Below are 50,027 nucleotides of genomic sequence, written 5' to 3'. Positions count from 1 at the left end.
CCCTTATGGAGGTGGAAATGCTCGCATAAGGGTATCATTCCACTTGAAAGATGCCCTTATGGCAGTCGTTTTAGGAAAAAACCACGAAACATATAATATTTGAGGAGTTGTGATTTCCAATTTCCTGTATGGATTTAGTGAAAACCAATCAACAGCCTCGATGATCATCCAAACCAAAAAAGGACCAGGCACAGTTTGCCCGGTTTTTCTTGTAACTTTTCCAGTTCCGTTCATTTCGGTGTTTTATTTATCCTAAAAATGAATGAATAGAGAAGCATCAGTGTTACAAAAATATTTCGTTATATTTACAAAAAAATAAAACGATTAGGCAGACATATCCAGCTAAAAAAGCAAAAAATAAGCAAAAAGAAATAGGTAAGTAGACTAAAAAAACAGGGATATAAGAATGCGGATTGATTCATTCTACCTAGTTATACTAAAAACACAATCTAAAAACAGGCGTAAAATAACTACATTAAGGTTAAGTAGGTGTATAGGTCTTTTATCCTGTTTTATAAAATGAGCATTATGCATGATAAAAATTAACGGAAACTACATAGACATATTATTTCAGATTCTTTACAATTAGGGGTAGATTGACGATATTCGCCAAAGAATTACAAAATTCAGCAAAAAAAATCCTGTTTTGTAAACGAGAGGTGCAAAAATGAATTTGTTTTCAAATACAATATCGACGCTCGAACATGCGCTGGACTACTCTTCAGCAAAGCAGAAAGTAATCTCGCAAAATATTGCTAATGTTGATACACCGAACTATAAAGCAAAGGATGTGTCATTCAAGGCGGTATTCCAGGATGTAATGGAACAATCCTTTGAAGCGAATAAATCGGATTCGCGACATTATGATTTCTTCAGCAGGCCAAGCCGTTTGCCTGGCATCATTAACAAACAAAACGTTAATTATAACGAAAATGGGAATAGCGTTGATTTGGATAAAGAAATGGCCGATATGGCAACAAATCAAATCTACTATAATGCAGTGACTGAGAGGATCAATGGGAAATTCAATACGCTCCAATCGGTCATTAGGGGAGGTAGGTAAGTATGACAATCTTTCATAGCATGGACACGACTGCATCTGCGTTAACAGCACAGCGTCTGAGAATGGACGTCATTTCCTCCAATATGGCCAATGTTGATTCGACAAGAGGTGTGAATGGAGAGCCTTATCGCCGGAAGATGGTTGTCATGGAGCCAAAGGAAGGCAGCTTCTCTTCATTTCTTAATAAAGCAATCGGAAATACAGACAGCTCCGGAGCTGGCAATGGAGTGAAAGTAACAAGAATCGCTGAAGACAGAGAAAATCCGCTCAAAATGGTTTATGATCCAGAGCATCCCGATGCCGATGCGGATGGCTATGTTGCCTATCCCAATGTAGATCCATTAAGGGAGATGGTCGACTTAATAAGTGCCACTCGATCATATGAAGCAAACGTGACAGTTTTTAACGCCTCTAAAGGAATGATGATGAAAGCACTTGAAATTGGAAAGTAAGGAGAGAACGCAATGAATACTGCCGGAATTAATTCAGTAACCCAAATGGTCAAGCCGTTTGAAACAAAGGGTCCTACTCCCACATCTACACCATACGAAGCGCAGAAAAGTTTTTCGTCCGTACTTAAGCAAACAATTGAAAATGTAAATAAATCCCAGCTTCAATCTGATGTGCTGACCGAAAAGTTAGCCCGTGGTGAAAATATTGACCTTCATCAGGTGATGATTGCAAGCCAAAAAGCAAGCATTACCCTACAGGGAACCCTGGAAGTCAGAAACAAAGTGATCGAAGCATACCAAGAAATGATGAGAATGCAAGTTTAATATTATTGGCTAAAAACTAATCGGTTATTAGCTGTATAAAAGAAGAGACATAATAACCGGGGGATTGAAATGAAAGAAACCGTTCAAAAGTATATACATACAATGAAGGATTTCTGGCTCGGGCGAACCAGAAAACAAAAAATAAGTATTTTGGCATCTATTTTCTTTGTTTTCGCCGTTGCTGGTCTCACCGCTATTTTTTCAACAAAGCCTTCCTTAGTGCCACTTTATAGCAATTTAACACCCGCCGAGACAGGAACAATCAAACAAAGTCTGGATGCCAGGGGTATTAAATCAGAAATAACGGATGACGGAAAGACCATCATGGTTCCCGAATAGTCAGTCGATACGCTGAAGGTAGAACTGGCTGCTGAAGGAATTCCAAAGTCAGGAAGCATTGATTATTCCTTTTTTAGCCAGAACGCAGGCATGGGCATGACAGATAATGAGTTCAATGTGCTCAAGCTGGAAGCCATGCAGACGGAATTGGCAAATTTGATGAAAGGAATCGATGGGGTCAATGACGCCAAAGTAATGATAAACCTTCCGGAAAAAGGAATATTTGTAAGTGATAATGCCGAACCGGCTTCGGCATCCATCGTCCTCAATACGAGTCCTGGTTATCAATTCAAGGAAGAACAAATTACAGCTCTTTACCATCTAGTAGCAAAAAGTGTTCCCAATCTTCCTACTGATAATATCGTCATTATGAATCAGTTTTTTGAGTATTTTGATTTAAAAAATGAAAATAGTTCCAGTGGTGCTACATTTGCTTCACAGCATGAAATAAAGCAACAAATTGAAAGGGATGTTCAAAGACAAGTCCAAAACATGCTCGGAACACTTATGGGTCATGATAAAGTCGTTGTTTCAGTAACTGCTGATATTGATTTTACCCAAGAAAACAGGGTAGAAAACATTGTTGAACCCGTTGATAAAGAAAATATGGAAGGCATCGCCATTAGTGCACAGCGGATTACGGAGACGTTTACTGGCAACGCAAATCAGGCCGGAGGGGTTCCAGCAGGAGGCAATCCTGCTGATACGACTGGTTCCCAATATCTTGAGGGAGCGACGGGGAACGGAGATTATGAAAAAGTAGAAGAAACGATCAATAATGAAGTAAATAGAATTAAAAAAGAAATCACAGAGAGTCCTTACAAGGTGAGGGATTTGGGCATTCAGGTGATGGTAGAACCTCCGACTCCTGATGACCCAACTTCTCTTCCTCAGGATAGGAGGGATGATATAACCAAAATCCTCGGAACGATTATAAGGACGACAATTGATAAAGACGTTCTTGGAACACCGTTGACAGATGAGTTGATCAAGGAGAAGGTAGTCGTCTCTGTTCAGCCATTTAATGGGAAAATTGCTTTTGATCAACAGGTTGTCCAAAAATTGCCTTGGTGGGTATACCTTATCGGCGGATTGTTGCTTGCGGCTATCGTGACCCTGTTGCTTCTGTTCTTAAGAGCAAGAAAGAACAAAGTAGAAGAAGAGTTTGTTTATGAAGAACAGCTTGAACCAATTCATGTTCCTGATGTAAACAAGGAATTGGAAACAGAAGGTACAATGAAGAAAAAGCAGCTCGAAAAAATGGCAAAAGAAAAGCCAGAGGATTTTGCGAAGCTATTACGGACATGGATTTCTGAGGACTAGGGGGGTCAAGCAATGAGGAAAGATCAAAAAGAATTAACAGGAAAACAGAAGGCAGCCATCCTCCTGATCTCGCTTGGACCAGATGTCTCTGCTTCCATTTACAAGCATTTAAGTGAAGAAGAAATCGAGAAGCTTACACTTGAAATATCAGGTGTAAAAAAAGTGGACTCTCTGGCAAAAGAAGAAATTCTTGAAGAGTTTCATAGCATTGCGCTAGCACAGGACTATATTACCCAAGGTGGAATCGGCTATGCGAAAACGGTATTGGAAAAAGCATTAGGGACCGATCAGGCAGCGGTGATCATTAATAGATTGACTTCATCCCTGCAAGTACGCCCGTTTGATTTCGCCCGAAAAGCAGATCCTGGCCAGATTCTTAATTTTATCCAAAATGAGCACCCGCAAACAATCGCATTGGTTCTCTCTTATTTGGACTCAGCACAGGCCGGACAGATTCTTTCTGAATTGCCGCAGGAAGTACAAGCGGATATTGCCCGCCGAATTGCTGTGATGGATAGTACTTCCCCTGAAATCATAAATGAAGTGGAACAAATTCTGGAAAGAAAACTGTCAGCTACTGTTACTCAAGATTATACGCAAACAGGCGGAATCGAGGCGGTAGTGGATGTCTTGAACGGGGTAGACCGAGCAACTGAACGAACAATTCTTGATTCACTGGAAATCCAGGATCCTGAACTTGCCGAGGAAATCAAAAAGCGGATGTTCGTATTTGAAGATATTGTTACTCTTGATAATCGTGCAATCCAACGAGTAATCCGAGATTGTGAAAACGAGGATCTCTTGCTTGCTCTTAAAGTCTCAAGTGATGAAGTGAAGGAAATCGTCTATAAAAATATGTCTAAACGGATGGTAGAAACTTTCCAAGAAGAAATGGAATTCATGGGCCCTGTAAGACTGCGTGATGTCGAAGAGGCGCAATCAAGGATTGTCGCCATCATTCGCCGTCTGGAAGAAGCTGGTGAAATCGTCGTTGCCCGCGGCGGAGGGGATGATATCATTGTCTAGACTAATTAAATCCCAGTTTACTAGTAGTGATTTGCCCCCAGAAAAGAAAGTCATTTCCATTAGAATGCTAGATACTTCTACCGATGAAAAAACGGCATCTTCTGTATTCCCCCATACAGAAGATGAGAGGAAGAGAATCCTGGACGATGCTGAAATGGAAGCAAAAAGGATTGTTTCGCAGGCGATAGAGGAAGCCGAATTCACCAGGAAGCAAGTTCAATTAGAAAGGCAGGATTGGGAGGAGCAAAAGCAGATTCTTGCGGAAGAATCCAGGCAGGCTGGTTTTGACCAAGGGTATCAAGACGGCAGAAATCAAGGATACGAGGAATATCAACAGTCAATAATGTTTGCCCAACAAATCGTGCAAGCCGCAAAACAGGATTACCAGAATCATATCGATTCATCAGAAAAAGTAATTCTCGACCTTGGTGTGACAATCGCAGGCAAAATCATCGGAGAGAAACTGACAGCAGATGAAGGCTTCCTCCCGCTTGTTAAAACTGCGTTGAAAAATGCAAGGGATTATAAGGACATTCAGCTTCATGTCCATCCTAATCATTATCAGGAATTGCTTAGCCACAAAGAAGAATTAATCGCGATGTTTCCAAAAGAGATAGTCTTCTACATCTACCCAGATGATGGACTGATCGAATCCTCCTGCATAATTGAATCAGAAAATGGCAGGATGGATGCCAGTGTGGATAGCCAATTGGAGGAAATTAAGACGAAACTGTTTGAGATTTTGGAGAGTGATCTAGAGTGAAGGCTCGGGATTTATTGAATCATGTAGACTCATTAGATAGCTTCAAACGTTACGGCAGGGTGAAGCGGGTAGTCGGTCTAATGATCGAATCTCAAGGTCCGGAAAGCTCGATCGGAGATGTTTGTTTTATCCATGTAGGCGCAGCAAGGAAACGAAAAATCCAGGCAGAGGTAGTCGGTTTTAAAGATGAAAGCATTATTCTTATGCCATATACCTCGATTCATGAAATTTCTCCTGGGAGTTTAGTAGAAACTACCATGAAGCCATTAGAAGTGAAAGCTGGAATGGGGTTAATCGGGAAAGTGGTCGACTCTTTGGGAGTTCCATTGGATCAATCCAGTCTCCCAAAAGGCCTTGCCTCGGTTCTGACAGAGCAAGATCCACCTAACCCTATGAGCAGGCCACCAATCACTGAACCAATCGAAGTGGGAGTTAGATTGATTGATAGTCTGCTGACGGTAGGCAATGGGCAACGGGTAGGAATATTTGCCGGTAGTGGGGTAGGGAAAAGCACCTTGCTGGGAATGATTGCGAGAAACACTACCGCTGACTTAAATGTCATCGGACTGATTGGTGAACGAGGAAGAGAAGTACGGGAGTTTATCGAACGAGATTTAGGTCCAGAAGGTTTAAAACGTTCGATTGTCGTTGTGGCAACTTCTGATCAGCCAGCATTGATGCGGATCAAAGGAGCCTATACAGCAACTGCAATTGCAGAATACTTTCGCGACAAAGGGCTTAATGTCATGCTCATGATGGATTCCGTTACACGAGTGGCGATGGCCCAGCGGGAAGTTGGTCTTGCAGTTGGCGAGCCTCCAACGACGAAAGGCTATACTCCGTCGGTGTTTGCGATCCTTTCCAGGCTTCTTGAAAGAACAGGAACCAATGAATTTGGGTCAATCACTGGCTTCTACACAGTCCTTGTTGATGGAGATGATATGAATGAGCCGATCGCAGATACAGTCCGAGGAATCCTAGATGGTCATTTTGTAATGGATCGGGACTTGGCCAATAAAGGTCAGTATCCAGCAGTGAATGTCCTAAAAAGCATCAGCAGAGTTATGAATAATATTGTAAGCCCAGAACATCTACAGGCAGCAGAGAGATTGAGGGAATTAGTAAGCACTTATATGAACGCTGAAGATTTAATTAATATTGGGGCATATAAGAAAGGAACATCAGCTCCAATCGATGAAGCCGTCATGAGATACCCTCTTATACTGGATTTCTTGAAGCAGAGCACAAATGAAAAAGTCTCATTTGATGAGAGTGTAGAAGCATTATGGAAGCTTGTAAAGAAAGGTTGATCGTTCGATGCGTTTCCAATACAAATTTGATAAAATTCTTTCTCTCAAGTCAAGAGAAAAGGACGAGGCACAAGCGGTATACGAAGAATCAGTTAAAAACTTTGAAGATGCAGCTGAAAAACTTTATGAACTTTTAAAGAAAAAAGAGGATCTTGAGAGTTTTCAGTCAGACAGGCTTCTTGGTGGTTTACCGGTACAGGAAATACGTCACCATCAACTTTTTATCGGCAATTTGGACAAATCGATTGCCCATTTTCAAAAGGTGGTAATGAACGCGAGAAATAGAATGAACCTTCAGCAAATACAGCTCATGGAAAAGAACAAGGAAGTTAAAAAGTTTGAAAAAATCAAACAGAAAGACCACCATCAGTTTCTTGCGAATGAAAAATATGCCGAGAGCAGGATGATGGATGAAGTCTCACTTCAGCAATACATGAACCGGGAAATAAGGTGATTCAATGGCGGAGAGCATGAAGGAAAAAGGCAACCAGCAAGAGAGAAGCAAGTTTCAAAAATTTATATTTGTAGTAGCTATCCCAGTTTTATTTTCGATTGTTGTGGCTTTGGTTGCCCTCTCTTTTCTTGGAGTCAATATTTTACAAACGGCAAAGGATTTCGGCAGCAATGTTCCATTCCTCTCCTCCATGGTGAAAGTAAATAAACAGCCATCTGTCGAGGAATTTCAAAAGCAGATAGTGAGTATGGAAGCCGTGATCACGGACCGTGATGCGAAACTCAAACAACTTCAGTCCGAAATAGACAGCAAGGATACCGATCTGAAACGAATGGAACTCGAGAAAGGCCAGCTTCAGGCGCAGATAGAAGAATTGACAGCAATCAAGGAAGGGAATAAACGAGCCTTCCAGGAAATCGTCAAGACGTATGAAACGATGTCAGCTAAAAGCGCTGCATCGATTATTTCAAAAATGAAATCAGATGAAGCGATGAAAATCCTGACGAATATCAAGACGGATTCATTAGCAGCGATCCTGGAAAAGCTTCCGGCAGATGTAGCTGCGAATTACACTCAATTATTAACGAACAAGGCGGGAAGCAATTAACAGTTATTTTTTTGAAAGGAGGTGAAAAGATGGAAATTGGATCGCTTGGATCTGTTCTTAGTGTCGCAGCCGTGAAACAACCTGTATCCGGCAAGAACGAAATCAAAGGCGGTTTTGCGGAAATGATGGCATCGGTGCTTTTGGAAGCAAATAGTGCAAAGAATGCGGAATCATTAGGCCAAGGTAAGAAAGAATTGCAGAGTCTTGCAGAATTGGCTGGGTTTTTAAACAAAGACGACCTGTTGGATTTAGAGGATGGACTAAAGCTGTTGGAAAAATTGATGACAGATTCAGACAATCTTTTAGGCAAGGCGCTTAGCTATTTGGGAGTCAGCATGGACCAAGTTCAGCTGTTGGTTCAGAAATGGCCGATCAATGAGGGAAACTCAGAAAATCGAGCGGAAGAGGGATTGCTGACGACTCTTACGGCTATCCTGGCTGAAATGGCGAAATTGCCCAAAAATGAACTTGCTGCCAAGCTTGATAACAATGATTTTGAGACTATTAAAGCTCTCAAACTGTATGAGCTGATGTCCAAGTCAGTCGATGGCTATCAATCTAAGCATGCAGCCTCACTGAAGCAGTCGATGCAGAAGCTGGAAGAAGGTTTGTCCAGCCTCTTAAAAACGAACAATCGAAGTAGCCTAAATGATGCCATTCAAAATCGCTTTACCCAGGTAGCAAGGGAGTTAAACCTGTTACATGAAAAAAACAGCCATTTCTCAGAAGCTACTAGTTTAACAGAAACAGGATCGGCTAGTAAGACCGATGGACAAACCGGGTCTGTTTCGTTTCTCCCGCAAATGGCACGAGCTGAACAGCTGACCTTGATGATGAATAGTCCGGAAAGACCTGTTTCTGCAGAGCAATTAATGAAACAATTTGAGTCCCTTCTCGCAAAATCTCAATTTATGACTAGCGGCGGAACCCAAAAACTATTTATTAAATTGTTTCCAGAACATCTTGGCAGCATTCGAGTAGAGTTAATCCAAAAAGACGAGACAATGATGGCCAGAATCATTACTGCTTCCGGCAGTGCAAAAGAAACGTTGGAAGCCCAAATTAATGGGCTAAAACAGGCCTTTGCTGCCCAAAACCTAGCAGTCGACAGAATCGAAGTATCTCAGCAGCAGAGCCAGCAAGAGCGTTTCCTGAATAGAGATTCCCAACAACAACAAGAAAGACAGCCTGACAAAAGAGAAGTAGACCAAAACGAAGAAAACGGAAACTTTACGCTTACCTTCGAGGAAGCCCTGTTAAATACTGAAGTATAGGAGCAAAAAAATGGTGAATTCAATTGATTCTTCTTATCTGCTATCGAATCTTCAAAAAGACAGAAAATTAGGTTCTGATATTCTTGGAAAAGATGATTTCTTGAAAATTCTGATGACACAGCTTCAGAATCAGGATCCGATGAATTCAATGGAGGATAAAGATTTTATTGCCCAAATGGCAACCTTTTCTACGCTTGAACAAATCACAAATATGGGAAAGTCGATTGACAGGTTTGTGCAGGCAGAACAGCAAAACAAAATGATTTCCTATAGTCAGTTCGTGGGCAAGGAGATCACATGGCATAAAGTGGAAACAACCGACGGGCAGGAGACAGTCGAACAAGGAAGCGGAAGGGTGGCATCCGTCCAGTTTAAGGAAGATGTGGTAACGTTTTTACTGGAGGACGGTACAGAGCTAGAACCGGCAAATATCTCACAAATCAAGGATGTTTCAAGTGAAAATCACCTTCTGCAGGCGAGCATGCTGATTGGCAAAGCGATTACCTATTTAGATGAAAAGGAACAAGAGAAATCAGCAAATGTCCAATCTGTTTACTTTAAAAATGGCAAAACATCTTATTTGCTGGATGATGAGAATAACACAAGCATTCTATCTTCACAAATCACCAAAATTCAATGAGATTAGGAGTGGAGTAATGGATAAAACGAATTTTCGTCCCATTCATTCACTGCCTGCTAACAGATCTTACCAAAAACCTGTGAAAACCAGCAAAGCTCAAACAGCTTTTTCCTTACAGTTGCAATCGGCCCTTCAATCAAAGACTGGTCTTACGATCAGTAAGCATGCAACTGAAAGACTGGAGCAGCGTGGAATTAATATATCCACGGAGCGCTGGAACAGGATTGAGGAAAAAGTCAGCCAGGCTAAGGCCAAAGGCGTGAATGATTCGCTTGTCCTGCTGAAAGATGCAGCATTGATTGTCAGTGCGAAAAACAACACCGTTATTACTGCGATGGGAAGGCAGGAGGCAACAGAGCAAATTTTCACCAATATAAATGGAACGATTGTAATGGAAAATTAAATTTTAAACAAGTGGCTGGACCTTCACGGAGGCCTGGGCTGTGGATCGATGGAAGCAGCCCCTAAAATCGAAAGGAGATGGACAAGCTATGCTTCGTTCAATGTACTCAGGAATCAGCGGAATGAAAAATTTCCAGACTAAACTTGATGTCATCGGCAACAACATCGCCAATGTAAATACTTACGGCTTCAAAAAAGGCCGTGTTACTTTTAAAGATACAATGAATCAAACCATCTCTGGCGCAAGCGCTGCGACCCAGAATAAGGGCGGAAAGAACCCAATGCAGGTGGGTCTTGGCTCAACAATCGCGAGTATTGATATGATTGATACTCAGTCAAGCCTGCAAACAACTGGCCGCGCCCTTGATCTTGCCATTTCTGGAGATGGCTATTTTGTAGTAAAACAGGGACAATCCCAGATGTATACCCGGGCGGGAAACTTCTACCTGGATGACAATGGTACACTAGTAACTGGGGATGGATTGAAGGTGCAGTCCTTGAATAACGGCATTCTTGAAGATATTACCGTTAACGTAAATGCGCTCCTGCCAGCCAAACAAACGACTGAACTGGTGATGAAGGGCAATCTCCCAGAGGATGCAAAGGGTTCTTCTGAATTGCTTCAGCAGTTAAAAGTTGTAGATGGGAATGGAATGGATCATGTGATTGACATGACTCTGAAGCCCAATGGTGCAAATGGTGCTGCAACGGGTAATTGGACTGTTTCGTTTGTCGATAAATCGATTCCTGTCGCTGATCCAACCGCGCCGAATCCAAATATCACGACCGTAAACATACAGATTCCGACTAATACGCCACAAAATATTACTTTGAAGCTAAACGATGGATCAGGTACTGCTACTCCGTTTAACGTTGCATTGCCGCTTGATGAATTGACTGTAGACGGCGGCAGCATGGATGCCAATGCCTACCCTGACGGCAACACCCAAGGTGCGCTTGAAAGCTTCAACATCGGTTCAACTGGTGAAATCAACGGAGTTTTTTCAAATGGGCTTGTGTTGACTCTTGGACAACTTGCGCTTGCTAAGTTCAGCAATCCTTCTGGTCTTTCCAAGATAGGCAATAATACATTACAAGAATCCGTTAACTCTGGAACAGCGAATATCAATGTTCCTGGAGAAGGTCGTGGGTCCATCGCCGCAGGTTCACTCGAAATGTCCAATGTAGATCTTTCTGAGGAGTTCACCGAGATGATCACAGCTCAACGTGGTTTCCAGGCAAATACGAGAATCATTACGACATCTGATGAAATTCTTCAGGAGCTCGTGAACTTAAAACGATAGAGGAGAGAGGAGCAGGGCTTTAAGGGAAGTCCTTTTAGCCCTTGTGGATAATAGTGATAAAAGTGACGAAATTAAATGGAAAAACGTTCATGCTCAATTCATTATTTATTGAGACAATAGAAGCCTTTCCGGACACGACGATTACCTTAGCCAATGGTCGGAAGTATGTTGTTAAAGAAAGTGAAAAGGAAGTAGTACGCTTTATCAAGGAATATTACCAGAGTATCGGCTTGCTTGGAAGCCGGTTGGTGGAGGAACTGGACCATGAAGAATAATAAACTGGTCATGATTATGTCAGTCATGCTGGTCGTCATCCTGCTCGTCGGTACAGTTGCCGTCGTAGCGGTAATGAAGCTTAAAACTAGTGATAATACCAAAGAACCAAGTATTGAAGAGGTGCTGGCAGCTTCGGTAGATGTACCAGAGGTAACGACGAACCTTGCATCCAATGATTACATTAAAATTTCCTTCAAAATTGAAACAGATGGAAAGAAAGCAAAGGATGAACTGGAAAAGAGAGATTTTCAGGTGAAAAACCTGATTATCTATGAGCTTTCCGAGAAAAAGGCAGAAGACCTGAAAGGCAAGGAAGGCAAGATGAACCTAGAAGAAACGCTTAAAGTGAAATTAAATGAGCTGATGCAGGATGGAAAAATCAAAAAAGTATACATAACAGGTTCTCTCCTCCAGTAACAGAAGAATCATATTACCGTAATCGTAGGGAGGTGAAGAGAATGTCGGGAGATGTATTATCACAAAGTGAAATTGATGCTTTGCTATCCGCCCTGTCTACAGGGGAAATGGATGCGGATGAGTTAAAAAAAGAACAAATAGAAAAAAGGGTGAAAGTATATGATTTCAGGAGAGCGCTACGCTTTTCAAAGGATCAAATTCGCAGCCTAACCCGGATTCACGAAAACTTTGCCAGGTTGCTGACTACTTTTTTCTCTGCGCAATTAAGAACATATGTTAATATCGCGGTAGCGTCAGCAGACCAGATTCCTTATGAAGAATTCATCCGGTCGATCCCTAAGATGACGATCTTAAATGTTTTCGATGTAGAACCGCTCGAAGGCAGAATCCTCATGGAAGTCAATCCAAATATTGCCTATGCCATGATGGACCGGCTGTTAGGCGGCAGGGGGGCAAGTCACAACAAAGTGGACAGTTTGACAGAAATTGAAACAAAAATTATGTCAAACATGTTCGAAAAAGCTTTTGAAAATTTCAGGGAGGCATGGAGTTCGATTTCTGATATTGATCCCCAGTTATCAGAATTTGAAATCAATCCGCAGTTCTTGCAGATGGTTTCCCCTAATGAAACCGTCGTTGTCATTTCTTTAAATACGACGATCGGGGAAGCAAGCGGAATGATTAATATATGTATACCGCATGTAGTACTCGAACCGATCATTCCAAAATTGTCAGTAAAATATTGGATGCAATCGGACAAGAAACAAAGCTTGCCAATTGAAAATTCAGTATTGCAAAGTGAAATCCAAAAGGCTGATGTTTCCGTTACTGCAGAAATAGGATCGTCTGAAATTTCGATCCAGGATTTCCTTTCGCTTGAAATCGGCGATGTAATTGAATTAAATCAGCGGATTGACCAGCCTTTACTGATAAAAGTCGGAGATATCCCTAAATTCGTAGGACAGCCAGGGAAACTAAACAAAAAATTAGCCATTCAAGTGTTTGACACATTTAAGGGGGGAGACGATGATGGTGAGCGATGACATGCTATCTCAAGATGAAATTGATGCGCTTTTAAGAGGTACCTCTAATGGGGTGGAAGAAACAGAAAACGAGATTAATGTAGATGATTATTTTTCTTTTATGGAGAGAGATGCACTTGGTGAGATCGGAAATATTTCTTTTGGCAGCTCAGCTACAGCGTTGTCTACACTGCTAAACCAGAAGGTTGAAATTAATACACCTACGGTTACAGTTGTGCACAAATCCAAGCTAGAGGATGAGTTCCCAGATCCATATGTAGCAGTTCAGGTTCATTACACGGAAGGGTTTATCGGCAGCAATATGCTTGTCATCCAGCAAAGTGACGCAGCGATTATTGCCGACTTAATGCTTGGCGGTGATGGATTGAATCCAAGGGAGCTGCTCGACGAAATCCAGCTTAGTGCAGTTCAAGAGGCGATGAACCAGATGATGGGTTCAGCGGCAACCTCGATGTCAACCGTATTTAGCAAGAGGGTTGATATTTCGCCCCCTATTATCAATCTATTGAATGTGGCTGAAGGGGAAGGAACAGACTCGATACCTGAAGATGATTTTTTAGTAAAGGTATCCTTCTTTTTGAAAATAGGCAAATTAATTGATTCAAACATCATGCAGCTTTTGCCGGTGTCCTTTGCGAAAAGTCTTGTTGATGAATTATTGAATCCTGGGGGAACAAAAGCGGTCCAGCATGAAGAGACTGTGCTGCCAACACCGCTGGCCAGCCAGGCTCCTATTCAACAAAACAATTCATTTGAACAAGGACAGCAGCAAAATCCAATTCACCAGCAAGGTTTTCAGCAGCCGCAATATCAGCCGCAAGAGCAGATGTATTATCAGCCCCAGGCACAACAAAATATGCCACAAGGATTTGGCTATCACCCACAGCCGATGCCCCAGGGTCCACAGCACTTTGGCAGCAATGTGATGACTGGAAGCCAACCAACTGTCCAACCGGCAGTTTTTTCTAGTTTCGAAAATGTGCAAGGGCAGCACGCTGAAACAAAGAACCTTACTATGCTGCTTGATATCCCGTTACAGGTAACAGTGGAATTGGGAAGGACTAAACGCTCAGTAAGGGATATCCTTGAACTAGGATCCGGATCGATCATTGAACTTGACAAACTGGCAGGGGAGCCTGTTGATATTCTCGTGAACAATCGCTTGATTGCACAAGGGGAAGTAGTGGTCATCGATGAAAACTTCGGAGTCCGGGTTTCCGATATTATCAGCCAGAGCGATCGAATTAAAAAATTGAAATAATCAACAGGAGGAATTCCAATGGCGAACAAAATTTTAGTCGTAGACGACGCGGCTTTCATGAGAATGATGATCAAGGATATTTTGACAAAGAATGGGTTTGAGGTGGTTGCGGAAGCAGCTGATGGAGCTCAGGCACTTGAAAAATATAAAGAATTTCACCCAGATCTGGTCACAATGGATATTACCATGCCTGAGATGGATGGAATCACGTCCCTTAAAGAGATTAAAAAAATCAATCCGAATGCCAAGGTCATTATGTGTTCAGCAATGGGCCAGCAGGCGATGGTCATTGATGCCATTCAGGCGGGAGCAAAAGATTTTATCGTCAAACCTTTTCAGGCAGACCGTGTCATCGAAGCGATTTCCAAAACATTAGGATAAGGGACTTATTTATTTATTATAGAGGGTGCGGCTATTGCTAAAACTAATTCGAACTGCCTCGGCCACTCTGATCGTATTAGCTGCTTTGTTTAGTCAAGTCGCCTTGGCTGACGCAGAGCAGCTGAATAAAAGTGTTCAGGAATGCATAAAAAATCCGGATGCTTGTGATGATGGCCAGGCAAAAACCGAAGCAAATCAATCAGATAAAGCACAAGCAAATGCACAAGTAGGGGTAAGTTTCTTGGATTTCGTCCGAATGATCCTTGCTACTGTCTTTGTCATCGCTTTACTATATTTCCTTCTCAAATTCATCAATAAGCGGAGTCTATCAAATAAAAGCTCAAAGTTAGTGGAGAATCTTGGAGGGACAAGTCTGGGAGGCAATAGGTCTGTACAGATTGTGAAGGCGGGTAATCGGCTGTTCATTGTAGGAGTGGGAGAAAATATCCAGCTTTTGAAAGAAATAGAGGACCCAAAAGAGTATGATCAAGTCATTCGGGAGTATAACAGTAAAATGGAACAGCTTATCCAACCAAGCGATCTTTTGACTAAGTTACGAAAGAGAGCGAAGAAGCGTAGCCGCGATCCCCAAAGTTCCAATTTTTCCGCTTTGTTGAAGCATCAGCTGAATGACATGGCGAGCGGACGAAGGAAGATGTTTGAGGAGATGCAAAAGAAAGGGTCACAGCACGATGAATGAGTTCATGAATTTTTTCAACAGCACAGATCCAACCAGCGTATCGACATCCGTAAAACTGATGCTGTTGCTGACGGTTCTTTCGATTGCGCCTGGAATTTTGATTCTCATGACCAGTTTTACGAGAATCATCATTGTTCTTTCCTTTGTCAGAACAGCGCTTGCCACCCAACAAATGCCGCCTAACCAAGTATTGGTGGGCCTTGCAATGTTTTTGTCATTCTTCATTATGGCACCTACTTTCCAGGAAGTGAATGAACAGGCATTGACGCCTTTATTTAATGAAGAAATCAATTTGGAGCAAGCTTATGAAAGAGCATCCATTCCTTTTAAAGAGTTCATGAGCGCACAGACGAGGCAGAAGGACCTAGCTTTATTCCTTCAATACGCAAAGGCGGATACTCCTAAATCGGTACAGGAAATTCCGTTGACTGCACTGGTCCCGGCTTTTGCGATCAGTGAAATCAAAACTGCTTTCCAAATCGGATTTATGATCTTTATCCCATTTCTGGTGATTGATATGGTAGTAGCTAGTGTCCTCATGTCAATGGGGATGATGATGCTTCCGCCAGTAATGATCTCGCTGCCTTTCAAGATACTCTTGTTTGTCATGGTGGATGGCTGGTATTTAGTAGTTAAATCATTATTACAAAGTTTTTAAGCAGGTGAGAACATGACAGCAGAATCGGTAATCTCCATAGCCGAAAGAGGGATATATACAGTGTTAATGGTATCAGGACCACTGCTGTTATTGGCGCTGGTAGTAGGTTTGATTGTCAGCATCTTTCAGGCAACCACGCAAATACAGGAACAGACCTTGGCTTTTGTTCCGAAGATTGTTGCAGTCCTTATCGGTGTCATTTTTTTCGGACCTTGGATGCTAAGTTATATGCTTTCCTATGCAACCGAAATTTTTTCCAATCTTACAAGGTTTGTAGGTTGATGAAATGATAGATTTTATTCCATCTTTTCCGACCTTCTTGCTGATTTTTGTCAGGGTGACCTCCTTCTTCCTGATGATGCCGTTGTTTTCCTATCGGACAATCCCGGCAACACATAAAATTGGTCTTGGTTTCATGTTAGCGCTTATCATGTTTTCAGCGATCGATGCACCTGAGTTGAAGATTGACAGTGTCTATTTCATGTTAATCATCAAAGAGGCCATGGTTGGTTTATTCATCGGATTTATCGCAGCATTAATGATGTCTGCTATCCAGATTGCCGGAGGGTTTATCGATTTTCAGATGGGATTTGCAATTGCCAATGTCATCGACCCGCAAACAGGTGCTCAGAGTCCGTTGATGGGGCAATATTTATCGATTATCGCTTTACTTGTTCTACTGACGGTGAATGGCCATCACTTGCTGATGGACGGGATCTTTTATAGCTATAATTTTATACCGATCGATCAGTTGATGATTCCCTTTGGAAAGGAGAACGTCGCAGAGTTTGTTCTTCTTTCCTTTAATAAAATGTTCCTCATCGCTTTTCAGATGTCCCTTCCTATTGTGGGAACATTGTTTTTGGTGGATATTGCACTTGGAATCGTAGCCAGAACAGTACCTCAGCTGAATATTTTCGTTGTCGGCCTGCCGATTAAAATCGGTGTCAGCTTCTTGGTTCTCATCGCGGTAATGGGTGCCCTGATGGCGGTTACATCGGATCTTGTTTCGACCACACTCGCGACGATGCGCGGATTGATGGAAATAATCGGGGGAGCATAAAATGAATTTTTTGAAAGTCGACCTTCAATTTTTTGCTGGTGAAAAAACAGAAAAAGCTACTCCTAAAAAAAGGCAGGATGCGCGAAAAAAAGGACAGGCTGCCAAAAGCCAGGACGTTAATACGGCGATCGTCTTGCTTGCCGTTTTCCTGTATTTGATGTTTTTTGGAAAGGACATAACGGAGAGACTAATGGGAGTTCTCCGTCATGCGCTGCAAAATTATCTATTTATGGAATTGACTGCAAATAATCTAGAATCTATTGTAGTGGAAATCCTTGGTGAACTAGTCTTTTTCCTCGGTCCAGTGATGGGCGTTGCCTTGCTTGCGGGAGTAGCCGCCAATTATATGCAGGTTGGTTTTATTTTTTCCACTGAGGCAATCCAGATGAATGCCGAAAAGATCAATCCAATCAGCGGTTTTAAAAGAATTTTCTCGATGAGGGCAATTGTCGAATTGCTTAAATCGATTTTAAAGATCAGCTTCATTGGAGTCATCGCTTTTTCCGTTTTATGGGCTAGGATGGATGAAGTTTTGCTGCTTGCCAATAAAAGTGTTGGTGCGGCAATTGCGACAATTGCAGGACTAACGCTCCAAATGGGGCTTTTTGCTTCCGGAGCATTGCTATTTTTGTCATTATTGGACTTTTTGTACCAAAAATATGACTTTGAGAAAGGAATCCGCATGTCTAAACAGGACTTGAAGGATGAGTACAAAAATATCGAAGGAGACCCGCTCATCAAATCAAAGATCAAGCAAAAGCAAAGAGAAATGGCAATGCGGCGGATGATGCAAGAAGTTCCAAAAGCAGATGTAGTCATTACGAACCCGACTCACTTTGCGATCGCATTAAAGTATGACGAAGAGAAGGCTGATGCGCCGGTCGTGGTTGCCAAAGGTGTCGATTTTGTCGCCCAGAAAATCAAATGGATTGCCAAAGAGAATGAAATCATGACTGTCGAAAATCGTCCGCTTGCCAGAGCTTTATACAGTCAGGCTGAAATCGGCGATGCGATTCCTGAAGAGTTTTTTAAGGCTGTTGCCGAGATTCTGGCTTATGTATATCAAACAAAAAATAAAGTGCTGTAATTGTCAAGGTATGCAGTGTTAGGAGAGAAGAAATATGACCGGAAAAGACTTATCTGTCATCTTCGGCGTCATTTTAATAGTTGCGATGTTAATCATTCCTTTCCCAACGTGGCTGTTAAGTATCCTGATTATGGTCAATATATCAATTGCACTGCTGGTGCTTTTGAACACAATGAATATGACGGAGCCATTGCAATTTTCTGTTTTTCCTTCCTTGCTGTTAATTTTAACTTTGTTTCGCCTCGGTCTCAATGTGTCCACAACCCGTGCCATCTTGTCTCATGGAGAGGCTGGGGGGGTTGTGGAGGTATTCGGTTCCTTCGTTGTCGGTGGAAATGTTGTAGTAGGGATGGTTGTCTTCTTTATTTTAGTCATCATTCAATTTGTCGTCATTACGAAAGGGTCGGAGCGTGTATCAGAAGTTGCCGCAAGGTTTACACTTGATGCGATGCCTGGGAAACAGATGAGCATCGATGCTGATTTGAACGCAGGGATGATCTCTGAACAACAGGCACGTGAACGACGTGAAAAGGTAAGCAGAGAGTCTGATTTCTACGGAGCGATGGATGGTGCCAGCAAGTTTGTTAAAGGGGATGCAATTGCTGGGATCATCATTGTGTTGATTAACCTCATTTTCGGGATCGTTATTGGTATGATGCAGCAGGGGCTAGCAATTGGCGAAGCAGCTCAACGGTACTCCTTATTGACAGTGGGAGATGGCATAGTCAGCCAGGTTCCTGCGCTGCTGATTTCAACTGCTACCGGTATAGTCGTCACTAGGGCCGCATCTGACGGGAATCTAGGTTTCGACATCACCTCCCAGCTCACAGCTTACCCAAATATGCTTTATGTTGCCGGGGGCACCATTTTCCTGCTTGGTCTGTTCACGCCGATAACAGACTTGCTGACTATTCCGTTAGCTGGGTTGTTAGTCTATGGCGGATATGCTTTTTCCCGTGTACCGGAACCTGATCAGCAACAACTCCAGGAACTGGAAGAAGATACCCAAATGGATGAAATGAAGAGTCCGGAAAGTGTCGTCAATTTGTTAAATGTCGATCCAATTGAATTCGAATTTGGTTATGGATTGATTCCGCTGGCAGACGCCAATCAAGGGGGGGACATTCTTGACCGGATAGTTATGATTCGAAGACAGCTCGCCATTGAACTGGGGCTCGTTATTCCTGTCGTCAGGATTCGTGACAATATCCAGCTTCAGCCCAATGAATATCGGCTGAAAATCAAAGGAAACGAAATGGCAAGAGGAGAATTGCTCCTCGATCACTATCTTGCCATGAGTCCTGGCATCGAGGAAGAGTCAATTGAAGGAATTGATACGGTGGAACCAAGCTTCGGCTTGCCTGCGAAGTGGATTACGGAAGAAATGAAGGAGCAGGCCGAAATTTTTGGTTATACTGTTGTCGATCCTCCTTCAGTCGTATCCACCCACATAACGGAAGTAATCAAAGCAAATGCTCACGAACTGCTTGGTCGTCAGGAGACAAAGCAGCTAATCGATCATCTGCGGGAAAGTTATCCAATATTGGTCGAGGAAGCAACGCCTAACCCTTTGTCAGTTGGAGAAATACAAAAGGTATTAAGCAAACTGCTTAAAGAAAATGTATCAATCAGAAACCTTCCGATCATCTTTGAGACGCTTGCCGATTATGGCAAGATCACAACCGATACGGATATTCTTGCTGAATATGTCCGCCAGGCGCTTGCAAGACAAATTACCAACCAGTATTCAAAAAATGAAGATAGCCTTAAGGTCATCACATTATCTGGCAGGGTAGAAAAAATGATCGCTGACGGTGTCCAGCAAACCGAACATGGAAATTATCTATCATTGGATCCAACGGTTTCCCAGGGAATTCTTGAATCGGTTGCAGCTCAGATTGAGCAGCTGAGCATAATGGAACAGACACCGATTATTCTCTGCTCGCCAGCAGTAAGGATGTATGTCCGTCAGTTGACAGAAAGATATTTTGCGCAGATCCCGGTCTTGTCCTATAACGAGCTTGAAGCAAATGTAGAAGTCCAAAGTGTCGGAGTGGTGAATCTAGAATGAAAGTAAAAAAATATACAGCTCCATCCATGCCAGAAGCAATGAAGCAGGTCAGAAAAGAGCTTGGCAATGATGCTGTGATCCTGAATTCGCGAGTTGTTCAAACAGGGGGATTTATTGGTTTCTTCAAGAAAAACAGCATAGAGGTCATTGCCGCTATTGATCCAGACACCGAGCTTGCCTCTAAACCGGTAAACTTGGATAAATCTATGAAGGAATCTCCAACATCGATAAAAACAGAACAGCGGAAAACACAGCTATTCTCCTATAAAGACCATCCGTCATCAATAGTGGAGAAAGATTTAGTAACGGAGATATCCAAGTTGAAAGACATGTTAAAGGCAGCAGGCAACACAAGCGGAATCCCGCTCCCTGCTCCTGTAAATAAGCATCTTCAACACTTAAGGGACCAGGATGTGGACCAGTCGATTGCAGAAGAATTAACTAGTATTTTATTGGAAAAATGGTATTTAAACGGAGCATCAGCAAGTGAAGGTGCAGTAGCCGAATGGAGTGGGAAAGCTATTCAGCAAAGGATGAATGGACTTTCCTTCGGCGGGGTTTCTTTCACAAAGAAATTTGTCAATGTCATTGGCCCAACAGGCGTTGGGAAAACAACTACGCTAGCGAAAATCGCTGCAGACTGCGTATTGAAGCATCAAAAAAAGGTAGCGTTTATTACCACAGATACGTATAGGATTGCAGCAATCGAGCAGTTGAAAACATATGCGAATATTCTTCATGTGCCAATCGAGGTTTGCTATACGATGGACGATTTTAAGGAAGCAACCAGCAAGCTTGCACAATATGATGTCGTATTTATTGATACAGCAGGTCGGAATTTCAGAAATCAGAAATATGTACATGATTTGAACGGTGTCATTGATTTCAGTGAGGAAATGGAAACCTTCCTTGTCTTGGCACTGACTTCAAAACAGCAGGATATGGAGGAAATACGCAAACAATTCTCGCTCATTCCTATCGACAAATTTATCTTTACCAAACTTGATGAGACTTCCGTTTACGGTTCGATGCTGAATATTGCCGAGAAATTTTCAACCGGTATTGCTTATATGACGAATGGACAGGATGTACCCGATGATTTAATCGAAGCCAGTCCTGAAATTGCAGCAAATACCATTATTGGAGCAATCCAATATGAGTGACCAGGCGGAAAAGCTAAGAAATCGGCTCCTGTCAAATATTCCAATAAAAGAAGCAAAGACGCTTGCTGTTGTGAGCGGAAAGGGAGGGGTAGGGAAATCGAACTTTTCGCTTAACTTCTCGATTTCCTTGGCAAAGCAGGGAAATCGCGTCTTGTTATTTGATCTTGATATCGGAATGGGAAACATTGAGATATTAATGGGCAAGCATTCTGCACTGTCGATAGCTGACTTTTTTGCAGGCAAAGCATTGTTGGAAGAAGTGGTTTTTCAAGGCCCACAAGGTGTGGAATATATATCTGGAGGAACTGGCTTAAGCCAGCTGATTCGGATGGATAAGGAAAGTATCGCTCATTTTACCACAAGCTTACATGATATCCTAAGAAAATATGATTATCTTATTTTGGATATGGGAGCAGGTTTAAATGAAGAAACTCTCGCCATCCTTCTCTCCGTAAACGAAATATTCGTGATTACCACAACAGAACCGACTTCCTTGATGGATGCCTACGCTACGATGAAATACATCCACCTCGCCGATTCCAGTCTGCCATTTTATCTGGTCGTTAATAGGGCAGGCTCCGTCAAGGAAGGCCAGGAAACACTGTCAAGGATTGAGAATGTGCTCGGTAAATTTTTAGGAAGGATACCGGTTAAACTCGGGATCATACTGGAAGATAAAATCGTCCAGGAAGCGGTAAAACGGCAAATTCCTTTTGTATTGCTAAATGACCGTTCACAAGCCGCAAAAGGGATGGTCCAAATTATTGAAAAATATATCAATAAAGAGAGCTACAATGCCGAAAAGAGAGATAACAGGAGTTTTACAGCTAGATTGAAGCAATTCCTTTTCGAAAGGTAGTGGTTGAGTGGCCAAGGTAAGAGTTCTCATCGTAGATGATTCAGCTTTCATGCGAAAGCTGATCAACGACTTTCTATCTGAACACCCAAAGATAGAGGTTATTGGTTTGGCGCGAAACGGTGAGGATGCAGTCAAGAAATTTCGGGAAATGCGCCCAGATGTCATAACACTTGATATCGAAATGCCCAAACTGAATGGACTTGAGGTACTCAAAATAATCATGCAGGAACGTCCTATTCCTGTTGTTATGCTTTCCAGTATGACAAAAGAAGGAGCAGATACAACACTGCAGGCGATCCAGGCAGGTGCAGTAGATTTTGTGGCAAAGCCTTCAGGTTCAATATCCGTTGATCTACATAAAGTAAAAACAGAGCTAATCCAGAAAGTGTTGTCTGCGAGTAAAGCAAATCTAGCAAAATTAAACACATATCACAAACCAAGAGCAGACAGAAAACCACTGCCCTTAGCAACAGAAACGGAAACTAAGCCGTCTGAGGTTCTCTATAGTAGAAGATTCCATAAAGAACCAAAAAAAATCGTCTGTATTGGAACTTCGACAGGAGGACCACGGGCCCTTCAGCAAGTTTTGCCATTGCTTCCAAAAGATATCGGAGTGCCAGTGCTTGTTGTCCAGCACATGCCGCCCGGTTTTACCAAATCCCTCGCCAGCAGATTGGATTCCTTGTGCCAAATTACTGTCAAGGAAGCAGAAGATGGAGAGCTGCTGCAAAAAGGGACAGCGTATATTGCCCCAGGAGGATATCATCTGGAGGTGAAGGGAGTTGGACCAGCACTGGCTATCAGCTTAAGTCTTTCCCCACCCCGAAACGGACATCGACTTTCCGTAGATGTAATGTTCGAGTCGGTCAGTTTAGTTAAAAACTATTTGAAAATCGCTGTGATAATGACAGGGATGGGTGCGGACGGAGCTAAAGGGCTGGTTGAATTAAAAAAGAATGGCATAGTAAAAGCGATTGCCGAATCTCAAGAAACTTCGATTGTCTTTGGGATGCCAAAAGCAGCGATTGCAACGAACATGGTAGATGAAGTAGCAAATGTCGATCACATTGCGGAAACAATCATGAATTATATTTAAGGCCGGAGGTGCAGAGCACATGGAATTAAATCAATATCTTGAAGTGTTTATAGAAGAAAGTAGAGAGCATTTACAGTCCTTGAATGAACAACTGTTGGAGTTGGAGAAAAATCCAGGGAATTTGTCCATCATCAATGAAATTTTCAGATCTGCCCATACTTTAAAAGGGATGTCAGCAACGATGGGGTATGAAGATCTGGCAAGTTTGACGCATCAAATGGAAAATGTTTTGGATGCAATCCGTAATAACCGGTTGCTTACGACTCCTGAAATCATCGATGTGATCTTTATGGCTGTTGATCATCTTGAGGAAATGGTTGAATCAATTGCAGCTGGAGGAGATGGGAAGAAAGACGTTTCCGAAACAGTTGAGAAGTTGAAGGCAATTGAAAACGGTGAGACAATCTCACGTTCAGCAGATGTGGAAATTGCTGCAGCTTCCACGCTAGAAGCACCTAAATCTGCTGCTAGCTACGATGAGTTTGAACTGACTGTTTTAAAGCAATCGAAAGAGCAAGGATTTGGAGTGTATGAAATTGAAATTGGACTTCGTGATGATTGCCTGCTGAAAGCCGCACGGGTGTATATGGTGTTTGAGGTGCTGGAAAAAATCGGCGAAGTGATCAAAGCAAATCCTTCAGTTGAACAGCTTGAAGAAGAACAGTTTGAAGATGAATTTTCTGTAACGATTATCACAAAGGAAAATCCAGACGATATTAAAGGCAAGATCATGAAGGTATCCGAGGTGGTAAAAACAACGGTACATCCGGTTGATTTCAGTGAGATGAACTCAGGCGTTGCCATCAAAGCTGCTGAAAAAATAATCGGTGTAGATACATCTAAATCCTTAGATACCGATGCACGTTCAATAATTACCGGAATAGAAACAGCAGCTGTCCAGGACAGCAAAACCAGTGTTAAACAGCAAACGAACAGCAGTAAGACCATTCGTGTGAACATCGAACGGCTTGATATTCTCATGAATTTATTTGAAGAATTAGTCATCGACCGCGGACGATTAGAGCAAATCTCAAAAGAATTGGACAATGGTGAACTAACTGAAACGGTAGAGCGGATGTCCAGGATTTCAGGTGATCTGCAAAACATCATCCTGAATATGAGGATGGTTCAGGTCGAGACAGTATTTAATCGGTTCCCTCGAATGATCCGTCAATTAGCGAAGGACTTGAATAAAAAGATCAATCTTGAAATCGTTGGAGCGGAAACCGAATTGGATCGTACCGTCATTGATGAAATCGGCGACCCACTCGTGCACTTACTCAGAAATTCTGTAGACCATGGCATTGAATCACCGGAAGTTCGCCGATCTAAAGGCAAAAATGAAGAAGGAACCATTGTACTGCGTGCATTTCACAGTGGAAATCATGTGTTTATTGAAATTGAAGATGATGGAGCCGGAATCAGCAAAGAAAAAGTATTGCAGAAAGCGATCAGCAAGGGAATCATTACAGAACAATCCGCTGCAGGCTTTACAGATAAACAAGCGTATGAATTGATTTTATCATCAGGTTTTTCGACTGCTGAGACTATCTCTGATATCTCAGGTCGAGGCGTCGGACTCGATGTAGTGAAAAATACTATTGAATCTCTGGGAGGCTCTATTTCGATTGACTCCAAGGAGAATGAAGGCACCATCTTCTCGATCCAGCTTCCGCTCACCTTATCCATCATTTCGGTCATGTTAGTGGAAATCCAGAAGGAGAAATTCGCTATTCCGCTGTCTTCCATCATTGAGACGGCGATTATCAAGGACACGGAAATCTTGAATGCTCACAATCAAAAAGTGATTGATTTCAGAGGCAAGGTCGTACCGCTGCTATTCCTAAAAGATATCTTCGATGTTCCTTTTGAGGGAGCGGATGATCATTTCCATTCTGTGATCATCGTTCGTAAAGGAGACAAAATGGCTGGTTTGATTGTGGATTCCTTTATTGGCCAGCAAGAGGTAGTTCTTAAATCGCTAGGAAATTACTTAACAGATGTTTTTGCAATTTCTGGAGCAACAATTCTTGGAGATGGTCAGGTAGCATTGGTCGTTGATTGCAACGCATTAATTAAATAGATATCTTGGCAGACTGATAAAGATGATATTTTAGGAGTGGTGAAAATGGCTGAAGACTTGATTTCGGATTTGAAAGTGATCGTCTTCCAATTGAATCAAAAAGAATATGCAATTCCTGTTAGTCAGGTTAGATCGATTGAAAAGATTATCCATATCACGAGAGTGCCACATGTGAATCCATTCGTGAAAGGGGTTATCAACCTTCGGGGAGTCGTCACTCCGCTATTGGATTTACGGGTCAGGTTTGGGATGGAAGAACAAAGTTATTCAGACAGCACTCGCGTCATTATTGTTGGGGATGAGGAGAAGGAGGCAGGGCTGATTGTTGATGGAGCAAATGATGTGATTGATATTCCGTCAAGCATGATCGAACCAGCTCCAGAAGTGGTAGGCATTGCTGCAGAAGGATTTATCAAAGGTGTTGCAAATCTTCATAGAAGGTTATTAATTTTGATAGATTTGGATAAGATTCTTCTGTCCGACGTTAGAAAAGCTTTATAGGCGGAAAGGGACGGGTTATGACTTTTCTAAAAAGCATTTTGGATATACACCTGGACATATTAAAAGAGGTTGGAAACATAGGAGCCGGCCATGCTGCAACCGCCTTATCTACCATTATGAACAAAAAAATTGATATGAGAGTCCCTAGTGTCAGGGTCGTATCCTTCGACGAAGTGATGGAATTAGCAGGAGGTGCAGACAATGTGGTAGCGAGCGTATTCCTGCGGATTGAGGGGGAGGCTCCGGGGAGTATGTTTTTCATCCTTCCTCTTCCTCAGGCAGAGAAATATATCCGCCAGCTAACAAAAAACGAGACATTCTCCTTCAAGAATGAACAGGACAATGAGCTGGCATTGTCAGCACTTCAGGAATTAGGAAATATTCTATCCGGTTCCTATCTCTCTTCTTTGTCCGATTTTACAAAGTTGAGCATGTATCCTTCCGTTCCTGCTCTTAGTATTGATATGGTTGGGGCAATCGTCAGTTTTGGCCTGTTGGAACTATCACAGGTAAGTGATTACGCGATCGTGATCGATACGGCACTGGATGAAGAAGATGCCGAGTTGCCAGAAAGTGTGAGAGGGCATTTCTTTTTAATGCCCGACCCGAATTCTTTCCATATCATTTTTTCTGCTCTAGGAGTAAAGATTGATGCATAAAACAGCAGAAATCATTAAAGTTGGAATTGCCGATATGAATATTGCGAAAGTACCTGATTTGATCAGAACAACTGGCCTGGGATCCTGTGTTGGAGTGGTTTTGTTTGATCAGCGGGCAGAATTAGCTGGCTTGGCTCATGTTATGCTCCCGGATTCATCGTTTTCCCGAGCCGAACCTCTGAATAAGGCGAAATTTGCCGATACAGCAATCAAAGAACTTTTAGAAGTCATGATTCAATCAGGTGCAAAACAGGTAAGCATAAAAGCAAAGATTGCCGGTGGCGCCCAGATGTTCCAATTTTCAGGCAGCAGTGACATGATGAGAATTGGACCACGGAATGTAGAGGCAGTTTTACAGCAAATAAAAGAACTTCGCATTCCACTAATAGCCCAAGATGTAGGCGGCAATAGCGGCAGAACGATTGAATTCGATCCGAAGACCGGTTTACTGCAAATCAGGACTGTGAACAAAGGAAATAGTGTGATTTAATTTTTTGACAACTAGAAAGAGGCGTTATGCGCGTGAGGAGGTTGACAATGGTGCGAGGATCCACTTCGGAAGAACAGATTATATGGGATAAATGGATACAATCCCGAGATCCGGATGCGGGGAATATGCTGATAAAAAAATATATGCCACTTGTTTCCTACCATGTGCAAAGAATCTCCGTAAGTCTTCCAAAAAGTGTTTCTAGAGATGATTTAAGAAGCTTAGGACTGATAGGATTGTATGATGCCTTGGAAAAATTTGATCCAAACAGGGATCTTAAGTTTGATACCTATTCTTCCTTTCGGATTCGTGGGGCAATTTTGGATGGATTAAGAAAGGAAGATTGGCTTCCAAGAAGTACTCGAGAAAAAGCAAAAAAAATAGATGCAGCGATCGAGAGACTCGAACAGCGTTTCATGCGAAATGCAACCATCGGAGAAATCGCCAGTGAACTGAATATGGAGGAAACGGACATATACACAACGATAAATGAACATTTTTTCGCGAATGTCCTCTCAATAGATGAACATCCAAATGAAAATGAGGAACGTGACAATCAGTCATTTGTGATCAAGGATGAAAAAGCGGAGGTCCCTGAGGAAAAACTAGTCAAATCTGAGCTTTTGGAAGAAGTAGCTGAAAAGATTTCAAAATTGAATGATAAAGAACAACTTGTACTGAGCTTGTTTTACAAAGAAGAATTAACGTTAACGGAAATTGGGCAAGTCATGAATTTATCTACTTCAAGGATTTCACAAATACATTCAAAGGCAATTTTTAAATTGAGAAAATGGCTGGAATCAGCATGATAGAAGGCAGGAGATGGATGTGGCGACGGATTTTATAGTGAAGATTTCCAATGACAGGCTTTCAGCAGTACTAGAAATCAATAACTCAATCCACGAGATGGAACGTTCAGTATCTGTTCGGGAATTACAGAGTGTCCTCGAAAAAGAAACGATTGCGTTCGGTATTAAAATGGACATTTTAGAACAAATTTCCAAAGATCCTACTTCTATTAAAGATCCTGTCCTCATTGCGACTGGAATGCAAAAAGTAGATGGAGAAGATGCCTATTTGCGCAATGAACTTGAACAATCTAGTATGCTGGAACAGAAAGTGCTTCATTTCCGTTCCGTTATGCATATTCCTTCCGTAAAAAAAGGTCAGTTGCTGGCAAGTATTATTCCTGCTGTGAAGGGAACGCCTGGGAAGGACGTGACGGGCAGAGTCCTTCCGGCAAAGCACGGACGGCCCCTAAGAGTACGAGCAGGAAATAATGTACGATTGGAGACTGGAAAATTTTATGCTGAATGTGATGGACAGGTTAGCATCACGCAGAAATCCATTTCCGTTAATCCTGTTTATGAGGTAAAAGGGGATCTTGATCTTAAAACAGGAAATTTAGAATTTGTAGGAAATATCGTCATAAAAGGCAATGTTCCTAGCGGTTATGAGCTGAAGGCCGGCGGGGATATTATCGTCGAGGGGCTTGTGGAAGCTGCCAATCTCCAGGCAGGAGGGAGTATTGTTATTAAAGGCGGAATCGCCGGAGCGATGAAGGGCAGGATTATCGCTGGCGGGAATGTATTTGCCTATTACCTTAATCAGGCAAATATCAAAGCAGGGCAGGATATCATTATTAAGTCATCCGTTCTTCACAGTAAATTGACAGCTGGAGGAAATGTAGACTGCCAAAATGGAACCATTATTGGGGGGACGATTTCGGCAGGACGGAACATTTCAGTCAAGGAATTGGGAAATGAGCTTTTTACCAAAACCGAGTTAGCTGTGGGTTGGGATCCGCTGCTGGAAAAAACGGAACAGGAAACGATTGCCGCAATCGAAACAGCAAAAGAGAACATTAGGAAACTGACAGAAATCGAGGAGAAACTCGGTGAAATTGGCAGGCGTGCAGGTTCCTTGACAGATGAGCAGAAGCAAATGATAGCAAAACAGCGAAATACAAGGCTGCAAGTGGAAGAATCCTTATTGGAACTTTTGACTAACCTCGAGTTATTGCAACTAGAGAAACAAGATCGGTTGAATTCCTGCTTAACTGTTCATGATCAAGTATTCCCCAATACGAAGATGTTTTTCGGCAAGTACACCTTCATGACAAATCAACTATACAAGAAGGTGTATTTCGGTCTTGAGAATAGTGAGATTTCGATTCATCCTATAGTAAAAGTTGAACTCTCGAACATTAGGAAGTGACAAGATGAGCCTCAAAGCAATCGAAATGCAGATTGCTCTTCCTAGGACACAGGATGCCGGCAAAATTCAAGAGCAACTCCAACAGCGGGGACAGCATCTTCAGGAACATGCCGTAAAAATGGTGACGAAGGAAGAGGATTTAACACGTAATACCGTAGTGAAAAACAACCAAAAGCAGGAAGCCCGCTTAAATAAAGAGGGTAGTCACCAAGGCGATCAAGAGCAAAAAAACAGAGAAAACCATGAGAATAAGGATGATGAGATTGTCCAGCAACACCACCCATATAAAGGGAAGGTGATTGATTACAGCGGATAGAGGGATATTTATGACCACTTTTCTACTACTCTTAACTTTAATACTGAACATGGCAACAATTTTCGCCATTATTGTATTATACTTACGGCAAAATCGACTTGTGGAAACAGAAAGAAAGCAAGAGAAAATCATCAGTGAAATCGATGAAATTTTTTCAGCATATCTATTGGAATGGAAGGAAGAGAATGATAAGTTTCTTAAGTTGATAACGAATGCCAATATGCCAGTAAATCAAGGAAAAGCGGACAAGCCTGCTGAAAAAACAGATATAGGTTCACAGAAAGACCCCGAAGCAGTAATCCGCGAAATTCAACAACCCCACACCCGTAAAGGGATCTCTTATCATGCAGCAAGACAGGCTTACCAAGCTGGTGTACCCATCAAACACTCAGAGATAGAAGGCGTGACTGCGGGTTCAGAAGAAACAAAGGAAGTTAGTTTAATGGATCAGGTCACAACAATGAAACAGCAAGGGCTGACAATCGAAGAAATAGCAAGGAAGCTGAATAAAGGGAAAACAGAAATAGAACTTTTGCTTAAATTTCGGCCAAATAGGCAGGAATAACTTGATTGTCAGTTTTATTTATGCTATATTATCTCATGGTGTTAATACACACGTTCAATGATTTGGCCAGATGGTGCTGCCGAGGCAGTCCTGGCTGAAGATGAGTTGGACGGAGGAAATCAAAACCATTAGGAGGAAACAAAATGTCAGTAATTTCTATGAAGCAACTGCTTGAAGCTGGTGTACACTTCGGTCACCAGACTCGCCGTTGGAACCCTAAGATGAAGAAGTATATCTTCACTGAGCGTAACGGCATCTACATCATCGACCTTCAGAAGACTGTTAAGAAGGTTGAAGAAGCATACAACTACGTGAAGGAGCTAGCTGGCAACGGCGGTACGGTTCTTTTCGTTGGTACAAAGAAACAAGCTCAAGATTCTGTAAAAGAAGAAGCAGCTCGTTCTGGTATGTATTATGTAAACCAACGCTGGTTGGGCGGTACATTAACAAATTTTGAAACAATCCAAAAGCGGATTTCTCGTCTTAAGAATATCGAAAGAATGTCTGAAGATGGAACTTTTGAAGTTCTTCCTAAGAAAGAAGTCGTGCAGTTGAAGAAAGAGCAAGAGCGTTTAGAAAAGTTTTTGGGCGGTATCAAGGATATGAAGGGCCTTCCAGATGCTCTTTTCATCATTGACCCACGCAAAGAGCGCATCGCTGTTGCGGAAGCACGCAAATTGAACATTCCAATCGTTGGAATCGTTGATACAAACTGTGATCCAGACGAAATTGACGTCGTTATCCCTGCGAACGATGACGCGATTCGCGCGGTTAAATTGCTTACATCTAAAATGGCTGATGCGATTATTGAAGCGAAACAAGGCGAAGAAACTACTGAAGCTGTAGAAGCTTAATTTACAAAAAGGTGATATAGGGAGGCGCCCTTTATCACCTTTTTTTAAGATGTATATATCCCAAATGATTCCATTGGAGTTTATATTGGCGAAATCTAGTTAAAATAAAGTATAGTTACATAAAACCTGAGATTTTAGGAGGATTTTTCATTATGACAATTACTGCACAAATGGTTAAAGAATTGCGCGAAAAAACTGGCGCAGGTATGATGGATTGCAAAAAGGCGCTTCAGGAAACAAATGGGGATATGGACCAGGCAATCGATTACCTGCGTGAAAAAGGAATCGCTAAGGCTGCAAAAAAAGCTGACCGCATCGCTGCTGAAGGTACCACTTATATTCTTGCAGAAGGCAACGAAGCTGTCATTCTTGAAGTGAACTCTGAAACAGACTTTGTAGCAAAGAACGAGGGTTTCCAAGTCCTTGTTAAAGAAATTGCTGAGCATTTATTAAAGAATAAGCCGGCATCGGTGGAAGAAGCGAACGCTCAAACAATGGAAAATGGCGATACTGTTGAAACTCGCATTAGCAATGCAATTGCAAAAATAGGGGAAAAGCTTTCCCTTCGCCGCTTTGAAGTGAAAGCTAAGACTGATAACGATGCATTCGGTGCATACCTTCACATGGGAGGACGAATTGCCGTACTATCTGTTTTGGAAGGAACTACTGACGAAACAGCTGCTAAGGATGTTTCTATGCACATCGCTGCATTAAACCCTAAATACGTTTCACGCGACGAAGTATCTCAAGAAGAAGTGGAGCATGAGCGTCAAGTTCTTACTCAACAGGCACTGAATGAAGGCAAGCCAGAAAATATTGTTGCCAAAATGGTTGAAGGCCGCCTTAGCAAATATTTTGAAGATGTTTGTGTTCTTGATCAGCCATTCGTTAAGAATCCTGACCAAAAAGTGCGCCAATTCGTTGAATCAAAAGGCGGAACTCTTCGTGAATTTACTCGTTACGAAGTAGGCGAAGGCATTGAAAAGCGTGAAGACAACTTTGCTGAAGAAGTAATGAACCAGGTAAACAAGAAATAATTTTTACTTGCGTATGTAATGGCAGGGAACACTACAGTGTTCCCTGTTTTTGGACATAGCTTTACTAGGGCTTTTCCTATTTATTCTTGCAAAGGAAAAGCCTGAAACTACATATGGAGGTACCCTATGACGAGTCCTAAATACAAAAGAGTTGTTTTAAAGTTAAGTGGAGAAGCGTTAGCCGGAGAACAAGGATTTGGCATCAATCCGACGGTAATCAAAAATGTTGCAGACCAGGTAAAGGAAATTGCGGAATTGGATGTAGAAATCGCTGTAGTCGTTGGCGGAGGGAATATCTGGAGAGGTAAAATCGGTGAAGAAATGGGAATGGACAGGGCGACGGCAGACTATATGGGTATGCTTGCCACTGTCATGAATTCTCTGTCATTGCAGGACAGTTTGGAACAAGCCGGAATCGAGACAAGGGTACAAACTTCCATTGAAATGCGTCAAGTTGCCGAACCGTATATCAGAAGAAGGGCAATCAGACATCTTGAGAAAAAACGCGTCGTCATTTTTGCTGCCGGAACGGGAAATCCGTACTTCTCCACGGATACTACTGCTGCATTGCGGGCTGCAGAGATCGAAGCAGATGTGATCCTTATGGCAAAGAATAATGTTGATGGTGTATACTCTGCAGATCCACGCGTTGATAAGCAAGCGACTAAATACGAAGAGCTTTCTTATTTAGATGTGTTGAAAGAAGGTCTAACTGTTATGGATTCAACTGCTTCATCGCTTTGTATGGACAATGATATTCCATTAATTGTATTCTCCATCTTGGAGAAGGGGAATATCAAACGAGCAGTAATGGGTGAAACAATCGGAACAATTGTGAGGGGGAAAAACTAATGCCAAAACAAGCAATTGCCAATGTGAAAGAAAGAATGTCAAAAGCGATCCAGGCTTTTACCCGCGAACTTGCCAGCATCCGTGCAGGCAGAGCCAATGCCTCTCTTTTAGACAGGATTCAGGTGGATTATTATGGTGCGCCCACACCCGTCAATCAGCTTGCCGGCATCTCTGTACCGGAAGCTCGTCTTTTGATCATCCAGCCGTATGATAGGTCGATCCTCGGCGAGATTGAGAAAGCTATCTTGAAATCCGATTTAGGATTGAATCCTTCTAATGATGGATCGATCATTAGAATCGCGATTCCTCAGTTAACAGAAGAACGGCGCAAAGAGCTTGCCAAACTTGTGAAAAAAGAAGCGGAAGAAGCAAAAGTTGCTGTTCGTAACATCCGCCGGGATGGCAATGAAGATTTAAAGAAGTTAGAGAAAAGTGGAGAAATCACTGAAGATGCCCATCGTGGGTATTCAGACGATATTCAGAAGCTTACAGATGAGCATATCGCTAAAATCGATCAGATTGCGAAAGACAAAGAAAAAGAGATCATGGAAGTTTAACGTCAGTGATCATCGAAACCCTCTGTTTTCCAGGGGGTTTTTTCGCTATCAAATGGGCCGCCAACGGAATAGTAGGGAAGCGGCCATTTGTCATTTTAAAAAAGTACATAAAAAGAATGAGTTTACGATAACGGTTTGAATGATAGAATATAATAATATTAGCCGTTTTATTCTGTTTTTTCTTTGAATAACATAATCTGTCTATAAGGCTGCTATTGGCCTGGAACCTGATTCAACATAATATCATGCTTTAGTCCATCCGTTTATAGAGATATCTTGGTTCTTTTTTGGTATGATAGTGGCATATGGAAATGAAAGAGAGAAGAACAGGATTACTCTATGGCTTTTCGTGAGCAGTCCAGCTTCAGCACCAAACGTTCTTAGGGAATGTCACCCCCATGATTGGTGCTAAAGATAATCTTTTAGGGGAGCTGTCACAATGTTAAATAAATTGAATCCATGGAAGAAGGATCCTAGCCCATCCGATTTCCAAGAACGTCTACTAAAAATAAAAGAACATCAAGTTCCGGCTCATATAGCGATTATCATGGATGGAAACGGACGCTGGGCTAGTAAACGCGCATTGCCGCGTGTAGCTGGTCATCATGAAGGAATGAAGGTTGTCCGAAAAATAACCAAGCTGGCCAATGAACTTGGAATAAAAACGCTGACTGTATATGCTTTCTCTACAGAGAACTGGAAAAGACCGAAATTGGAAGTCGATTTTCTCATGAAACTTCCGGAAGAATTTCTCGGCACCTTCCTTCCTGAATTGGTTGAAGAAAATGTCCGGGTTGAAATGATTGGATACATGGATAAGCTTCCCGAGCATACAAGAAAAGCCGTTGAAAAAGCGATGGATGATACAAAGGATAATACCGGCCTTGTACTGAATTTTGCGCTTAATTATGGTAGCAGGGCGGAAATTTTAGATGGTGTCAAAAGGGTCATTGAAGATGTGAGAACCGGTAAGATTTCAGAAGACGATTTAACAGAAGATGCCTTTTCCTCCTACTTAATGACAAGGGAGATGAATGATCCTGATTTACTGATCAGGACAAGCGGAGAAATCCGTTTGAGCAATTTTATGCTTTGGCAGCTTGCCTATACGGAGTTCTGGTTCACTGACGTACTTTGGCCTGATTTTAACGAAGAGCATTTAATCGAAGCAATCGAAGCATTCCAGGGCCGCCAGCGGCGTTTTGGAGGAGTTTAAAAAAGGTGTGAAAAAGTAAATGAAGCAAAGAATCATTACAGCAGTGATCGCTGCAGCTATTTTTCTTCCAATCGTTATTTTCGGAGGCTGGCCATTTATCGCAATGGTATATATAATAGCATCTATTGGATTATATGAAGCGCTGAAAATGAAGAAATTAACCCTTTACTCGATCCCGGGGTTTCTATCCCTGGTGCTATTATGGATTTTCCTGATTCCCAGCCAGTACAGCGGCTTTCTAAAGGAGATTGATTATACCAAAGTGGAAATCTTCTTTCTTGGAGTGCTTTTGCTTTTGGCTTATACGGTCATTTCAAAGAATCGCTTTTCCTATGAAGATGTTGCCTTTTCGATAATGTCTATTCTTTACGTAGGGCTTGGTTTTTACTTTTTCATTGAAACCCGAGATGCAAATCTAATCTATGTGTTTTATTCGTTATTCATCATTTGGGCTACCGATTCGGGAGCATATTTTATCGGTAGGGCAATTGGCAAGCATAAGCTTTGGCCGGAAATCAGCCCGAATAAAACAACAGAGGGCTTTTTTGGCGGTGTAGCATCGGCACTTGTCGTTGCACTTTTGTTTAGTATACTCGGTGATATGGAGGTATCAGTCATCATCCTGCTGGCAGCTACAGCCTTTTTATCTATTTTTGGTCAAATAGGCGATCTTGTCGAATCCGCGCTAAAACGCTATTATCATATAAAAGACTCAGGGAACATCCTTCCTGGACATGGCGGTATGCTGGACAGATTTGACAGTCTGCTGTTTGTTTGGCCGTTAATCCATTTACTACATTTGCTGTGATTGATTTTTACCGGTGAAAGGGGCTTAGCAAGCATGATCGGCCGGATGAATACATCTTCCCGATATTAGGAGTGAAAGAATTGTGAAAAGAATTAGCTTGTTGGGTGCAACAGGATCAATTGGGATCCAAACACTCGAAGTGATCAGGGAGCATCCTGAGGAGTTCGAACTCGTTTCCATGTCTGCGGGCCGGAACATTGTGCTCTGCAGGAAAATCATCCATGAGTTTCAGCCAGAACTAGTTTCGGTACAGGAAAAAGAGGATGCCGACCGGTTAAAGTCAGAATTTTCATCAGTTAAAATAGTGTATGGACTTCAGGGTCTTGAAGCAGCAGCAGTTTTCGATAAGGCTGATGTTCTAGTCAATGCAGTGCTTGGAAGTGTAGGATTGAAGCCAACACTAGAAGCAATTCGATCAGGCAAAACGATCGCAATTGCCAATAAGGAAACACTTGTCACTGCTGGTCATATTGTTATGGAGGAAGCAATACGAAATAACGTGACGATCTTGCCAGTGGACAGTGAGCACTCAGCAATCTTTCAGGCACTGCAGGGTGAGAAAGAAAAGAATATCGAACGAATCATCCTTACAGCCTCGGGTGGAAGCTTTAGGGACCGGACAAGAGAAGAATTGCATGGGGTGACAAAATCAGCTGCTTTGAACCATCCGAATTGGTCGATGGGAGCAAAAATAACGATTGATTCCGCGACTATGATGAACAAAGGCTTAGAGGTTATCGAAGCGCATTGGCTATTTTCTCTTCCATATGATGCCATTTCGGTTCTGCTCCATCAAGAGAGTATTATCCATTCGATGGTAGAGTTTCATGATACTAGCATCATCGCCCAACTCGGTACGCCGAATATGAAAGTGCCGATTCAGTATGCTCTTACCTACCCAGACCGGCTGCCGCTTTTGTCAGGAAAGAGATTGAACCTGTCTGAAATCGGAAGCCTTCACTTTAAGGATATGGACTTGAACCGATTCCGCTGCCTGAAATTTGCTTATGATGCCGGTCGGGCAGGGGGAACGATGCCTGCGGTGATGAATGCGGCAAATGAAGCCGCGGTTGCTGCCTTTTTACAGGACAGAATCTCTTTTCTCCAAATTGAAGACTTAATAGAGAAAGCAATGGAACATCATATCATCATAGGAACTCCTGACCTCGAAACCATTCAAGAGGCGGACAGAGAGACAAGAAACTATGTGAATTCGGTAATATAAAAGAGAGTTTTACAAAGTTGATTTTATCCTTAAAAAAGGTGGTTTGCTAATTTGAATACAGTTATTGCATTCATTGTCATTTTTGGTGCCCTCGTATTCTTTCATGAACTTGGTCATCTGATATTCGCAAAACGGGCAGGCATCCTTTGCCGGGAGTTTGCGATTGGTTTTGGGCCAAAAGTGTTCTCCCATAAGAAAAATGAAACGGTTTATACGATTCGTCTCCTGCCTATCGGCGGTTTTGTGAGAATGGCTGGCGAAGACCCGGAAATAATAGAAATCAAGCCTGGGCACAGAGTGGGTTTGCTTTTAGAAAAGAATGAAGTGCAAAAAATTATCCTTACGAACAAGGAAAAGTATCCTGATGCAAGAATTATTGAAGTGGAAAAAGCAGATATTGAGCATGAGTTGGTGATAAAAGGATATGAAGAAGGCGAGGATGACAGCCTGCTGAAATCCTATCCGGTCAGCAAAACTGCGGTGATTGTTGAAAATAATACTGAAACACAAATTGCTCCATATGACAGGCAGTTCGCTTCCAAAACACTCGGACAAAGAACCATGGCAATCTTTGCTGGACCGATGATGAATTTTATCCTTGCTATGGTGGTTTTCATCATCCTTGCTTTGTTCCAGGGGATTCCTTCAAATGAGCCCGTTCTTGGGAAGCTGACTGCTGACGGCAGTGCCCTTAAAGCGGGGCTGCAAGAAGGGGATGTAGTCAATAGCATTGAAGGTTCAGAAGTTTCTAGCTGGCAAGATGTTGTTGAGATCATTCGTAAAAATCCCGGGACTGAACTTGATTTCTCAATAAACCGTCAAGGACAAAACTTGGATATGCCGGTGACACCTGAAGTGAAAGACGTCGAAGGGCAAAAAATTGGCTTGATTGGTGTTTACAGTCCTGTTGAAAAATCACCAATCAAATCAATCTCATATGGCGTAAAAGAAACGTATTTCTGGACAACCGAAATTTTCTCGATGCTAGGAAAACTCCTGACAGGCCAATTTTCGATTGACGCGTTGTCTGGTCCGGTAGGAATTTATGTGTCCACAGATACTGTTGCTAAGTCTGGGATATTTTATTTAATGAAATGGGCGGGAATCTTAAGCATCAATCTTGGGATTATGAACCTGCTTCCATTTCCAGCTTTAGACGGCGGAAGGCTGACATTCTTTGCAATTGAAGCGCTCAGAGGAAAACCAATCGATAAGCAAAAAGAAGGAATGGTCCACTTCATTGGTTTTGCGTTATTGATGCTTCTGATGCTCGTCGTCACTTGGAACGATATTCAACGGTTTTTTCTGTAATGTAACATTGTGTAGCAAAGAAACTTCCTGCCCGAAAATTTTCGGTCAGGAATGTTTTTTCAAAAAACGATGAAAAATTCATAACGAGGTGTAAATTAAGATGAAGCAAAGTATGTCGTTTATTCCTACTTTAAGAGAAGTGCCAGCTGACGCAGATGTAAAAAGCCATCAACTTTTGCTAAGAGCCGGATTCATCCGTCAAAATGCTAGCGGTGTTTATACATACTTGCCTTTAGGGAGAAAGGTTCTGCAAAAAGTAGAGGCAATCATCAGGGATGAAATGAACCATGCGGGAGCGGCTGAGCTGTTCATGCCCGCGCTCCAGCAAGCGGAATTATGGCAAGAATCAGGTCGCTGGTATTCTTATGGACCGGAATTAATGAGATTGAAGGACCGGAACGACCGGGAGTTTGCCCTCGGTGCCACTCATGAAGAAGTCATCACCAGCCTTGTACGCGATGAAGTAAAGTCTTATAAGCGTCTGCCGCTAACGCTTTACCAGATCCAAACGAAATATCGTGATGAAAAACGACCAAGATTCGGTCTCCTTCGCGGCCGCGAATTTATTATGAAGGATGCCTATTCTTTCCATGCATCGCAGGAGAGTCTCGATGAGGTATATGAGCGCATTTTTCAGGCGTATTCCAATGTGTTCCGACGTTGTGGATTGAATTTCCGAGCGGTCATCGCTGATTCGGGTGCAATGGGAGGAAAAGATACTCACGAGTTCATGGTCCTTTCGGATATTGGCGAAGATACGATCGCTTATTCGGATACGTCCGATTTTGCTGCTAATATTGAAATGGCACCAGTGACTGCTGTTTACGAAAAGAGCAGCGATCCGGCTAAGGAGCTGGAGAAAGTCCGCACAGAAGGCAAGAAGACAATCGAAGAAGTTTCGAGCTTCTTGAATGTCGAAGAGAAAGATTGTATCAAGTCTCTGCTGTTCAAAATAGATGATCGCTTTGTGCTTGTTTTGGTACGTGGGGACCACGAAGTGAACGATATTAAGTTGAAAAATTATTATGGTGCTGCTACCGTCGAATTAGCCGATACGATTACAACAAAAGAAATACTTGGATGCTCTGTTGGCTCCCTTGGTCCAATCGGAGTGGATGGTGTCGAGGTACTTGCAGATTTAGCGGTGGAGGCAATCGTAAATGGAGTATGCGGAGCTAATGAAGAAGATTACCATTATACAAATGTCAATCCTGATCGTGACTTAAAGGTTTCAACCTACACGGATCTTCGCTTTATTAAAGAAGGAGATCCATCCCCAGATGGACAAGGAACCATCGTGTTTGCAAAGGGAATCGAAGTAGGCCATGTATTCAAGCTCGGCACAAGGTATAGTGAATCGATGAATGCTGAAATTCTCGATGAAAATGGAAGGTCAAAGCCTATGATCATGGGTTGTTATGGGATAGGGGTTTCCCGTACAATGGCTGCAGTTGCTGAACAATTTAATGACGAAAACGGACTAGTGTGGCCAACGAATATTTCGCCATTCGATGTCCATCTAATTGCTGTGAACATGAAAGACAATGCTCAGGCAGAACTGGCTGAAGCGCTGTATTCCAGTCTGCAGCAAGCTGGGATGGAAATCCTGTTGGATGACCGACAGGAACGCCCAGGAGTGAAATTCGCAGATGCTGACCTCATTGGTTTGCCGATAAGAGTCACGATCGGCAAAAAAGCCAGCGAAGGAATCGTCGAAGTCAAAATCCGCAAAAACGGTGAAATGCAAGAAATACACAAAGATGACCTCGCGGATACATTAAAAAATATGCTCAAAGAACTATAAACAGAAAGCGGATCCTTTCATTAGGTTCCGCTTTTTGGTGTTTATTAGGAGTTTCCTGCAAGCGTGATAGTCAATGTGCCCAGAATCCTTTTCCTATTGGAACACCAAAATGAAATATCAAACACAGGTAACGGCACAAACATTTTATGGTATAATAACCATTGCTATTAATCACTTAATAAAAAAACTAGAATCACTTTTAACGGGCTTTTCGTCCCGATAGATATTTCAAACTAGATGGGAGAGAAAAAATATGAGTGATCTTTCGTCAGGGAAAAAAGCAAGGTTTCAGCTCCTGCTGCAACAGTTGCAGCTTACAGAAGATGCCATTGTCACCCAGTTTCAAAATGCGCAAATTGACAAGGTCATAATAGAAAAGCAGGCAAGAAAATGGCATTTCTTTTTCCAGTTTGAAAGAATTATTCCTTGTTCGCTGTTTAGTAGCTTCGCAGGAAAATTAGAGCAGACTTTTTCCCACATTGCAAAAGTAGCATACTCGGTAAAAGTATTGGACCAGGCCATTAGCGAGCAGCACATCCTTGATTACTGGAAGCTGTGCATCAAGGAAATCGATGGAATTGCACCGCCATTGTTAAAGCTGCTGAATGAACAGGTACCGAAAATACAGGGGACAAAGATCCTTCTTACAGCCAGGAATGATGCAGAAGGACTAGCCCTTAAAAGGAAATATGGAGGGATGATTGCTGAGATCTACCAAGGTTTTGGATTTCCGCCATTGACGGTGGACACTGTTGTCAGCAGTGATCACACTTCGGATGAATACGAACGATTCTTGAAGGCAAATGAGAAGGAAGATCAGGAACGCGGATTGATGGCGATGATGGAAATGCAGAAAAAGGAAGCGGAAAAAGCCCAGGGTGATGGGTCAGCTCTCGATGGGCCAGTAACCATCGGACTAACAATCAAAGATGATGCCGATTTCCGCAAGCTGGAGGACATTGTTGATGAAGAACGCCGCGTTGCTGTTGAAGGATATGTATTTTTTGCTGAGACAAAGGAACTTCGCAGCGGCAGAACGCTTCTAACATTTAAGATTACCGATTATACCAGTTCCATCATCGTAAAAATGTTCTCACGAGACAAGGAGGATGCTGCCCTATATCAGCGCATTTCAAAAGGGATGTGGTTAAAGGTAAGAGGAAGCATCCAAAATGACACCTTCGTTCGTGATCTTATCATGATTGGGAATGATGTGAACGAAATCAAACCAAAAGGAAGAATCGATTCTGCCCCAGCAGGCGAAAAAAGAGTCGAGCTGCACCTTCATAGTCCGATGAGCCAAATGGACGCGGTCACTCCTGTTAGTGCCCTTGTCGCTCAGGCAGCCAAGTGGGGCCACAAAGCGGTGGCAATTACCGATCACGCAGTTGTCCAATCTTTCCCAGAAGCATTCAGTGCCGGAAAGAAAAATGACATTAAAATCCTTTATGGTGTGGAAATCAACCTTGTGAATGACGGGGTGCCTATTGCCTATAATGAGGCGCATAGATTGCTTGCAGACGCTACGTATGTTGTGTTTGACGTTGAAACAACCGGGTTGTCCGCTGTATACGATACGATCATTGAACTAGCAGCCGTAAAAGTGCGCGGCGGCGAAATCATTGACCGGTTCGAATCGTTTGCGAATCCGCACCATCGATTGTCGGCAACAACAATTAACCTGACTGGTATTACGGATGATATGGTCCAAAATGCCCCGGAGATAAGCGAGGTTTTGAAAAAATTCCATGAGTGGGCAGCTGAGAGTATTTTAGTTGCCCATAATGCCTCATTCGATATGGGCTTTTTGAACACCGGCTATAAAAAAATCGGAATAGGAAAAGCTCCAAATCCGGTAATCGATACACTGGAATTGGGCCGTTTCCTGTACCCGGATATGAAGAACCATAGGTTAAATACCCTTGCAAAAAAATTCGATATTGAATTGACACAGCATCACCGTGCAATTTATGATGCCGAAGCGACAGGGTATCTATTGTTGAGAATGTTGAAAGATGCAGCGGAACTGGGACTGGAATACCATAATCAGCTTAACGACAACATGGGGAAGGGGAAAGCTTTCCAAAGAGCGCGTCCATTTCATGCTACCTTGCTTGCGAAAAATGAAATTGGTATGAAAAACATTTTCAAGCTTGTTTCCATTTCACATATTGATTATTTTTACAGAGTGCCAAGAATTCCGCGATCGTTGCTGAACAAGCATCGTGAAGGCATCCTGATAGGTTCGGGTTGCGACAAAGGAGAAATTTTTGAAGGCATGATGCAAAAAGGCCGGGAAGAAGTCGAAGAAGCAGCGCAGTTCTATGATTATCTAGAGGTCCACCCGAAAGCGGTTTATGCCCATTTGCTGGAGCTGGAATTAGTCAGAGATCAGAAAGCACTAGAGGATATCATTGCCAATATCGTCAAGCTTGGTGAAAAGCTGGATTTGCCAGTAGTTGCTACAGGGAATGTACATTACTTGAATGAAAACGATAAAATATATCGAAAAATTTTAGTAAATTCCCAAGGCGGCGCTAATCCGCTAAACCGTCACCAGCTTCCTGACGTTCATTTCAGGACCACGAATGAAATGCTGGAGGCCTTTGCGTTTTTAGGAGAGAAAAAGGCAAAAGAAATCGTTGTCGAAAATACGAATAAGATTGCTGATAGGATCGAGGTCATCAAACCGATAAAAGACGAGCTTTACACGCCGAAAATTGAAGGCGCGGATGAAGAAATGCGCAGCATGAGCTATGAAATGGCTCGCAGAATCTACGGGAACGAACTTCCAGAAATCGTCGAAGCACGCCTCGAAAAAGAGCTGAAGAGTATTATAGATAATGGTTTTGCTGTTATCTATTTGATTTCCCATAAACTAGTGAAAAAGTCATTGGATGATGGGTATCTCGTTGGTTCACGAGGTTCTGTTGGATCTTCTTTTGTAGCGACAATGACGGAAATCACCGAGGTAAATCCGCTTCCGCCGCATTATGTATGCCCTAAGTGTAAGAAGTCCGAGTTTTTCAATGATGGCTCAGTTGGCTCTGGGTTTGATCTTCCAGACAAGGATTGCCCAGATTGCGGGATCAAATATAAAAAAGATGGCCATGATATTCCGTTTGAAACCTTCCTAGGGTTTAAGGGCGACAAAGTTCCGGATATCGACTTGAACTTCTCGGGTGAATACCAGCCACGTGCCCATAACTACACAAAAAAGTTGTTTGGAGAAGATTATGTGTATCGTGCCGGAACAATCGGTACGGTTGCTGATAAAACGGCTTATGGTTATGTGAAAGGCTATCAGAGTGACAATAACCTGCATTTAAGAGGGGCAGAAATCGACCGACTCGCGTCTGGGTGCACGGGAGTAAAACGAACAACCGGGCAGCACCCGGGCGGAATCATTGTTGTTCCAGATTATATGGATATTTATGACTTTACGCCGATTCAGTTTCCTGCAGATAGCAACACGTCCGAATGGAAAACAACTCACTTTGATTTCCATTCGATTCACGATAATTTATTGAAACTGGATATTCTTGGTCACGATGACCCGACAGTGATTAGGATGCTCCAGGATTTAAGCGGGATCGATCCTAAAACCATACCAACCGATGATCCGGAAGTCATGAAGATTTTCAGCGGAACGGAATCGCTTGGTGTGACGGAGCAGCAAATAATGTCAAAGACCGGCTCACTTGGTATTCCGGAGTTCGGCACTAAATTCGTTCGGCAAATGCTTGAAGACACGAAGCCGACGACTTTCTCCGAGCTCGTGCAGATTTCCGGCCTTTCCCATGGTACGGATGTATGGCTTGGAAATGCCCAAGAATTGATCCATAACCATACTTGTAACCTTAGTGAAGTGATCGGTTGTCGTGATGATATAATGGTCTACCTAATTTATCAGGGTCTAGAACCGGCATTCGCTTTTAAGATTATGGAATCTGTCCGTAAAGGGAAAGGCCTGACGGATGAAATGGAAGAAGAAATGCGCAAAAATAAAGTGCCGGAATGGTATATCGATTCTTGTAAAAAGATCAAGTATATGTTTCCTAAAGCTCACGCGGCTGCCTATGTTTTGATGGCAGTCAGGATTGCGTATTTCAAGGTTCACCATCCGCTTATGTATTATGCGGCCTATTTTACAGTTAGGGCAGATGATTTTGAGGTGGACGCTATGGTTCGAGGTTCTGAAAGTATTCGATCGGTCCTTGACGAAATCAATACGAAAGGGCTTGATGCTTCAACAAAAGAAAAGAACTTGATGACTGTTATGGAACTGGCGCTAGAAATGTGCGAACGCGGGTATGAGTTTGCGAAAGTAGATTTATACAAGTCAAGTGCAACGGAATTCATTATTGAAGGAAATAAATTGATTCCGCCATTCAATGCAATCCCAGGTTTAGGTACGAACGCGGCATTTAATATCGTCAATGCGCGTGAACAAGGAGAGTTCCTGTCAAAAGAAGACCTCCAGCAGCGCGGAAAGATTTCAAAGACCATCCTGGAGTATCTCGATAACCACGGCTGCCTGGAAGGAATGCCAGATCAAAACCAATTGTCCTTATTCTAATATCGTACGAAAACGTTCCGTTCGCCTTCGGTTGCAATAAATAGCAGGTTATGTTATATTTTTATTGGAAATACTAAGGATAACTCTGGCAGAGGAGAGTGGGGCAACCCGCTCTTTCTTGTTTGTTAAGCACTTTTTTGTGGAAATTTAACCAAAAATGTAACGGAATGTTATGTCTAAGGAGGGATTTTATGAGCAAGGTTACAGAAACAGTGGAAGAGCTAGTAACTCCCATCTTAATGGAAAACAACTTAGAATTAGTAGACATCGAATACGTCAAAGAAGGGAAGAACTGGTTCCTGCGCGTATACATTGATAAGGACAACGGTATTGATATCGAGGAATGCGGCATCGTCAGTGAACGCCTTAGCGAGAAGCTTGATGCCATTGATCCAATCCCGCATAACTACTTTTTGGAGGTTTCCTCACCTGGTGCTGAACGCCCTTTGAAAAAGGAAAAGGATTATCAAAATGCCATCGGAAAAAATGTCTTTATCAAGACGTATGAACCGATAGATGGAGAAAAGGCGTTTGAGGGGATATTGACCGATTATAATGGTGAAACCGTTACTGTGGAAGTGAAGATCAAAACCCGTACGAAAATAATTCAACTACCTTTTGATAAGATTGCCAGCGCAAGGCTTGCAGTCACTTTTTCATAATCTGTCCAGTAAAATCTTTAGTCATTAGTGTAAAGGCAATTTTGGATTATTCTCGGGTTACATAGTCCCAAAGAAACCTTAAAAAGAGGGTAGTAAAAAAAGGGGGATTCATATCTCATGAGCAGCGAATTGTTGGATGCTCTTACAATTCTTGAAAAAGAAAAAGGAATTTCCAGGGATGTTTTAATTGATGCCATGGAAGCTGCATTAATTTCTGCGTACCGTCGTAACTTCAATCAGGCCCAAAATGTTCGGATCGACTTGAATTTAGGAAGTGGTTCCATGCGTGTTTTTGCCAGAAAGGAAGTAGTCGATGAAGTCTTTGACCCGCGCCTGGAAATTTCACTGGAAGATGCACGGAAAATCAATCCTAATTATGTAGTAGAAGATGTAGTGGAACTCGAAGTCACACCAAAGGACTTCGGACGGATTGCGGCTCAGACTGCCAAACAGGTTGTCACTCAGCGTGTTCGTGAAGCTGAAAGAGGAATCATCTATTCAGAATTCATCGATCGGGAAGAAGATATTATGACGGGCATCGTCCAGCGCCAGGATCCAAAGTTCATCTATGTGAGTCTTGGCAAAATCGAGGCGATCCTGCCAGCGAATGAGCAGATGCCAAATGAACATTATAAGCCTCATGACCGCATCAAGGTTTTTATCACCAAGGTTGAAAAAACCACAAAAGGTCCACAAATTTTCGTTTCCAGAACCCACCCGGGGCTGTTAAAGAGACTTTTCGAAATTGAAGTACCTGAAATTTATGACGGTACGGTTGAAATCAAGTCAGTTGCACGAGAAGCAGGAGACCGTTCAAAAATCTCTGTCCATTCTGATAACAAAGAGGTGGACCCAGTAGGTTCATGTGTTGGTCCGCGCGGAAATCGCGTTCAGGCTGTCGTAAATGAGCTTAAGGGTGAAAAAATAGACATCGTTAAATGGTCTGAGGACCCAGTTGTATTTGTGGCAAATGCATTGAGCCCTTCAAAAGTTCTTGATGTCCTAGTCAATGAAGCAGAAAAAGCAACAACGGTAATCGTTCCAGATTACCAGCTATCACTTGCAATTGGCAAACGCGGACAAAACGCGCGTCTTGCCGCTAAGCTTACTGGCTGGAAAATAGACATCAAGGCAGAAACCGAGGCAAGAGAGATCGGGATTTTTCCACGAGACAATGAGCCGTTGTTATCTGCTGATGATGACTATGAAGAAGACTTCGATTAAGGTGAGGTGAATGATCGTGAACAGCCGCAAAAAGGTTCCTATGCGAAAGTGTGTCGCAACCGGTGAAATGAGGCCGAAAAAAGAACTAGTTCGCATCGTTCGCTCAAAAGAAGGAGAAGTATCAATCGACCTGACTGGGAAGAAGTCAGGACGAGGAGCTTATCTTTCAAAAGATAAACAAGCGGTGGTTTTAGCAAAGAAACGAAATATATTGTCCAAGCAACTTGAAACACAGGTGGATGATGCAATATACGATGAGCTGATTGACCTTATCGAAAAGGAGAGCAGATGATCCTGATGAACGCAAATCAATGGATGTCACTGCTTGGTTTAGCCAATCGAGCGCGGAAAATCATTTCAGGAGAAGAGCTTTCCGTCAAGGAAATCAGAAGCGGGAAAGCGAAACTCATTTTGCTTTCAGCGGATGCATCCGCAAATACTACAAAGAAGATTACCGACAAGTGCAAATCCTATAACGTTCCCTGCAAGATGGTTCCAGACAGGTTTCAGCTTGGCAAGGCGATTGGAAAGGATGCCCGTGTTGTAGTAGCCCTGTTGGACGAGGGCTTTGCAAAAAAACTGTTTACGTTGCTCGATTAATTCTAACGGGGGTGAAAATATGAGTAAAACACGCGTTTATGAATATGCGAAGAAGCATGATTTATCGAGTAAAGACGTGATTATAAAATTAAAAGAAATGAATATTGAGGTTTCCAACCATATGACTACTATTGAAGAAGATACGATCAAGAAGCTGGATGCAATCTACCAAAAGAAAGATCCAAATCAATCAGCTCAGAAGCCAGAACAAAGCCGGCCGAAGGCTTCTCAGGGCAGCAACCAAGGTCAGAACCGTAATCAGAGCCAAAGACCAAGTCAGGGACAAAAGTCAAGCCAAGGTCCAAATCGCAATCAAGGACAAAATCAACAACGCAACCAAAATGGTCAGGAGAAACCACAACTTAAGACAACCGCAAGCGCATTTTCTGATGATGAGCGCCGTGCGACAACTCCTGAAAAGGTAAAAACTTCGGCGGCAGCTAAAAAGCCTGGTAATTCTCAGCCGTTCAACAAGAACAAACAAAACAACAGAAACAAAAATCAGCAGAATCAAAATAAAGGAAGACAAAACCAACAGCAGGTACAACAACAGCCGAAAAAAGTAAAAGAGCTACCAGTAAAGATTACTTTTACTGAATCCCTTACAGTTGCTGAACTAGCCAAGAAATTGAACCGTGAGCCTTCCGAAATCATCAAGAAGCTCTTCATGCTTGGTGTCATGGCAACGATTAATCAGGAACTAGAAAAAGATGCAATCGAGTTGATCGCCACTGATTATGGCGTCGAAGTAGAAGAGGAAATCAAGATCGATTCAACAGACCTTGAAGTGTACTTTTCGGAGGATGAGGCAGATTCCTTGGTTGAACGACCGTCCGTTGTTACCATTATGGGCCATGTAGACCACGGGAAAACAACACTGCTTGATTCTATCCGAAATACGAAAGTGACAGCAGGAGAAGCCGGTGGAATTACTCAGCATATCGGTGCCTACCAGGTTGAAGAAAATGGCAAGAAAATTACCTTCCTGGATACCCCTGGCCATGCTGCGTTCACTACGATGCGTGCACGCGGTGCGAAAATTACGGATATTACCATTCTGGTTGTCGCCGCAGATGACGGAGTAAAGCCGCAGACTGTCGAGGCAATAAACCACGCGAAAGCGGCCGAAGTGCCAATCATCGTTGCAGTAAACAAGATGGATAAACCAACTGCAAATCCAGATCGCGTCATGCAAGAATTAACAGAGTATGGACTTGTACCGGAAGCATGGGGCGGAGAGACAATCTTTGTACCAATCTCGGCATTGACAGGGGAAGGAATTGACAGCTTACTGGAAATGATTCTTCTTGTCGGGGAAGTGGAAGAATACAAAGCTAACCCAAACAGAAATGCAATGGGTACTGTAATCGAAGCACAGCTTGACAAGGGGCGTGGCTCCGTGGCAACCCTGCTTGTCCAGAATGGCACATTGAAAATTGGAGATCCGATCGTTGTTGGGAACACGTTTGGACGTGTGCGTGCCATGGTGAATGACTTAGGCCGTCGCGTAAAGGAAGCAGGACCTTCCACTCCTGTTGAAATTACAGGATTGAATGATGTACCGCAGGCCGGTGATCGCTTCGTCGTGTTTGAAGACGAAAAAACGGCACGCCACATTGGTGAAAACCGTTCACAGCAGGCATTGCAGGCACAGCGAAGCGAAAAAACACGCGTGAGCCTCGATACATTGTTTGAACATATGAAACAAGGGGAAATGAAAGACCTAAATCTAATTATTAAAGCTGACGTCCAAGGGTCAGTCGAAGCACTTGCTGCGGCATTGCAGAAACTCGAGGTTGAAGGTGTAAATGTAAGGATCATTCACACAGGTGTCGGTGCGATCAATGAGTCTGATATCACCCTTGCAGCAGCTTCAAACGGTATCGTTATTGGTTTCAACGTACGTCCGGATAATAATGCAAAACGTGCTGCTGATTCTGAAAAGGTTGATATTCGACTCCACCGGATTATTTATAAGGTGATCGAAGAAATCGAATCAGCGATGAAAGGAATGCTTGATCCGGTTTATGCAGAAAAAATCATTGGCCAGGCTGAAGTCCGCCAGATTTTCAAGGTATCAAAAATCGGAACGATTGCAGGTTCTTATGTCACTGATGGAAAAATCACTCGTGACAGCGGTGTTCGCTTGATCCGTGAAGGAGTTGTCATTTTTGAAGGGCAGCTTGATGCGTTAAAACGATTCAAGGATGATGCGAAGGAAGTAGCTACTGGTTATGAATGTGGGATTACCATTAAAAACTTCAATGACGTCAAGGAAGGCGATGTTATTGAAGCATATATCATGGAAGAAGTGGAACGTTAATGATAGTAGGCTTAGCAGCCTGTGAGTGCATCATATATGATGCTCATTCTCTAAAAGAAAAGAGAGCTGTACTGCAGCGGATTATCACAAGGCTGAAGCGAAAATTTAATGTCTCTGTTTCCGAAGTTGAGCATCACGATGTCTGGCAGCGGACAACAATTGCGGTTGTAGCTGTTTCAGCATCTAAGGTATCGACCGAAAGGGAGCTTCACAATGCCTTGAAAATGATTGATTCTTTTCCAGAGATCGAACGTACCATCACCGAAATAGAATGGCTTTGATTAATGAGGTGATTAAAAATGGGTCATAGAGTAAATCGTGTTGGCGAACAAATGAAAAAAGAGTTAGGCGATATCATCAGCCGAAAAATCAAAGATCCGCGAGTAGGTTTTGTAACTGTGACAGATGTCCAGGTTACAGGAGACCTGCAGCAGGCGAAGGTTTATATCTCTGTTTTAGGAGACGAACAACAGCGGGAAGATTCGCTTAAAGGGTTAGCGAAGGCAAAAGGTTTCATCAGGACAGAAATTGGCCAGCGAATCCGCCTTAGAAAGACACCGGAGCTGATCTTTGAATTTGATGAAACAATGGCGTACGGAAATCGCATCAACTCACTAATCCATGAGCTGCACAGAGAAGAGCAGCTTGGAGAAGAAGAGCAAGAGAAAAAAGACACGGATTAAAGACAGTATAGTCAAGAAACTTGATCCGATTAAAATGGATAGACAACCCGTCTATCCATTTTTTTCGAATTTATATACTACGTAAGACCTGCGGTAGTATGTCAA

The 50,027-nt window shown here is 42.6% G+C and carries 51 protein-coding genes and 1 pseudogene; all 52 read left to right on the top strand.

Annotation, left to right across the window (positions count from 1 at the left end):
- Positions 1–667: 667 nt before the first annotated feature.
- The 52 genes and pseudogenes from flgB (at position 668) to rbfA (ending at position 49,922) form a co-directional block, all read left to right on the top strand.
- The gene (gene flgB / locus UB32_RS13460) at positions 668–1,063 is read left to right on the top strand and encodes a flagellar basal body rod protein FlgB (RefSeq protein ID WP_044394470.1); all 396 of its coding nucleotides are present in this window, start codon (positions 668–670) and stop codon (positions 1,061–1,063) included.
- A gap of 2 nt (positions 1,064–1,065) precedes the next feature.
- Positions 1,066–1,515 carry a flagellar basal body rod protein FlgC gene (gene flgC / locus UB32_RS13455; protein ID WP_044394469.1) on the top strand — a complete coding sequence of 150 codons (450 nt, stop codon included), beginning with the start codon at positions 1,066–1,068 and terminating at the stop codon, positions 1,513–1,515.
- A 45-nt stretch (positions 1,516–1,560) separates the two neighbouring features.
- The gene (fliE, locus tag UB32_RS13450; RefSeq protein WP_241768508.1) at positions 1,561–1,839 is read left to right on the top strand and encodes a flagellar hook-basal body complex protein FliE; all 279 of its coding nucleotides are present in this window, start codon (positions 1,561–1,563) and stop codon (positions 1,837–1,839) included.
- Positions 1,840–1,908: 69 nt separating this feature from the next.
- A pseudogene (fliF, locus tag UB32_RS13445) lies at positions 1,909–3,501 on the top strand (flagellar basal-body MS-ring/collar protein FliF).
- Positions 3,502–3,513: 12 nt separating this feature from the next.
- Entirely contained in the window at positions 3,514–4,527 is a 1,014-nt protein-coding gene (gene fliG / locus UB32_RS13440) for a flagellar motor switch protein FliG (protein WP_044394468.1), read from the top strand.
- Positions 4,520–5,290, top strand: a complete 771-nt coding sequence (gene fliH, locus UB32_RS13435; protein WP_044394467.1) for a flagellar assembly protein FliH — start codon at positions 4,520–4,522, stop codon at positions 5,288–5,290. The genes fliG and fliH overlap by 8 nt, the downstream gene beginning before the upstream one ends.
- Complete coding sequence (fliI, locus tag UB32_RS13430) at positions 5,287–6,600, top strand: flagellar protein export ATPase FliI (protein ID WP_044394466.1); 1,314 nt, start codon at positions 5,287–5,289, stop codon at positions 6,598–6,600. Before fliH ends, fliI begins: the two co-directional genes overlap by 4 nt.
- Before the next feature lie 7 nt (positions 6,601–6,607).
- Positions 6,608–7,054 carry a flagellar export protein FliJ gene (fliJ, locus tag UB32_RS13425; RefSeq protein WP_044394465.1) on the top strand — a complete coding sequence of 149 codons (447 nt, stop codon included), beginning with the start codon at positions 6,608–6,610 and terminating at the stop codon, positions 7,052–7,054.
- A gap of 4 nt (positions 7,055–7,058) precedes the next feature.
- On the top strand, positions 7,059–7,661 hold the full coding sequence (locus tag UB32_RS13420; protein ID WP_044394464.1) for a MotE family protein: 603 nt from the start codon (positions 7,059–7,061) through the stop codon (positions 7,659–7,661).
- A gap of 29 nt (positions 7,662–7,690) precedes the next feature.
- A complete protein-coding gene (locus UB32_RS13415) occupies positions 7,691–8,935 on the top strand; it encodes a flagellar hook-length control protein FliK (protein ID WP_044394463.1) in 1,245 nt (414 codons plus the stop codon).
- Positions 8,936–8,945: 10 nt separating this feature from the next.
- On the top strand, positions 8,946–9,575 hold the full coding sequence (flgD, locus tag UB32_RS13410; protein WP_044394462.1) for a flagellar hook assembly protein FlgD: 630 nt from the start codon (positions 8,946–8,948) through the stop codon (positions 9,573–9,575).
- 16 nt (positions 9,576–9,591) lie between these two features.
- Positions 9,592–9,978, top strand: a complete 387-nt coding sequence (locus UB32_RS13405) for a TIGR02530 family flagellar biosynthesis protein (RefSeq protein ID WP_044394461.1) — start codon at positions 9,592–9,594, stop codon at positions 9,976–9,978.
- An 88-nt stretch (positions 9,979–10,066) separates the two neighbouring features.
- Entirely contained in the window at positions 10,067–11,281 is a 1,215-nt protein-coding gene (locus tag UB32_RS13400) for a flagellar hook protein FlgE (protein WP_044394480.1), read from the top strand.
- 53 nt (positions 11,282–11,334) lie between these two features.
- Positions 11,335–11,556 carry a flagellar FlbD family protein gene (locus UB32_RS13395; RefSeq protein WP_044394479.1) on the top strand — a complete coding sequence of 74 codons (222 nt, stop codon included), beginning with the start codon at positions 11,335–11,337 and terminating at the stop codon, positions 11,554–11,556.
- Complete coding sequence (gene fliL / locus UB32_RS13390) at positions 11,546–11,974, top strand: flagellar basal body-associated protein FliL (RefSeq protein ID WP_044394460.1); 429 nt, start codon at positions 11,546–11,548, stop codon at positions 11,972–11,974. Before UB32_RS13395 ends, fliL begins: the two co-directional genes overlap by 11 nt.
- 41 nt (positions 11,975–12,015) lie before the next feature.
- Positions 12,016–13,017, top strand: coding sequence for a flagellar motor switch protein FliM (gene fliM / locus UB32_RS13385; protein WP_044394459.1), 1,002 nt, complete (start codon positions 12,016–12,018; stop codon positions 13,015–13,017).
- The gene (fliY, locus tag UB32_RS13380; RefSeq protein ID WP_044394478.1) at positions 13,004–14,278 is read left to right on the top strand and encodes a flagellar motor switch phosphatase FliY; all 1,275 of its coding nucleotides are present in this window, start codon (positions 13,004–13,006) and stop codon (positions 14,276–14,278) included. The genes fliM and fliY overlap by 14 nt, the downstream gene beginning before the upstream one ends.
- Before the next feature lie 18 nt (positions 14,279–14,296).
- Positions 14,297–14,659: a response regulator gene (locus tag UB32_RS13375; protein ID WP_044394458.1), complete on the top strand. Its 363-nt coding sequence runs from the start codon at positions 14,297–14,299 to the stop codon at positions 14,657–14,659.
- Positions 14,660–14,684: 25 nt separating this feature from the next.
- A complete protein-coding gene (locus UB32_RS13370; protein WP_431305971.1) occupies positions 14,685–15,359 on the top strand; it encodes a flagellar biosynthetic protein FliO in 675 nt (224 codons plus the stop codon).
- On the top strand, positions 15,352–16,017 hold the full coding sequence (fliP, locus tag UB32_RS13365) for a flagellar type III secretion system pore protein FliP (RefSeq protein WP_044394457.1): 666 nt from the start codon (positions 15,352–15,354) through the stop codon (positions 16,015–16,017). The genes UB32_RS13370 and fliP overlap by 8 nt, the downstream gene beginning before the upstream one ends.
- 12 nt (positions 16,018–16,029) lie before the next feature.
- Positions 16,030–16,299 carry a flagellar biosynthesis protein FliQ gene (gene fliQ, locus UB32_RS13360; protein ID WP_044394456.1) on the top strand — a complete coding sequence of 90 codons (270 nt, stop codon included), beginning with the start codon at positions 16,030–16,032 and terminating at the stop codon, positions 16,297–16,299.
- A gap of 4 nt (positions 16,300–16,303) precedes the next feature.
- Positions 16,304–17,080: a flagellar biosynthetic protein FliR gene (fliR, locus tag UB32_RS13355; protein ID WP_044394455.1), complete on the top strand. Its 777-nt coding sequence runs from the start codon at positions 16,304–16,306 to the stop codon at positions 17,078–17,080.
- A gap of 1 nt (position 17,081) precedes the next feature.
- On the top strand, positions 17,082–18,167 hold the full coding sequence (flhB, locus tag UB32_RS13350) for a flagellar biosynthesis protein FlhB (RefSeq protein WP_044394454.1): 1,086 nt from the start codon (positions 17,082–17,084) through the stop codon (positions 18,165–18,167).
- 34 nt (positions 18,168–18,201) lie between these two features.
- Positions 18,202–20,238, top strand: a complete 2,037-nt coding sequence (gene flhA / locus UB32_RS13345) for a flagellar biosynthesis protein FlhA (RefSeq protein WP_044394453.1) — start codon at positions 18,202–18,204, stop codon at positions 20,236–20,238.
- Complete coding sequence (flhF, locus tag UB32_RS13340) at positions 20,235–21,401, top strand: flagellar biosynthesis protein FlhF (RefSeq protein WP_044394452.1); 1,167 nt, start codon at positions 20,235–20,237, stop codon at positions 21,399–21,401. The genes flhA and flhF overlap by 4 nt, the downstream gene beginning before the upstream one ends.
- A complete protein-coding gene (locus tag UB32_RS13335) occupies positions 21,394–22,260 on the top strand; it encodes a MinD/ParA family protein (RefSeq protein ID WP_044394451.1) in 867 nt (288 codons plus the stop codon). The genes flhF and UB32_RS13335 overlap by 8 nt, the downstream gene beginning before the upstream one ends.
- A gap of 7 nt (positions 22,261–22,267) precedes the next feature.
- Entirely contained in the window at positions 22,268–23,356 is a 1,089-nt protein-coding gene (locus UB32_RS13330) for a protein-glutamate methylesterase/protein-glutamine glutaminase (protein ID WP_084221841.1), read from the top strand.
- Between the two features lie 19 nt (positions 23,357–23,375).
- Positions 23,376–25,439, top strand: coding sequence for a chemotaxis protein CheA (locus UB32_RS13325; RefSeq protein ID WP_044394450.1), 2,064 nt, complete (start codon positions 23,376–23,378; stop codon positions 25,437–25,439).
- Positions 25,440–25,484: 45 nt separating this feature from the next.
- Positions 25,485–25,940: a chemotaxis protein CheW gene (locus UB32_RS13320; RefSeq protein ID WP_044394449.1), complete on the top strand. Its 456-nt coding sequence runs from the start codon at positions 25,485–25,487 to the stop codon at positions 25,938–25,940.
- A gap of 17 nt (positions 25,941–25,957) precedes the next feature.
- Positions 25,958–26,599 (top strand): chemotaxis protein CheC, encoded by a 642-nt coding sequence (locus tag UB32_RS13315; protein ID WP_044394448.1) that lies wholly within the window; start codon positions 25,958–25,960, stop codon positions 26,597–26,599.
- Positions 26,592–27,089 (top strand): chemotaxis protein CheD, encoded by a 498-nt coding sequence (locus UB32_RS13310; RefSeq protein WP_044394446.1) that lies wholly within the window; start codon positions 26,592–26,594, stop codon positions 27,087–27,089. The genes UB32_RS13315 and UB32_RS13310 overlap by 8 nt, the downstream gene beginning before the upstream one ends.
- Positions 27,090–27,136: 47 nt before the next feature.
- A complete protein-coding gene (locus UB32_RS13305; RefSeq protein WP_044394445.1) occupies positions 27,137–27,898 on the top strand; it encodes a FliA/WhiG family RNA polymerase sigma factor in 762 nt (253 codons plus the stop codon).
- Positions 27,899–27,911: 13 nt separating this feature from the next.
- Positions 27,912–29,306: a DUF342 domain-containing protein gene (locus tag UB32_RS13300; protein WP_044394444.1), complete on the top strand. Its 1,395-nt coding sequence runs from the start codon at positions 27,912–27,914 to the stop codon at positions 29,304–29,306.
- Between the two features lie 4 nt (positions 29,307–29,310).
- Entirely contained in the window at positions 29,311–29,622 is a 312-nt protein-coding gene (locus tag UB32_RS13295) for a hypothetical protein (RefSeq protein ID WP_044394443.1), read from the top strand.
- 10 nt (positions 29,623–29,632) lie between these two features.
- Complete coding sequence (locus UB32_RS13290; RefSeq protein WP_044394442.1) at positions 29,633–30,187, top strand: hypothetical protein; 555 nt, start codon at positions 29,633–29,635, stop codon at positions 30,185–30,187.
- Positions 30,188–30,330: 143 nt separating this feature from the next.
- Entirely contained in the window at positions 30,331–31,041 is a 711-nt protein-coding gene (gene rpsB, locus UB32_RS13285) for a 30S ribosomal protein S2 (RefSeq protein WP_041967225.1), read from the top strand.
- A 152-nt stretch (positions 31,042–31,193) separates the two neighbouring features.
- Positions 31,194–32,078, top strand: a complete 885-nt coding sequence (gene tsf / locus UB32_RS13280) for a translation elongation factor Ts (protein ID WP_044394441.1) — start codon at positions 31,194–31,196, stop codon at positions 32,076–32,078.
- A 126-nt stretch (positions 32,079–32,204) separates the two neighbouring features.
- Entirely contained in the window at positions 32,205–32,930 is a 726-nt protein-coding gene (gene pyrH / locus UB32_RS13275; protein WP_044394440.1) for a UMP kinase, read from the top strand.
- Entirely contained in the window at positions 32,930–33,487 is a 558-nt protein-coding gene (gene frr / locus UB32_RS13270) for a ribosome recycling factor (RefSeq protein WP_044394439.1), read from the top strand. Before pyrH ends, frr begins: the two co-directional genes overlap by 1 nt.
- 439 nt (positions 33,488–33,926) lie before the next feature.
- Positions 33,927–34,703 (top strand): isoprenyl transferase, encoded by a 777-nt coding sequence (locus UB32_RS13265; protein WP_044394438.1) that lies wholly within the window; start codon positions 33,927–33,929, stop codon positions 34,701–34,703.
- A gap of 19 nt (positions 34,704–34,722) precedes the next feature.
- Positions 34,723–35,511 carry a phosphatidate cytidylyltransferase gene (locus UB32_RS13260; protein ID WP_044394437.1) on the top strand — a complete coding sequence of 263 codons (789 nt, stop codon included), beginning with the start codon at positions 34,723–34,725 and terminating at the stop codon, positions 35,509–35,511.
- 82 nt (positions 35,512–35,593) lie between these two features.
- On the top strand, positions 35,594–36,736 hold the full coding sequence (locus UB32_RS13255; protein WP_044394436.1) for a 1-deoxy-D-xylulose-5-phosphate reductoisomerase: 1,143 nt from the start codon (positions 35,594–35,596) through the stop codon (positions 36,734–36,736).
- A gap of 51 nt (positions 36,737–36,787) precedes the next feature.
- Positions 36,788–38,047, top strand: coding sequence for an RIP metalloprotease RseP (rseP, locus tag UB32_RS13250; RefSeq protein ID WP_044394435.1), 1,260 nt, complete (start codon positions 36,788–36,790; stop codon positions 38,045–38,047).
- Between the two features lie 100 nt (positions 38,048–38,147).
- Positions 38,148–39,851 carry a proline--tRNA ligase gene (locus UB32_RS13245; protein ID WP_044394434.1) on the top strand — a complete coding sequence of 568 codons (1,704 nt, stop codon included), beginning with the start codon at positions 38,148–38,150 and terminating at the stop codon, positions 39,849–39,851.
- 253 nt (positions 39,852–40,104) lie between these two features.
- Complete coding sequence (locus UB32_RS13240; RefSeq protein WP_044394433.1) at positions 40,105–44,430, top strand: PolC-type DNA polymerase III; 4,326 nt, start codon at positions 40,105–40,107, stop codon at positions 44,428–44,430.
- Between the two features lie 191 nt (positions 44,431–44,621).
- Entirely contained in the window at positions 44,622–45,092 is a 471-nt protein-coding gene (gene rimP, locus UB32_RS13235; RefSeq protein WP_044394432.1) for a ribosome maturation factor RimP, read from the top strand.
- Between the two features lie 117 nt (positions 45,093–45,209).
- Positions 45,210–46,316, top strand: a complete 1,107-nt coding sequence (nusA, locus tag UB32_RS13230; RefSeq protein ID WP_044394431.1) for a transcription termination factor NusA — start codon at positions 45,210–45,212, stop codon at positions 46,314–46,316.
- Between the two features lie 16 nt (positions 46,317–46,332).
- The gene (rnpM, locus tag UB32_RS13225) at positions 46,333–46,608 is read left to right on the top strand and encodes an RNase P modulator RnpM (RefSeq protein ID WP_044394475.1); all 276 of its coding nucleotides are present in this window, start codon (positions 46,333–46,335) and stop codon (positions 46,606–46,608) included.
- Positions 46,609–46,613: 5 nt separating this feature from the next.
- Complete coding sequence (locus UB32_RS13220) at positions 46,614–46,916, top strand: YlxQ family RNA-binding protein (RefSeq protein WP_044394474.1); 303 nt, start codon at positions 46,614–46,616, stop codon at positions 46,914–46,916.
- A gap of 19 nt (positions 46,917–46,935) precedes the next feature.
- Positions 46,936–49,239 carry a translation initiation factor IF-2 gene (gene infB, locus UB32_RS13215; RefSeq protein ID WP_044394430.1) on the top strand — a complete coding sequence of 768 codons (2,304 nt, stop codon included), beginning with the start codon at positions 46,936–46,938 and terminating at the stop codon, positions 49,237–49,239.
- Positions 49,239–49,520: a DUF503 domain-containing protein gene (locus UB32_RS13210; RefSeq protein ID WP_084221840.1), complete on the top strand. Its 282-nt coding sequence runs from the start codon at positions 49,239–49,241 to the stop codon at positions 49,518–49,520. The genes infB and UB32_RS13210 overlap by 1 nt, the downstream gene beginning before the upstream one ends.
- An 18-nt stretch (positions 49,521–49,538) precedes the next feature.
- The gene (rbfA, locus tag UB32_RS13205) at positions 49,539–49,922 is read left to right on the top strand and encodes a 30S ribosome-binding factor RbfA (RefSeq protein ID WP_044394429.1); all 384 of its coding nucleotides are present in this window, start codon (positions 49,539–49,541) and stop codon (positions 49,920–49,922) included.
- The last annotated feature ends 105 nt before the right edge of the window (positions 49,923–50,027 follow it).

This window comes from Mesobacillus subterraneus (assembly GCF_000934845.1).
In the GTDB taxonomy this organism is placed as follows: Bacteria; Bacillota; Bacilli; order Bacillales; family Cytobacillaceae; genus Mesobacillus; species Mesobacillus stamsii.
Note: the sequence above shows the minus strand (reverse complement) of the source record. Positions and strands in the feature narration are given on the sequence as shown.

Coding starts and splice junctions, on each gene's coding strand:
- UB32_RS13260 (WP_044394437.1), top strand. CDS start 34,723: ATGAAGCAAAGAATCATTACAGCAGTGATCGCTGCAGCTATTTTTCTT.
- UB32_RS13310 (WP_044394446.1), top strand. CDS start 26,592: ATGCATAAAACAGCAGAAATCATTAAAGTTGGAATTGCCGATATGAAT.
- fliE (WP_241768508.1), top strand. CDS start 1,561: ATGGTCAAGCCGTTTGAAACAAAGGGTCCTACTCCCACATCTACACCA.
- UB32_RS13375 (WP_044394458.1), top strand. CDS start 14,297: ATGGCGAACAAAATTTTAGTCGTAGACGACGCGGCTTTCATGAGAATG.
- tsf (WP_044394441.1), top strand. CDS start 31,194: ATGACAATTACTGCACAAATGGTTAAAGAATTGCGCGAAAAAACTGGC.
- fliL (WP_044394460.1), top strand. CDS start 11,546: ATGAAGAATAATAAACTGGTCATGATTATGTCAGTCATGCTGGTCGTC.
- fliJ (WP_044394465.1), top strand. CDS start 6,608: ATGCGTTTCCAATACAAATTTGATAAAATTCTTTCTCTCAAGTCAAGA.
- UB32_RS13245 (WP_044394434.1), top strand. CDS start 38,148: ATGAAGCAAAGTATGTCGTTTATTCCTACTTTAAGAGAAGTGCCAGCT.
- pyrH (WP_044394440.1), top strand. CDS start 32,205: ATGACGAGTCCTAAATACAAAAGAGTTGTTTTAAAGTTAAGTGGAGAA.
- UB32_RS13415 (WP_044394463.1), top strand. CDS start 7,691: ATGGAAATTGGATCGCTTGGATCTGTTCTTAGTGTCGCAGCCGTGAAA.
- fliP (WP_044394457.1), top strand. CDS start 15,352: ATGAATGAGTTCATGAATTTTTTCAACAGCACAGATCCAACCAGCGTA.
- UB32_RS13265 (WP_044394438.1), top strand. CDS start 33,927: ATGTTAAATAAATTGAATCCATGGAAGAAGGATCCTAGCCCATCCGAT.
- UB32_RS13335 (WP_044394451.1), top strand. CDS start 21,394: ATGAGTGACCAGGCGGAAAAGCTAAGAAATCGGCTCCTGTCAAATATT.
- UB32_RS13220 (WP_044394474.1), top strand. CDS start 46,614: ATGAACGCAAATCAATGGATGTCACTGCTTGGTTTAGCCAATCGAGCG.
- UB32_RS13320 (WP_044394449.1), top strand. CDS start 25,485: ATGGCTGAAGACTTGATTTCGGATTTGAAAGTGATCGTCTTCCAATTG.
- UB32_RS13290 (WP_044394442.1), top strand. CDS start 29,633: ATGACCACTTTTCTACTACTCTTAACTTTAATACTGAACATGGCAACA.
- fliR (WP_044394455.1), top strand. CDS start 16,304: ATGATAGATTTTATTCCATCTTTTCCGACCTTCTTGCTGATTTTTGTC.
- rpsB (WP_041967225.1), top strand. CDS start 30,331: ATGTCAGTAATTTCTATGAAGCAACTGCTTGAAGCTGGTGTACACTTC.
- flgD (WP_044394462.1), top strand. CDS start 8,946: ATGGTGAATTCAATTGATTCTTCTTATCTGCTATCGAATCTTCAAAAA.
- nusA (WP_044394431.1), top strand. CDS start 45,210: ATGAGCAGCGAATTGTTGGATGCTCTTACAATTCTTGAAAAAGAAAAA.
- UB32_RS13420 (WP_044394464.1), top strand. CDS start 7,059: ATGGCGGAGAGCATGAAGGAAAAAGGCAACCAGCAAGAGAGAAGCAAG.
- UB32_RS13405 (WP_044394461.1), top strand. CDS start 9,592: ATGGATAAAACGAATTTTCGTCCCATTCATTCACTGCCTGCTAACAGA.
- rbfA (WP_044394429.1), top strand. CDS start 49,539: ATGGGTCATAGAGTAAATCGTGTTGGCGAACAAATGAAAAAAGAGTTA.
- UB32_RS13325 (WP_044394450.1), top strand. CDS start 23,376: ATGGAATTAAATCAATATCTTGAAGTGTTTATAGAAGAAAGTAGAGAG.
- flhA (WP_044394453.1), top strand. CDS start 18,202: ATGACCGGAAAAGACTTATCTGTCATCTTCGGCGTCATTTTAATAGTT.
- UB32_RS13305 (WP_044394445.1), top strand. CDS start 27,137: ATGGTGCGAGGATCCACTTCGGAAGAACAGATTATATGGGATAAATGG.
- UB32_RS13300 (WP_044394444.1), top strand. CDS start 27,912: ATGGATGTGGCGACGGATTTTATAGTGAAGATTTCCAATGACAGGCTT.
- infB (WP_044394430.1), top strand. CDS start 46,936: ATGAGTAAAACACGCGTTTATGAATATGCGAAGAAGCATGATTTATCG.
- UB32_RS13295 (WP_044394443.1), top strand. CDS start 29,311: ATGAGCCTCAAAGCAATCGAAATGCAGATTGCTCTTCCTAGGACACAG.
- flhF (WP_044394452.1), top strand. CDS start 20,235: ATGAAAGTAAAAAAATATACAGCTCCATCCATGCCAGAAGCAATGAAG.
- UB32_RS13240 (WP_044394433.1), top strand. CDS start 40,105: ATGAGTGATCTTTCGTCAGGGAAAAAAGCAAGGTTTCAGCTCCTGCTG.
- flgC (WP_044394469.1), top strand. CDS start 1,066: ATGACAATCTTTCATAGCATGGACACGACTGCATCTGCGTTAACAGCA.
- fliY (WP_044394478.1), top strand. CDS start 13,004: ATGGTGAGCGATGACATGCTATCTCAAGATGAAATTGATGCGCTTTTA.
- flhB (WP_044394454.1), top strand. CDS start 17,082: ATGAATTTTTTGAAAGTCGACCTTCAATTTTTTGCTGGTGAAAAAACA.
- flgB (WP_044394470.1), top strand. CDS start 668: ATGAATTTGTTTTCAAATACAATATCGACGCTCGAACATGCGCTGGAC.
- UB32_RS13400 (WP_044394480.1), top strand. CDS start 10,067: ATGCTTCGTTCAATGTACTCAGGAATCAGCGGAATGAAAAATTTCCAG.
- fliM (WP_044394459.1), top strand. CDS start 12,016: ATGTCGGGAGATGTATTATCACAAAGTGAAATTGATGCTTTGCTATCC.
- UB32_RS13315 (WP_044394448.1), top strand. CDS start 25,958: ATGACTTTTCTAAAAAGCATTTTGGATATACACCTGGACATATTAAAA.
- fliQ (WP_044394456.1), top strand. CDS start 16,030: ATGACAGCAGAATCGGTAATCTCCATAGCCGAAAGAGGGATATATACA.
- frr (WP_044394439.1), top strand. CDS start 32,930: ATGCCAAAACAAGCAATTGCCAATGTGAAAGAAAGAATGTCAAAAGCG.
- fliG (WP_044394468.1), top strand. CDS start 3,514: ATGAGGAAAGATCAAAAAGAATTAACAGGAAAACAGAAGGCAGCCATC.
- UB32_RS13210 (WP_084221840.1), top strand. CDS start 49,239: ATGATAGTAGGCTTAGCAGCCTGTGAGTGCATCATATATGATGCTCAT.
- rimP (WP_044394432.1), top strand. CDS start 44,622: ATGAGCAAGGTTACAGAAACAGTGGAAGAGCTAGTAACTCCCATCTTA.